This is a genomic window from Nocardia cyriacigeorgica (genome assembly GCF_029868385.1).
Lineage (GTDB): Bacteria > Actinomycetota > Actinomycetes > Mycobacteriales > Mycobacteriaceae > Nocardia > Nocardia cyriacigeorgica_F.
This window is the reverse complement of the sequence record NZ_JARWNX010000027.1, coordinates 1-57,448: the sequence shown is the minus strand read 5'-3', so window position 1 is coordinate 57,448 and position 57,448 is coordinate 1. Positions and strand designations below refer to the sequence as shown.

55 protein-coding genes, 1 tRNA gene and 1 riboswitch (1 of these 57 cut by a window edge) are annotated in these 57,448 nt (G+C 67.7%); of the genes, 14 read left to right on the top strand and 42 right to left on the bottom strand.

Annotated features, from left to right (window positions below; all coding sequences use genetic code 11):
- Both QH168_RS05620 and QH168_RS05615 read right to left on the bottom strand, forming a co-directional pair.
- Positions 1-103, bottom strand: partial view of a zinc-dependent metalloprotease gene (locus QH168_RS05620; RefSeq protein ID WP_280233367.1) — the 5' portion only. 1,022 nt of this gene lie to the left of the window's left edge; 103 of the gene's 1,125 nt are visible here — the first part of the coding sequence; its start codon is at positions 101-103; its stop codon lies off the left edge, out of view.
- Positions 104-117: 14 nt separating this feature from the next.
- The gene (locus tag QH168_RS05615) at positions 118-1,575 is read right to left on the bottom strand and encodes a D-alanyl-D-alanine carboxypeptidase/D-alanyl-D-alanine-endopeptidase (protein WP_280233420.1); all 1,458 of its coding nucleotides are present in this window, start codon (positions 1,573-1,575) and stop codon (positions 118-120) included.
- Between the two features lie 207 nt (positions 1,576-1,782).
- Here QH168_RS05615 and QH168_RS05610 point away from each other — a divergent pair, with 207 nt between their 5' ends.
- On the top strand, positions 1,783-2,274 hold the full coding sequence (locus QH168_RS05610; RefSeq protein WP_280233366.1) for an inorganic diphosphatase: 492 nt from the start codon (positions 1,783-1,785) through the stop codon (positions 2,272-2,274).
- A gap of 91 nt (positions 2,275-2,365) precedes the next feature.
- Here QH168_RS05610 and QH168_RS05605 read toward each other — a convergent pair whose 3' ends face one another.
- Positions 2,366-3,187: a crotonase/enoyl-CoA hydratase family protein gene (locus QH168_RS05605; protein ID WP_280233365.1), complete on the bottom strand. Its 822-nt coding sequence runs from the start codon at positions 3,185-3,187 to the stop codon at positions 2,366-2,368.
- A 103-nt stretch (positions 3,188-3,290) separates the two neighbouring features.
- On the opposite strand from QH168_RS05605, the gene QH168_RS05600 reads away from it, so the two are divergent.
- Both QH168_RS05600 and QH168_RS05595 read left to right on the top strand, forming a co-directional pair.
- Positions 3,291-3,764 (top strand): YbaK/EbsC family protein, encoded by a 474-nt coding sequence (locus QH168_RS05600; protein ID WP_280233364.1) that lies wholly within the window; start codon positions 3,291-3,293, stop codon positions 3,762-3,764.
- A gap of 346 nt (positions 3,765-4,110) precedes the next feature.
- On the top strand, positions 4,111-4,581 hold the full coding sequence (locus QH168_RS05595; protein ID WP_280233419.1) for a flavin reductase family protein: 471 nt from the start codon (positions 4,111-4,113) through the stop codon (positions 4,579-4,581).
- 116 nt (positions 4,582-4,697) lie between these two features.
- Here QH168_RS05595 and QH168_RS05590 read toward each other — a convergent pair whose 3' ends face one another.
- Positions 4,698-6,017, bottom strand: a complete 1,320-nt coding sequence (locus QH168_RS05590) for an aminotransferase class V-fold PLP-dependent enzyme (RefSeq protein ID WP_280233362.1) — start codon at positions 6,015-6,017, stop codon at positions 4,698-4,700.
- Between the two features lie 46 nt (positions 6,018-6,063).
- Positions 6,064-6,177, bottom strand: a riboswitch (SAM riboswitch).
- A gap of 204 nt (positions 6,178-6,381) precedes the next feature.
- Between QH168_RS05590 and QH168_RS05585 the strand changes: the two genes are divergently transcribed.
- Positions 6,382-10,311 (top strand): Pls/PosA family non-ribosomal peptide synthetase, encoded by a 3,930-nt coding sequence (locus QH168_RS05585; protein ID WP_280233418.1) that lies wholly within the window; start codon positions 6,382-6,384, stop codon positions 10,309-10,311.
- The gene (locus QH168_RS05580; RefSeq protein ID WP_280233361.1) at positions 10,311-11,657 is read left to right on the top strand and encodes a M1 family metallopeptidase; all 1,347 of its coding nucleotides are present in this window, start codon (positions 10,311-10,313) and stop codon (positions 11,655-11,657) included. The genes QH168_RS05585 and QH168_RS05580 overlap by 1 nt, the downstream gene beginning before the upstream one ends.
- A gap of 17 nt (positions 11,658-11,674) precedes the next feature.
- On the opposite strand, the gene QH168_RS05575 is transcribed toward QH168_RS05580, so the two are convergent.
- Positions 11,675-11,863: a hypothetical protein gene (locus QH168_RS05575; protein WP_280233360.1), complete on the bottom strand. Its 189-nt coding sequence runs from the start codon at positions 11,861-11,863 to the stop codon at positions 11,675-11,677.
- Positions 11,864-11,970: 107 nt separating this feature from the next.
- Positions 11,971-12,420 (bottom strand): DUF2752 domain-containing protein, encoded by a 450-nt coding sequence (locus QH168_RS05570; protein WP_280233359.1) that lies wholly within the window; start codon positions 12,418-12,420, stop codon positions 11,971-11,973.
- A 138-nt stretch (positions 12,421-12,558) separates the two neighbouring features.
- Between QH168_RS05570 and QH168_RS05565 the strand changes: the two genes are divergently transcribed.
- Positions 12,559-12,870: a hypothetical protein gene (locus QH168_RS05565; RefSeq protein ID WP_280233357.1), complete on the top strand. Its 312-nt coding sequence runs from the start codon at positions 12,559-12,561 to the stop codon at positions 12,868-12,870.
- 244 nt (positions 12,871-13,114) lie between these two features.
- Positions 13,115-14,167, top strand: coding sequence for an alpha/beta fold hydrolase (locus QH168_RS05560; RefSeq protein WP_280233356.1), 1,053 nt, complete (start codon positions 13,115-13,117; stop codon positions 14,165-14,167).
- A 72-nt stretch (positions 14,168-14,239) separates the two neighbouring features.
- Here the strand turns inward: QH168_RS05560 and QH168_RS05555 are convergent, their stop codons facing one another.
- The 17 genes from QH168_RS05555 to QH168_RS05480 form a co-directional block, all read right to left on the bottom strand.
- Entirely contained in the window at positions 14,240-14,998 is a 759-nt protein-coding gene (locus tag QH168_RS05555; protein ID WP_280233355.1) for a DUF6390 family protein, read from the bottom strand.
- Positions 14,999-15,021: 23 nt separating this feature from the next.
- The gene (gene hypE, locus QH168_RS05550; protein WP_280233354.1) at positions 15,022-16,101 is read right to left on the bottom strand and encodes a hydrogenase expression/formation protein HypE; all 1,080 of its coding nucleotides are present in this window, start codon (positions 16,099-16,101) and stop codon (positions 15,022-15,024) included.
- The gene (hypD, locus tag QH168_RS05545; RefSeq protein WP_280233353.1) at positions 16,094-17,206 is read right to left on the bottom strand and encodes a hydrogenase formation protein HypD; all 1,113 of its coding nucleotides are present in this window, start codon (positions 17,204-17,206) and stop codon (positions 16,094-16,096) included. The genes hypE and hypD overlap by 8 nt, the downstream gene beginning before the upstream one ends.
- Complete coding sequence (locus QH168_RS05540; protein WP_280233352.1) at positions 17,203-17,523, bottom strand: HypC/HybG/HupF family hydrogenase formation chaperone; 321 nt, start codon at positions 17,521-17,523, stop codon at positions 17,203-17,205. Before QH168_RS05540 ends, hypD begins: the two co-directional genes overlap by 4 nt.
- 18 nt (positions 17,524-17,541) lie before the next feature.
- Positions 17,542-19,863 (bottom strand): carbamoyltransferase HypF, encoded by a 2,322-nt coding sequence (gene hypF / locus QH168_RS05535; protein WP_280233351.1) that lies wholly within the window; start codon positions 19,861-19,863, stop codon positions 17,542-17,544.
- The gene (locus QH168_RS05530) at positions 19,860-20,102 is read right to left on the bottom strand and encodes a HypC/HybG/HupF family hydrogenase formation chaperone (protein ID WP_280233350.1); all 243 of its coding nucleotides are present in this window, start codon (positions 20,100-20,102) and stop codon (positions 19,860-19,862) included. The genes hypF and QH168_RS05530 overlap by 4 nt, the downstream gene beginning before the upstream one ends.
- A gap of 2 nt (positions 20,103-20,104) precedes the next feature.
- Positions 20,105-20,563: a hydrogenase maturation protease gene (locus QH168_RS05525; protein WP_280233349.1), complete on the bottom strand. Its 459-nt coding sequence runs from the start codon at positions 20,561-20,563 to the stop codon at positions 20,105-20,107.
- 24 nt (positions 20,564-20,587) lie between these two features.
- Positions 20,588-20,707, bottom strand: coding sequence for a DUF6893 family small protein (locus QH168_RS27675; RefSeq protein WP_432421039.1), 120 nt, complete (start codon positions 20,705-20,707; stop codon positions 20,588-20,590).
- Positions 20,708-20,733: 26 nt separating this feature from the next.
- Positions 20,734-22,071 (bottom strand): hypothetical protein, encoded by a 1,338-nt coding sequence (locus QH168_RS05520; RefSeq protein ID WP_280233348.1) that lies wholly within the window; start codon positions 22,069-22,071, stop codon positions 20,734-20,736.
- Positions 22,068-22,718 carry a DUF6084 family protein gene (locus QH168_RS05515; protein WP_280233347.1) on the bottom strand — a complete coding sequence of 217 codons (651 nt, stop codon included), beginning with the start codon at positions 22,716-22,718 and terminating at the stop codon, positions 22,068-22,070. The genes QH168_RS05520 and QH168_RS05515 overlap by 4 nt, the downstream gene beginning before the upstream one ends.
- The gene (locus QH168_RS05510) at positions 22,715-23,341 is read right to left on the bottom strand and encodes a DUF5947 family protein (RefSeq protein ID WP_280233345.1); all 627 of its coding nucleotides are present in this window, start codon (positions 23,339-23,341) and stop codon (positions 22,715-22,717) included. Before QH168_RS05510 ends, QH168_RS05515 begins: the two co-directional genes overlap by 4 nt.
- Entirely contained in the window at positions 23,338-24,237 is a 900-nt protein-coding gene (locus QH168_RS05505) for a NifU family protein (protein WP_280233344.1), read from the bottom strand. The genes QH168_RS05510 and QH168_RS05505 overlap by 4 nt, the downstream gene beginning before the upstream one ends.
- A 28-nt stretch (positions 24,238-24,265) precedes the next feature.
- Positions 24,266-26,062: a nickel-dependent hydrogenase large subunit gene (locus QH168_RS05500; protein ID WP_280233343.1), complete on the bottom strand. Its 1,797-nt coding sequence runs from the start codon at positions 26,060-26,062 to the stop codon at positions 24,266-24,268.
- Between the two features lie 10 nt (positions 26,063-26,072).
- Positions 26,073-27,128 carry a hydrogenase expression protein HypE gene (locus QH168_RS05495; protein ID WP_280233341.1) on the bottom strand — a complete coding sequence of 352 codons (1,056 nt, stop codon included), beginning with the start codon at positions 27,126-27,128 and terminating at the stop codon, positions 26,073-26,075.
- A gap of 93 nt (positions 27,129-27,221) precedes the next feature.
- Positions 27,222-28,154, bottom strand: coding sequence for a hydrogenase nickel incorporation protein HypB (gene hypB, locus QH168_RS05490; protein ID WP_280233340.1), 933 nt, complete (start codon positions 28,152-28,154; stop codon positions 27,222-27,224).
- On the bottom strand, positions 28,112-28,486 hold the full coding sequence (gene hypA / locus QH168_RS05485) for a hydrogenase maturation nickel metallochaperone HypA (protein ID WP_280233339.1): 375 nt from the start codon (positions 28,484-28,486) through the stop codon (positions 28,112-28,114). Before hypA ends, hypB begins: the two co-directional genes overlap by 43 nt.
- Before the next feature lie 68 nt (positions 28,487-28,554).
- Positions 28,555-29,688, bottom strand: a complete 1,134-nt coding sequence (locus tag QH168_RS05480; RefSeq protein WP_280233417.1) for a HoxN/HupN/NixA family nickel/cobalt transporter — start codon at positions 29,686-29,688, stop codon at positions 28,555-28,557.
- Between the two features lie 135 nt (positions 29,689-29,823).
- Here QH168_RS05480 and QH168_RS05475 point away from each other — a divergent pair, with 135 nt between their 5' ends.
- Positions 29,824-30,288, top strand: coding sequence for a Fur family transcriptional regulator (locus QH168_RS05475; RefSeq protein ID WP_280233338.1), 465 nt, complete (start codon positions 29,824-29,826; stop codon positions 30,286-30,288).
- 19 nt (positions 30,289-30,307) lie between these two features.
- On the opposite strand, the gene QH168_RS05470 is transcribed toward QH168_RS05475, so the two are convergent.
- Entirely contained in the window at positions 30,308-30,760 is a 453-nt protein-coding gene (locus QH168_RS05470; RefSeq protein WP_280233337.1) for a hypothetical protein, read from the bottom strand.
- Positions 30,761-30,899: 139 nt separating this feature from the next.
- Between QH168_RS05470 and QH168_RS05465 the strand changes: the two genes are divergently transcribed.
- Both QH168_RS05465 and QH168_RS05460 read left to right on the top strand, forming a co-directional pair.
- Positions 30,900-31,532, top strand: a complete 633-nt coding sequence (locus tag QH168_RS05465) for a TetR/AcrR family transcriptional regulator (protein WP_280233336.1) — start codon at positions 30,900-30,902, stop codon at positions 31,530-31,532.
- A 537-nt stretch (positions 31,533-32,069) separates the two neighbouring features.
- Positions 32,070-33,431 carry a flavin monoamine oxidase family protein gene (locus QH168_RS05460; protein ID WP_280233335.1) on the top strand — a complete coding sequence of 454 codons (1,362 nt, stop codon included), beginning with the start codon at positions 32,070-32,072 and terminating at the stop codon, positions 33,429-33,431.
- A 10-nt stretch (positions 33,432-33,441) separates the two neighbouring features.
- Here the strand turns inward: QH168_RS05460 and QH168_RS05455 are convergent, their stop codons facing one another.
- From QH168_RS05455 to QH168_RS05445, 3 genes are all read right to left on the bottom strand, one after another.
- The gene (locus QH168_RS05455; protein ID WP_280233334.1) at positions 33,442-34,128 is read right to left on the bottom strand and encodes an XRE family transcriptional regulator; all 687 of its coding nucleotides are present in this window, start codon (positions 34,126-34,128) and stop codon (positions 33,442-33,444) included.
- A gap of 144 nt (positions 34,129-34,272) precedes the next feature.
- A tRNA-Thr gene (locus QH168_RS05450) sits at positions 34,273-34,348 on the bottom strand.
- Positions 34,349-34,448: 100 nt separating this feature from the next.
- Entirely contained in the window at positions 34,449-34,793 is a 345-nt protein-coding gene (locus QH168_RS05445) for a winged helix-turn-helix transcriptional regulator (RefSeq protein WP_280233333.1), read from the bottom strand.
- Positions 34,794-34,889: 96 nt separating this feature from the next.
- Between QH168_RS05445 and QH168_RS05440 the strand changes: the two genes are divergently transcribed.
- Complete coding sequence (locus QH168_RS05440; protein WP_280233332.1) at positions 34,890-35,753, top strand: NAD(P)-dependent oxidoreductase; 864 nt, start codon at positions 34,890-34,892, stop codon at positions 35,751-35,753.
- Between the two features lie 13 nt (positions 35,754-35,766).
- Here QH168_RS05440 and QH168_RS05435 read toward each other — a convergent pair whose 3' ends face one another.
- The 3 genes from QH168_RS05435 to QH168_RS05425 all read right to left on the bottom strand — a co-directional run bounded on the left by QH168_RS05435 (position 35,767) and on the right by QH168_RS05425 (position 40,444).
- Positions 35,767-37,032, bottom strand: a complete 1,266-nt coding sequence (locus tag QH168_RS05435; RefSeq protein WP_432421038.1) for a DNA polymerase III subunit delta' — start codon at positions 37,030-37,032, stop codon at positions 35,767-35,769.
- A 30-nt stretch (positions 37,033-37,062) separates the two neighbouring features.
- Positions 37,063-39,942, bottom strand: coding sequence for a type I DNA topoisomerase (topA, locus tag QH168_RS05430; RefSeq protein ID WP_432421037.1), 2,880 nt, complete (start codon positions 39,940-39,942; stop codon positions 37,063-37,065).
- Between the two features lie 295 nt (positions 39,943-40,237).
- Positions 40,238-40,444, bottom strand: a complete 207-nt coding sequence (locus QH168_RS05425; RefSeq protein WP_011206895.1) for a cold-shock protein — start codon at positions 40,442-40,444, stop codon at positions 40,238-40,240.
- A 500-nt stretch (positions 40,445-40,944) separates the two neighbouring features.
- Here QH168_RS05425 and QH168_RS05420 point away from each other — a divergent pair, with 500 nt between their 5' ends.
- Complete coding sequence (locus tag QH168_RS05420; RefSeq protein ID WP_280233330.1) at positions 40,945-43,254, top strand: DEAD/DEAH box helicase; 2,310 nt, start codon at positions 40,945-40,947, stop codon at positions 43,252-43,254.
- 297 nt (positions 43,255-43,551) lie between these two features.
- Here the strand turns inward: QH168_RS05420 and QH168_RS05415 are convergent, their stop codons facing one another.
- From QH168_RS05415 to ssd, 7 genes are all read right to left on the bottom strand, one after another.
- The gene (locus QH168_RS05415; RefSeq protein ID WP_280233329.1) at positions 43,552-43,953 is read right to left on the bottom strand and encodes an Rv3654c family TadE-like protein; all 402 of its coding nucleotides are present in this window, start codon (positions 43,951-43,953) and stop codon (positions 43,552-43,554) included.
- Complete coding sequence (locus QH168_RS05410; protein WP_280233328.1) at positions 43,950-44,264, bottom strand: TadE family type IV pilus minor pilin; 315 nt, start codon at positions 44,262-44,264, stop codon at positions 43,950-43,952. Before QH168_RS05410 ends, QH168_RS05415 begins: the two co-directional genes overlap by 4 nt.
- 53 nt (positions 44,265-44,317) lie before the next feature.
- On the bottom strand, positions 44,318-44,554 hold the full coding sequence (locus QH168_RS05405; RefSeq protein ID WP_280233415.1) for a DUF4244 domain-containing protein: 237 nt from the start codon (positions 44,552-44,554) through the stop codon (positions 44,318-44,320).
- 102 nt (positions 44,555-44,656) lie between these two features.
- Positions 44,657-45,268 carry a type II secretion system F family protein gene (locus QH168_RS05400; protein WP_280233327.1) on the bottom strand — a complete coding sequence of 204 codons (612 nt, stop codon included), beginning with the start codon at positions 45,266-45,268 and terminating at the stop codon, positions 44,657-44,659.
- A 36-nt stretch (positions 45,269-45,304) separates the two neighbouring features.
- On the bottom strand, positions 45,305-46,096 hold the full coding sequence (locus tag QH168_RS05395; RefSeq protein ID WP_280233326.1) for a hypothetical protein: 792 nt from the start codon (positions 46,094-46,096) through the stop codon (positions 45,305-45,307).
- A complete protein-coding gene (locus tag QH168_RS05390) occupies positions 46,093-47,280 on the bottom strand; it encodes a TadA family conjugal transfer-associated ATPase (protein ID WP_280233325.1) in 1,188 nt (395 codons plus the stop codon). The genes QH168_RS05395 and QH168_RS05390 overlap by 4 nt, the downstream gene beginning before the upstream one ends.
- Before the next feature lie 299 nt (positions 47,281-47,579).
- Complete coding sequence (gene ssd, locus QH168_RS05385) at positions 47,580-48,680, bottom strand: septum site-determining protein Ssd (RefSeq protein ID WP_280233324.1); 1,101 nt, start codon at positions 48,678-48,680, stop codon at positions 47,580-47,582.
- A 353-nt stretch (positions 48,681-49,033) separates the two neighbouring features.
- On the opposite strand from ssd, the gene QH168_RS05380 reads away from it, so the two are divergent.
- Entirely contained in the window at positions 49,034-49,873 is an 840-nt protein-coding gene (locus QH168_RS05380) for an HAD-IB family hydrolase (RefSeq protein ID WP_432421036.1), read from the top strand.
- A gap of 530 nt (positions 49,874-50,403) precedes the next feature.
- On the opposite strand, the gene QH168_RS05375 is transcribed toward QH168_RS05380, so the two are convergent.
- From QH168_RS05375 to QH168_RS05355, 5 genes are read right to left on the bottom strand one after another with little or no spacing between them, the layout of a single operon-like run.
- The gene (locus QH168_RS05375) at positions 50,404-51,150 is read right to left on the bottom strand and encodes an oxidoreductase (protein ID WP_280233323.1); all 747 of its coding nucleotides are present in this window, start codon (positions 51,148-51,150) and stop codon (positions 50,404-50,406) included.
- A 29-nt stretch (positions 51,151-51,179) separates the two neighbouring features.
- Positions 51,180-52,895 carry an ABC transporter ATP-binding protein gene (locus tag QH168_RS05370; RefSeq protein ID WP_280233322.1) on the bottom strand — a complete coding sequence of 572 codons (1,716 nt, stop codon included), beginning with the start codon at positions 52,893-52,895 and terminating at the stop codon, positions 51,180-51,182.
- Positions 52,892-53,851, bottom strand: coding sequence for an ABC transporter permease (locus QH168_RS05365; protein WP_280233321.1), 960 nt, complete (start codon positions 53,849-53,851; stop codon positions 52,892-52,894). Before QH168_RS05365 ends, QH168_RS05370 begins: the two co-directional genes overlap by 4 nt.
- Positions 53,852-53,866: 15 nt before the next feature.
- The gene (locus tag QH168_RS05360; protein ID WP_280233320.1) at positions 53,867-54,793 is read right to left on the bottom strand and encodes an ABC transporter permease; all 927 of its coding nucleotides are present in this window, start codon (positions 54,791-54,793) and stop codon (positions 53,867-53,869) included.
- A 24-nt stretch (positions 54,794-54,817) separates the two neighbouring features.
- The gene (locus QH168_RS05355; RefSeq protein ID WP_280233318.1) at positions 54,818-56,431 is read right to left on the bottom strand and encodes a peptide ABC transporter substrate-binding protein; all 1,614 of its coding nucleotides are present in this window, start codon (positions 56,429-56,431) and stop codon (positions 54,818-54,820) included.
- A 237-nt stretch (positions 56,432-56,668) separates the two neighbouring features.
- Here QH168_RS05355 and QH168_RS05350 point away from each other — a divergent pair.
- Positions 56,669-57,448: AMP-binding protein (locus QH168_RS05350; protein ID WP_280233317.1), on the top strand; the 780-nt coding region annotated here is incomplete at its 3' end.

Genomic DNA, 57,448 nt, shown 5'->3' with positions numbered 1-57,448 from the left:
TGGCCGACAGGCGGCTACGCGGACTCGCCTCGTCGACGGTGTCTACGGCGCCACCGGCCGGTTCGACCGGGCCGGTATCGCCGGGGCGTTGTTCGGTCGTCATAGGTCACCCACCCGTCAGGAGCATCCGCAATTGCGCAGCGTGGCCGCGATGGCGTCCAGTGCGGGCCTGCTCACCTCCGGCGGCCGATCACTCGACATCAACGCGAAGGTCAGTACCCGGCCATCGCTGTCGAGCACATATCCGACCAACGTGCTCGCCACCGACAGAGTTCCGGTCTTGGCCCGCACCCATCCGGCGCCGTCCCGATCGCGCACCACATAGCGGGCGGCCAACGAGCCGGTGGCACCGGCCACGGGCAGATCGTCGAGCAGCGGTGCGAGGGTCGCGGACAGGTCGGGTTCGTCGTCGGCGGACTTACCGGTGGACGCGCCGGGCCGCACGATCGAACCCGGCCGCAGGCTCGGCGCACCGGTCGGGCTCGGCTGTTCGGCGACCTCGTCATCGCGCGCCGCGGTCGCCAGGATCCGGTCCAGGATCTGCGCCGGAATGCGGTCGTCGACGGAGAGTCCGCTGGTGTCGTGCATGGTCACGCCGGTCAGATCGAAGCCGGCCCGCTCGAGTGTCGCCCGTACCGCGGCGGCCGCGCCAGCGAAGGAGGCCGGACCGCCGGTGGCCAGCGCGATCTCCCGGCCGATGGTTTCGGCGAGCACATTGTCGGAGTGCACCATCATGGCGTGCAGCCGCTGCCCCAGCGGCGCCGAGGACACGCTCGCGATCTGCTTGGCGCCCGCCGACGCAGTCCCCGGCCGCACCTGTTCCGGATCGAGGCCGAGTTCGGCGGCCAGCCTGCGCCCGACATCGAGCCCCGGGGTGGTGCTGCGCGGCGCGTACTCGACCAGCGGATCGAGCCTGCCGCCGTCGAGCATCACCGGGTCGATCGGCGCGATGGAACCGCCGGGAATATCGATCGGTTCCCAGCCCTGCGCCATGGTCGGGCCCGAATAGCGCGAGGTGTCGACCACGATGGAATCGATCGGGATCTGCGCCGACCGGATCTGGTCCACCAGATCCGACAACTTCGGCCCATCGGGGTAGTAGCCCTTGCCATCCGGTTGCGCGGTGAGCGTCGGATCACCGCCGCCGACCAGCACGATCTCCCCCGGCGCAGCACCGGCGACGACCGTGGTCTCGACCCGCTGATTCTCGGGCAAGGTCAGCAGCGCGGCCGCCGTCGTCAGGATCTTGGCGGTCGAGGACGGGACCATCGGTTTGGCCGCCTCCGCGCTCCACAGCACCGTCCCGGTATCGGCGTCGGTCACCGAACCGGCGAAACCGCCCAGATCCGGGTTCGACACCACCGGCGCCAACGCCGCCGCCAACCCGGCCGTACTCGGCACGGGCGCGTCGTCGGGTGCGGGCGCGACGCCGGGGAACGGCCGGACCGGTACCGGCGGCTCGGCGATGGTCAGCCCACCGTGACGGAACTCCTCGGTCCACGGCTGCACCGTCACCACGACACCGGTGGCGACCGCGAGCAGCACCACCAGTGTGGTGATCACTCCGATCCACATCCGGCGCCGTCGCCGCGAGGCCAGCCCACCGATGTTCTTACCGCCTCGACCCACCACGTTGTCCGCCGTCTCCTCACACCCGCCACATCCGCTTGGCCCAGACTATCCTCGTTCGGCTACCGTTCCCCCGAACGACCTGGCGCGTCGGCGGCCGTCGGCCCGCCGGACAGCCGCAGCACACCAGAGGCAACGGAAGAAGGAGTTGGCGTGGAGTTCGACGTCACCATCGAGATCCCCAAGGGTTCGCGTAACAAGTACGAGGTCGACCACGAGACCGGTCGGGTCCGGCTCGACCGTTTCCTCTACACCTCCATGGTGTACCCCGCCGACTACGGCTACATCGAGAACACCCTCGGCGAAGACGGTGATCCGCTGGACGCGCTGATCCTGCTGCCCGATTCGGTGTTCCCCGGCGTCATCGTCGAGGCCCGCCCGGTCGCCATGTACAAGATGACCGACGAGGCCGGTGGCGACGACAAGGTGCTGTGTGTCCCGGCCGGTGACCCGCGCTGGGATCACATCCAGGACCTGAAGGACGTGCCGGAGTTCGAGCTGGCCGCGATCAAGCACTTCTTCGAGCGCTACAAGGATCTCGAGCCCGGCAAGTACGTCAAGGGTTCGGAATGGGTCGGCCGCGCCGAGGCCGAGGCCGAGGTGGAAGCCTCCATCCAGCGCCTGAAGGACCAGGGCGGCCACTGAGCATCGCCGCGCGCTGACGACTGTCGGCGCAACCACGAGCGGCATATCACCGGGTCCCCGGTGATATGCCGCTCGGCGTTCGTGGGGCTGGTCAGCGGCCCTTGAACTGCGGGGGGCGCTTTTCGAAGACCGCCTGGATGGCTTCGGTGAGGTCTTCGGAGGGGAGGAAGGCCGCGTTCCAGGCCGATACGTAGCGCAGGCCCTCAGCTACCTCGGAGGCGTTGCGCTGGTGCAGGACGTCCTTGACGCCCTGCACCACCAGCGGCGGGTTGGCGGCGATCTCGCTGGCGGTGGCATGGGCGGCGTCGAGCGCCGCCTGCTGATCGGCGAACACCTCGTTGACCAGGCCGATCTTCTCCGCGCGCGCGGCGTCGATGTCCTTGCCGGTGTAGGCGAGTTCCCGCAGCTGGCCCTCGCCGATGATGGCGGGCAGGCGGTGCAGCGAACCGATATCGGCGACGATGGCGACCTTGGCCTCACGCAGGCTGAACTTGGCCTCGGCGCTGGCGTAGCGGATGTCGACGGCGGCGATCAGATCGAGGCCGCCGCCGATGCACCAGCCGGAGACCGCGGCGATGACGGGCTTGCGGCATTCGGCGACCGCGGTGACCGCGGCTTGCATACGGCGGATCTCGTCCAGGAAGCCGGTGCGCGGGGCGGCCAGCGCCCTGTCGGCGAGCAGCGGGCCGAAGGTGCCGCTCATCGCGGGCAGGTCGAGGCCGTAGGAGAAGTGCTTACCGGAACCGGTCAGCACGACCGCGCGGACTTCCGGGTCGGCGTCGAGGGCGGCGAAGATCTCCGGGAGTTCGCGCCAGAAATCCGGGCCCATGGCATTGCCCTTACCCGGACCGGTCAGGGTGACCCGCGCGACGTGGTCGGTGGTTTCGACGGTGAAAGCCTGCCATTCAGTCATCTGTACAGCGTATACACGCCGATCACGGCGTCGATACCGTGTGGGATAGAACCTGTTATCACTGAACCGGCGCCGCGGAACGTGTTCGCACTACCCTGGATTCATGCGCAGGTCACTTCCTCCGGTCGCCTGCCGGGTCGCAGACACCCTGATCGCCCGCGGCCACCACGGCGTCATCGTCACCCATCAGGATCGCCCCACCGCGGCCCCCGCCGCCGCCCGGGTTCTCGGCGTCGATATCGGCGCGATCGCGCAAGCCCGGCTGTTCCTCCTCGATGACGACCCGGTGCTGCTGCTCGTCTCCGGCGAACACGAGGTCGACCTGGACCGCACCGGCGAACGTATGGAAGGCACCCTCACCCCGGCCCCCGACGATCTCGTGCTCGAGGTCACCGGCCACCCCCTCGACGCCGTCGCCCCCGTCGGGCATCCCACCAACATCCCCACCTGGGTCGACACCGCCCTGTCCCGCCACCGCGAACTGTGGGCCGCTGGCGGACACCCGGATGCGGTGTTCCGCACAACGTTTCGTGAACTGGTGCGCATCACGGCGGGCCTGCCGATCGACGTGGATTGATCGCGCCGGGCCATTGTGCATGGCCGCCGCCGCGTGACGCCGCCGCCACAAACCCTGGCAACGCGCCGCCGCGGCGGGCCCGCAAGACCCTGGTGGCACGCGGCTCACAAAACCCTGGTGGCACGCTGCCGAAGCGCGCCTCGCCGAGCACCGGCGGTGAACAGCCCGGACAGGCGCCGTCGAGCCAGCCCGGCGCTACCGAACGCAACCCGCGAACACGCCGCGACGACCGAGCGGCACAATCGACACGGTGACCGACGCGCAACCTGAACCGACAGCACCGGAGGCGGGGCTGCGGGTGCCCGATGATCTGAGCGGGATCACCGCCGAGCAGTACCGCGCGTCCATGCGGCACTATCCGTCGGGAGTCACGGTGGTGACACTGTGTTCGCCGAACGGGCCGGTCGGGTTCACCGCGACCTCCTTCGCATCGTTATCGCTGGAACCGCCGCTGGTGTCGTTCAATATCGCGCACACCTCGTCGAGCCTGGACGCGATGAACGACGCGGATTCGGTGGTGATCCATTTCCTGGGTGAACATCAGCGCCATATCGCCCAGCGTTTTGCCCGCAGCGCCGGGGAGCGGTTCACCGACCGGTCGCTGTGGACCACGCTCGATACCGGTGAGCCGGTGCTGCACGGCACCCCGATCTGGCTGCGCACCACGGTCGAGCAGCGTATTCCGATCGGCGATCACACCTTCGTCGTCGGCCGGGTGACCCGCGTGCACGATGCCACCGAGGAGAAGCCTGCGGCGGCGCCGCTGCTCTATCACAACGGTCGCTACTACCGGCCGACTCCGCTCGACGAAGACTGACGAAACCCCGGCCGCGGCCCGGACCGATCCGATGACGGCGTCACCTGGGGGACGCGTCCGTAGCTACTGCGCCGACGTTGTTGGCCGGGTATGCCGCCAGCGGCCGAGACGAGCGTTCAGCCGATGAGGCAGGGAGCCGCGCCCACACCATCGACGCCGGTGAACGGCCTGGTTTCCGGGCTCGGATTCCAGAGGCCGTCGGTGCACGTGTAGTTCCATGACGGGCCGTCGTGCACCAGAGTGGCGACCGCGGCGATCAGCCGATCCACCTCCGTGGAACTGGTACCCAACCCGATGCTCGCCCGCAGCGCACCGTCGACGCCGAGCCGGTTCAGCAGCGGATGCGCGCAGAACCGGCCGTCACGTACGCCGATGCCGTGTTCGGCGGACAGGTACGCCGCGACTTCACCCGGCGCGAATCCGTCCAGCGTGAAGGCCACGATGCCGACGGTATCGGGGCTGTCGGACCAGATACGCAGCAATCGGACGCCGGGAATGGCGCACAGACCGTCCCGCAGCCGGTCTGCCAACAGCCGCTCATGCGCGATCGCCCGCTCCGCATCGATCTCGGCCAGCGCCTCGCAGGCCGCCGCCAATGCCGCGACGCCGAGCACATTCGGCGATCCGGCCTCGTGCCGCTGGGGCGCGGGCGCCCAGTCGACGCCATCGACCCGCACCGCGCGCACCGCACCGCCTCCGGCCAGATACGGCGGCGCCGCGTCCAGCCAGTCCCGATTGCCGACGAGCACACCGGCGCCGAACGGCGCGTACAGCTTGTGTCCGGACAAGGCCAGGTAGTCGATACCGCATTCGCGCAGGCTGATTCGACGATGCGGCGCGAGTTGTGCGGCGTCGACGAGGATGCGGGCGCCGCACTGATGGGCGATCTCGGCCAACCGCGCCAACGGCAGCACCTCGCCGGTCACATTGGAGGCGCCGGTGACCGCAAGCAGCGCAGCGGGTTTCGCGCAGAGTTCGGCGACGACGCGCCGCACGGTCTCCTCGATCGTGTCGGCCGCCCGCACCACACGCCTGCCGCGCTGTTCCCAGGCCAGGAAATTGGCGTGATGTTCGACATCGAGCACCACGGTGTCGCCGGGAACGCAGGCGGCGAGCAGGTTCAGCGAATCGGTGGTGTTGCGGGTGAAGACCACCACCTGGTCGTCGGTCGCGTCGAGGAAGCGGGCCACCGAACCACGGGCCGCCTCATAGCATTCGGTGGAGATCCGGGAGGCGTATCCGGCGCCGCGGTGCACGCTGGCGTAGTAGGGCAGCAGGCGCTGCACCCGGTCGGTGACCTGCGCGAGCGCCGGTGCGCTCGCGGCGTAGTCGAGATTGGCGTACGTGCAGGTCCCGCCCTGTACCAGCGGGACCTGGAGGTCGTCGCCGGAGACCCGGGCGAGAGCGGCACAGGTCTGATCGAACACAGCAGTCATCACGTCATCCCATCGACTGAGGGACTCGCGAAAAGGGGAATCGTCGAGTCCGCGCTTGCCGCGCCCGGTCGGGCTGCGGCCCGGTCGTCACCCGGAGCACCCCACCGCGGAGGAGGGTTGCCGACCAGCTAGCCGGGGCTTGACGCTGGCACTCATGACCTGATCAGAGGCTGACAGACCGGCCACGCTGCTGTCAACCCGGTTACCGCTGCGGGTACCGTTGACAACTGGTCACCAGGGCATTCGCCGTTTGCCCATTGGTAACCCTCGTATGAAACAACCGTCTTCGAGAATTAGTTGGGTGAGGCCGTACCGCCGAACATGGTTACTGCCGGACAGTGCTGAGGAAGGTGGGCCGGACGTGATGCTCCAGCCGCAGATCGATACCGATGGTTCGGTCCGGGAGCTCGATCCACTGCGCCGCTCGAACCTCGCCCCACCTGCGCGAACGCTCACCGATATCCTCGCCGAGACCGCGCGCGCCCACCCGGACGCACCGGCCATCGACGACGGCCACACCGCACTCACCTATACCGAACTGCTGGCCGAGATCGAGGTCGCGGTCCAGCGTCTCGGCGCGGCCGGTGTGCGCCGCGGCGACCGGGTCGGGGTGCGGATGCCGTCGGGCACCCGTGAGCTGTACGTCACGATTCTGGCGGTGCTGCACGCGGGTGCGGCCTATGTTCCGGTCGACGCCGACGACCCGGACGAACGGGCGCGCTTGGTGTTCGGTGAGGCGAAGGTCACCGCGATCGTGACGGCTTCGGGTATCGAGCCGACCGAGTACGCACAGCGCACCTCAGCATCCGATGAGCAATCCGATGGTCCGGCATCGCCGACCCCTGCCGACGACGCCTGGATCATTTTCACCTCCGGCTCCACCGGCACCCCGAAAGGTGTTGCGGTGACCCATCGCAATGCCGCCGCGCTGGTCGACGCCGAGGCACGCATGTTCCTGCGGGACGCTCCGATCGGCCCCGGCGACCGCGTGCTGGCCGGACTGTCGGTGGCCTTCGACGCCTCCTGTGAGGAGATGTGGCTGGCCTGGCGGCACGGCGGTTGCCTGGTTCCGGCGCCCCGCGCGCTGGTGCGCACCGGCGCCGATCTCGGCCCGTGGCTGGTGCGCCATGAGATCAGCGTCGTATCGACGGTGCCGACACTGGCCGCGACCTGGCCCGCCGAGGCGCTCGAACCGGTGCGGCTGCTCATCTTCGGTGGTGAGGCGGTGCCTCCGGAGCTGGCCGAACGTCTGGCGGGCGATCCGGATGCCGAGCGCGAGGTGTGGAATACCTACGGTCCCACCGAGGCCACGGTCGTCGCGTGCGCGGCACTGCTGGACGGGAATTGGCCGGTGCGCATCGGATTGCCGCTCGACGGCTGGGATCTGGCGGTTGTCGACCCGGCCGGTAATCCGGTCGGTGAGGGCGAATCCGGTGAGCTGGTGATCGGTGGCGTCGGCCTGGCCCGCTACCTCGACCCGGCCAAGGACGCCGAGAAGTACGCGCCGCTGCCCTCGCTCGGCTGGCAACGGGCCTACCGCAGTGGCGATCTGGTGCGTAACGACAGTGCCGGGCTGGTCTTCATCGGCCGCGCCGACGATCAGGTCAAGGTGGGTGGCCGCCGGATCGAACTGGGCGAACTCGACAACGCCCTGCAACATCTGCCCGGTGTGAGCGGTGCGGCGGCCGCCGTGCGCACCACCGGGGCCGGAACGCAGATCCTGGTGGGCTACCTCACCGGCACCCCGCCCGATTACGACGTCAAGGCCGCCCGCGCGCTGCTCGCCGAACAGCTGCCCGCACCGCTGGTTCCGCGCCTGGTCGTGGTTCCCGAACTGCCCACCCGCACCTCGGGCAAGGTCGATCGCGACGCCCTGCCCTGGCCGGTGGCGGGCACCGATCAGAACGTCGATCACGGGCTCACCGGCACCGCGGCCTGGGTGGCGCAGCTGTGGACCTCGATCCTCGGCGCCGAAATCACCGGCGCCGATGCCGATTTCTTCGATCTCGGCGGCGGATCACTGTCGGCCGCCCAGTTGGTGACGGCGCTGCGCGAACGGTATCCGCGGATCGCTGTCGCCGATCTGTACGACCATCCCCGGCTCGGCGCGCTCGCCGAACTGCTGGACGACACCGCACCGGCGGCCGCCGTCGTCGAGCGCACCGTCCGGCCGACCCCGCTGTCGGCGCAGTGCGCACAGGTGCTCGCCACCATCCCGCTGACCACCCTCACCGGTCTGCAATGGCTGACCTGGCTCGCCATCGTCGGCAATATCGCGAGCCGGGCGGGTGCGCTGCCCTGGCTGCCGCAGCTGTCGTGGTGGTGGACGCTGCTGTTGTTCATCGTGTTCATCACCCCGCTCGGGCGGATGAGCATCTGTATCGTCGGCGCCAGGCTGCTGCTGCGCGGTGTGGAACCCGGCAGCTATCCGCGCGGCGGTTCGGTGCATCTGCGGTTGTGGGCGGCGGTGCGGCTGTCGGAGGCCAGCGGCGCGGAGAACCTCTCCGGTGCACCGTGGATGGTGCCGTTCGCGCGGGCGCTCGGCGCGAAGATCGGCAAGGGCGTCGACCTGCACACCCTGCCGCCGGTGACCGGCATGCTCGAACTCGGCGACGGGTGCAGTGTCGAACCCGAGGTGGATCTGTCCGGATATTGGATCGATGGCGATGTCGTCCATATCGGGCCGATCGTGATCGGTCGCGGGGCGGTGGTCGGTGCGCGCTCGATCCTGCTGCCCGGCACCAAGATCGGCCGCGGCGCCGAGATCGCGGCGGGTTCGGCGGTCGCCGGGAAGGTCAAACCGGATCAGGAGTGGGCGGGTTCACCCGCGGTGAAGGTCGGCAAGGCCAGGCACCGCTGGCCCGCCGACACCCCGAAGCGTGCGGTGCACTGGGTGGCGGCGTTCGCGCTCAGCTCGATGGGGTTGGCCGCGATGCCGATCTTCGGGCTGGCCGCCGGTGGCGCGCTCATCGTCTGGTCGATCCGCGACACCACCACCATCGCGGGCGCGCTCGGCCGCGGACTGCTCGTCCTGCCCGTGGCCACCCTCCTGAGCCTGCTGGTCTACGCGGTGGCGACGGTGATCGCGGTGCGCATGCTCAGCATCGGTCTCACCGAGGGTTATCACCCGGTCCGCAGCCGGGTCGGCTGGCAGGTGTGGGCTACCGAACGCCTGCTCGACGGCGCGCGCAACTTCCTGTTCCCGCTGTACGCCAGCCTGCTCACACCGATCTGGTTGCGGCTGCTCGGCGCCAGGATCGGCAAACGGGTCGAGGCATCGACGGTGTTGCTGCTGCCGAAGTTCACCACCGTCGCCGACGGCGCGTTCCTGGCCGACGACACCATGATCGCCGGATATGAACTCGGCGGCGGCTGGCTGCGCATCGGCGAGGCGAAGGTCGGCAAACGCGCGTTCCTCGGCAACTCCGGGATGACCGCGCCCGGCCGACGGGTGCCGAAGAACGGCCTTGTCGCGGTGCTGTCGGCCGCACCGAGCAAGGCCAAGGCCGGTTCGTCCTGGCTCGGCAGTCCGCCGGTGCGGCTGCGGCGCGCCACCGAAACCACCGATACCGAGCGCACTTTCGATCCACCGCTGCGGTTGCGGGTGTTCCGGGCCGTGGTGGAGACCTGCCGCCTGCTGCCGGTGCTGGTGACATTCGCGATCGGGCTCGGCGTGCTGTTCGCCCTCGCCTGGTTGGCGCAGGCCATCGGCTATCCGGGCGCGGCGCTGCTGTCCGGTGTGGTGCTCATGGTCGCTGGCGCGGTGGCCTGCGCGAGCGCGGTGACCGCGAAATGGTTGCTGATCGGCCGGATCGGCGCGGAGGAGCATCCGCTGTGGAGTTCGTTCGTCTGGCGCAACGAGGTCTCCGACAGCTTCGTCGAGACCGTCGCCGCGCCGTGGTTCGCGCGCGCCGCGACGGGTACCCCGGTACTGAATCTGTGGCTGCGCGGCCTCGGCGCCCGTATCGGTCGCGGGGTATGGTGCGAGTCCTATTGGCTACCGGAGGCGGATTTGGTGACGCTCGGTGACGGCGCGACCGTGGAACGTGGCTGCGTGGTGCAGACCCATCTGTTCCACGATCGGATCATGTCCATGGATACCGTCACCCTCGGCGCGGGTGCCACGCTCGGCCCGCACTGCGTCGCCCTGCCCGCCGCCACCATCGGCGCGGGCGCGACCATCGGACCGGCTTCGCTGGTGATGCGTGGCGATACCGTCCCGCCGTCGACGCGCTGGTGGGGTAATCCGATCGCGCCGTGGGCCACCGCCACCGACCCGGGAGCCGCCCGCTGATGGGAGCCAAGTTCTACGACGCTCCCATCGACGAGTACCTGCCGCAGAACGGCAACCGGGGCTATCGGGTCTCACGGTACGAACTAGAGCTGATCTACAAGGTCGCCGCCAACCGGCTGGCGGGCCGCGCCGAGATCACCGCGGTCGCCACCGAGGTGCGGCCGCGTTTCGCCTTCGATCTGTCGCAGGCGTTATCGGTGTCGAAGGTGTTGGTCAACGGCGGCAAGGTAGCCAAGTACAGCCATCAGCAGGGCAAGCTCGTCATCACACCGCAGCAGCGGATTCCGGCGGGTGGGCTGCTCTCGGTGACCGTGCAGTATGCCGGGACACCGCGGCCGGTCCGCGGTCCGTGGGGTGAGGTCGGCTGGGAAGAACTCACCGACGGCGCCCTCGTCGCCAGCCAGCCCAACGGCGCCGCCTCCTGGTTCCCGTGCGACGACCATCCGAGTTCCAAGGCCAGCTACCGCATTTCGATCACCACCGATACGCCCTACCACGCGCTGGCCAATGGCACCCTGCTGCGCAAACAGACCAAGGCGAGCCAGACCACCTGGGTGTACGAGCAGTCCGAACCGATGTCGAGCTATCTGGCGACCATTCAGATCGGCCAGTACCGCCGACATCGCATCGGTCCGCAGCGCTCGCTGCCCATGTACGCACTGGTGCCCGCGCGGCTGCGTGGCGCCTTCGACCACGATTTCGCCAGACAGCCACGGATGCTCGAGGTGTTCACCGAGAAGTTCGGGCCGTACCCGTTCGAGGCGTACACGGTGGTCGTCACCGATGACGAGCTGGAGATACCGATCGAGGCCCAGGGCATCTCGATCTTCGGCGCCAACCATTGCGATGGCCGCCGCGGCGCGGAACGTCTGGTCGCCCATGAACTCGCGCACCAGTGGTTCGGCAACAGCCTGACCATCCGGCAGTGGCGCGATATCTGGTTGCACGAGGGTTTCGCCTGTTACGCGGAGTGGATCTGGTCCGAGGAATCCGGCGGGCCGACCGCCGATCAGCTGGCGAGGGCGGCCCGGCACAATCTGGCGCGTCAACCGCAGGACATCATCGTCGGCGATCCCGGACCGACGAACATGTTCGACGACCGGGTCTACAAGCGCGGCGCGCTGTGCCTGCATTCGTTGCGGCTCGAACTCGGTGATTCGGCGTTCTTCCGGCTGCTGCGGGAGTGGACGGTGCGCTACCGGCACGCATCGGTGACCACCGAGGAGTTCACCGATCTGGCCGGGCACTACAGCATGGTGCCGTTACGCCCACTGTGGGACAGCTGGCTGCTGAACGCGCCGCTACCGCAGTTGCCGCCGTCGGGCGGGATATCGACCGGCGCCTGAACCGTGGCCCGGCGGGGTCAGAAGACGAGATAGCGGGCGGCGAGTTCTTCCACCAGCGGATCGTCATCGGCGACGCTGTCGAGTGCGTCCAGATCGGTTTCCACCGAGATCAGCCTCGGATCGTCCTGCTCGGTATCGGCGGGTCCGTCTTCGGCCAGCTGACGCAGCAGTTTGGCGCGTACCCGCGCCTTCAGTGAGTCGACCATGTGCGGTGTCCTTTCCGGCCGATGCGCTACCTCCAGCTTGCCCCGTTGCGCGCTCCGCTCGGTTCTTCGCCCCCGTGAGGGTCATCGGCGACACCACCGCCCGCTGGTCAGACGGGTGTCAGCCAGGTGCCCACCGGGGTATTGCGCACCACCGTGAATATCGCGAGGAAGCCGAAGATCGACCACATGGTGAGGCCGTTGATGCCGAGGTTCCGCATCGGCTTACCCCGCCAGGCGCGGATGGCCCAGTCACCGACCCACAGCGCGAACAGGATGAGCAATGGCAGCGCGAGGAGGTTGCTGTGCAGCGAATCCAGCAGCTGGCCATTCGTGAGGTTGTGTACCGCGCGCATACCACCGCAGCCGGGGCAGTACACCCCGAGCAGCGCGTACACCGGACAGATCCCCCACGATCCCTCCACATGCGGGTCACGCAGATGCACCGCCGCCACCGCGACGACGCCCGCCCCGGCGATCGCCGCGGGCAGCGCGACACCGCGCCATCGGGTACTCGGCGGCTTCCCGGCCGTGATCGGCCCGGGCTGTGTGATATCCACAGTTGTTCACGGTAGCCGGGACCGCGTTGGCACCGCCATCGCGCATGGTGCGCTATACCACGGCCACCCGATCGCAGCAGGTAACGACATGGTCTAACTCGTTCCGCCGTGATGTCCCGGCCCGTAAGCTCTCTCAGCGTGGACGCCGCTGGTGTCACCGGGCTCGACGAGTTCGGGGACCGGCCGCCGCGCAAGCTCGAATTCGGGCATGTGGGCCGCTGGTACGCCCCCGATGATGATGCCGTCCTCGATCCGGGCACCGGCCCGCGTGGCGAACGTTCGGTCGCCGTCGAAATAGATCCCGGCGATGGCTCCTCCGTCGTGGTGTTCGTACGCGCCCCCAGCGGCCACGATGTCCCCGCCGGCTTTCGCGCCGACGATCAGGTGTGCCTCGTGGTGCCGGACGTGGTAGCCGAACTCGGCTTGCTCAGCACCCCGATCACCGCCTGACCTGCCGCGCGTCGACGTCGTCCGACGACAGTGCGCGCCGATCCGGCTCGCCTCCCGAAAACTCCGGCAAACTTTCGGCATACTTTGCCCAGATTTCGGGCATTTTCCAGGTAACGGCATTACGCACCGGACCGACACCCGGTGTAGCGCACCGTCGCGGTATTTGTTTCCGATATGAGGCGCTTGCACTTGCAAGCACCCCAGCTTGCATTTACCGTGACGGGAGACACAAAGGAGTGCTCTGATGCTGGTGAAGTCGATGAAGACGCTGGCGCAGGTCCGCCACGGCGCCCTGACCGCCCCCTTTCGCGCCGGACTGCGGTCGCGCACCTTCGACACGGCGTCCTTGAACGCGCCGACCGCACCCCATGAGGTCATCCCGGTCACCACCGTCGACGGCGCCCGCCTGCGGGTGCACGCCTACGGCCCCGCCGACGGCGAGGTCATCGTGCTGGTGCACGGCTGGAGTTGCAGCATCGAGTACTGGAATCCGCAGATCAACGCCTTCGCCGATACGCACCGGGTGGTCTGTTACGACCAGCGCGGCCACGGCGAGAGCCAGGCGGGCACGCTCCCGCCCTCCGCCGACACCATGGCCGACGATCTGGCCGCGGTCCTCGACGCCACGCTCCGCCCCGGCAAGCAGGCGGTCCTCGTCGGCCACAGCATGGGCGGCATCACCCTGCAAGCCTGGGCCGCCAGGCACCCGGATCAGGTCATCCGCCGCGCCAAAGCCGCTGTGCTGCTGAACACCACCTCCGGCAATATTCGGTACGACACGGATCTGCTGCCGCTGCTCAACAAACCGCTCATGGTGGCCGAGCGCCCCGTGACGGTCTTCGGTGCGGGTGTGCGGATGCCCATCGCCATCGCCGAAACCCTGCTCACCGCGCCCGTACCGATTCCCGGCGGTTGGCCCGCCCGCGCGGTACTCAAGGCGCGCATCATGTCGCCCGATGCCACCGCCGACCAGGTCGAATTCGCACTCGGTGTGGTCCGGTCGTGCCGTCCGCTCGCGCGCGGCAAGCATGCTGCCGCACTCGCCGACCTCGAGCTGGGCGAGGCCGCCGCCGCACTCGCCGTTCCGACAACGGTCATCGCGGGTAGCCGCGACAATCTGCTGCCCGAGCGCATGTCGCGCATCATCGCCGACACCCTCGACCGCGCGGGCAATCTGGCCGGGTATCACGTCTGGCCCACCGGACATCTCACCAATATCGAAGCGGCCGACCGGTTCAACGACGAACTGGCTCGGATCATCCGCCGCACCGGCCTGCGCGCAAGCGCCGCGGGCTGAGCGGAGGTTCGCCGAGCCCGGTCAACGTCGCCCGGACTCGGTGAATCCGTACCGCCGCTTTCTATTGCGGCTTCACTCGGCCTGCTCGCGCGACAGGCGGCGGTTCGTCCAGTCCAGCTGCCGGGCCGTGCTCGCGCTCAGGTCGGCGGCCTGACGCGGGGTCAACCGCGCGCACAAGCGATCCCAATGCAGTGAGACGACCTCGCCCGGCCGGACATCGGGCACGGCCGAATAGCCGTCGATGGTCACCGCGATCCGGCGCTCGGTCGGCTCCGCCAGCCGCAGCCGGTGGCCGTCCCAGCCGAGTCCGCGGCTGCGCACCACGATCTCGGGCCCCTCGCGCGCGACGATCAGACCGCAGGTGATCCGGCAGCTGTCGAGCACCCGCACGGCGGTGGCGCCGGTCCCGACCCGGAGCAATCGCGTCCACGGATAGATGCCGAAGACGTGGAAGCAGTGGTCGGGCGCGGCTTCCTCGGCGAGGTCATCGGTCAGATGGTTCCAATAGTGCCCGGCCAGCGGTTCGATCACGGCCATGAGCTCGGCCGCGAAGGCCGTGCGATCCAGCGTCGCGCCGATTCCGCCGCCGAGCCAATACGATTCGACCAATCGAGCGTCGAGCGGATCGGCGATGCCGGTCATCCGTGACAGCACCCGCAGATACGGCCAGGCCCCGGTGAAGCGGACCGCCGCGGCCCGCACCTCGGCGGGCGATCCGTCACGCAGACGACCGGGCTCGGGTGGCCCGCAGTAGCCGAGGGCATTGGGCGCGTACGCGTATCGCGCGAACATGCCGACGCCACCGCCCGGCGCCCGGTACGCGTCCACCATCCTCGGCTCCGTCACCGCGAGGCTCAGCAGATCCGCGGAAGTTGTTCTCCGGCAGGCAGGTCCACTACGCGGGTACCGCCCAGTGCGGTACGGGCCACCACCATTCCCGGATGATCGGTCACACAGTGCCCGATGGCCTCGGCGTGCACCCCGAGCGGATGCGCGCGCATCGCCTCCAGCACCCGATCCGCGTCCTCGGCGGCGACGAAGGCCACCAGTTTGCCTTCATTCGCGACGTAGAGCGGGTCGAGGCCGAGCAGCCCGCAGGCATCACGCACGCCCGCCGGGATCGGGATCTTCCGCTCGTCCAGTACCACCCCGACCTGCGCGGATCTGGCGATCTCGTTCAGACTCGCGGCCACGCCGCCACGGGTCGGGTCGCGCAGGACATGCACCTGCGCGCCGGTGGCGAGCATGGCGGCGACCAGACCGTGCAGCGGCGCGGTATCGCTGCACACCGTGGTCCCGAACTCGAGTCCGGCGCGGCAGGACAGCACCGCGACACCATGCACACCGATCTCACCGCTGACCAGCACCACATCACCGGCCCGCGCAAGTTCCGGCCGGATATCCACCCCGGCGTCCAGGACACCGATACCCGCGGTGTTCACATAGACACCGTCGCCGTGCCCGGCGTCGACCACCTTGGTGTCACCGGTCACCAGTTTCACGTCCGCGCCGAGCGCCGCCGTGCCCATGGCTCCGGCGATCGCCGCGATCGACGCCAATGGTGTGCCTTCTTCCAGGATGAACGCCGTCGACAGCACCATGGGCCGCGCACCGGACATCGCCAGATCGTTGACCGTCCCGTTGACCGCCAGCTCCCCGATCGAACCGCCGGGGAAGGTCATCGGTTTCACCACGAACGAATCGGTGGTGAAGGCCAAGCGCGCACCGGCGAGGGTGAGCACGGCCGAATCGCCGAGCCCCGGTGCGGCCGCGGCGCCGAACGCGGGCAGGAACAGATGCTCGATCAACTCGCCCGACATCGCACCGCCACCGCCGTGCCCCATGACGATATTCGGCGAATCGCGCAGCGGCATCGGGCAGACCCAGTTCTCGAAGTCGATGCCCGCCGCCGTGGTCTCGGTGGATTCAGGCATGAGCCACCTCCGCGGGGAGATCGAGCCGCCGGTACAGGTAGTACGCCGCGCACGCGCCCTCCGACGACACCATGGTGGCGCCCAGCGGATTTCGTGGCGTGCACTGTTTGCCGAACGCGGCGCATTCGTGCGGTTTGATCAGGCCCTGCAATACCTCACCGGAGCGGCAGACCGAGGACTCCGAGGTGTGCAGATTCTGCACCGAGAACCGATGCTCGGCATCGTATTCGCGATAGCGGGGCGAGAGTCGCCACCCGCTGCCCGGAATCACTCCGATTCCGCGCCAGGCCCGATCGGTGAGTTCGAAGACGTCGGCGAGCATGTCCTTGGCGGCGGGATTGCCGTCGGCGGACACCGCGCGCCGGTAGGCATTGTCCAATTCATGACGGCCCTGTTCGAGCTGGAGCACGGTGCGCCGGATGCCTTCGAGAATGTCGAGCGGTTCGAATCCGGTGACGACCACCGGCACGTGGTATTTCTCCGCCAGCGGCGGGTATTCACCGGTCCCCATCACCGTGCACACATGCCCGGCGGCCAGGAAGCCCTGCACCCGGCAGCTCGGCGATTCCATGATCGCCGAAATCGCCGGCGGTACCAGCACATGCGAGACCAGCAGCGAGAAGTTCTTTATCCCGAGCCGTTTCGCCTGATAGACCGTCATCGCATTGGCGGGCGCCGTGGTCTCGAAGCCGATACCGAAGAACACCACCTGCCGGTCGGGGTTGGCGCGCGCCACCTCGAGCGCGTCCAGCGGCGAGTACACCACCCGCACGTCGCCACCCTGACTCTTGATCCGGAACAGGTCCTGCGAGCTGCCGGGGACGCGCAGCATATCGCCGAAGGAACAGAAGATCACCTCCGGTTGCGCGGCGATCTCGAGCGCCTTGTCGATCACCTCGAGCGGCGTCACGCAGACCGGGCAGCCCGGTCCGTGGATCATCTCGATCTGGTCGGGCAGCAGCTGGTCGATACCGTGCCGGATGATCGAATGTGTCTGCCCGCCGCAGACTTCCATGATCGCCCAGCGTTTGGTGGTCGAGGCGCGGATACGGTCGAGCAGCTTCCCGGCCAGTTCGGGATTGCTGAATTCATCGAGATACTTCACGAGGTCACCTCCGGGCCTGATCGGGTGGTTTCGGGATTGTCCAGGCCCGATTTCTCGGCCGCGATGGCGAATCCGTCACCGAATTCCTCATCGAGCACACCGAGATGCTCGAACTCGGCCAGCGTCTGGAGTGCGGATTGCTCGTCGAGGCGCTGGATCGCGAACCCGACGTGCACGATGACGTAATCGCCGACCGCCACGTCCGGGATGTATTGCAGGCAGACGTCTTTGTGCACGCCGCCGAAATCGACGACCGACATCGCGGTGCCGTCACGTTCGTGCAGGCTGAGTACCTTTCCTGGAACTGCCAGGCACATGCTCGCCTCTCCTTCCACTCAGCTCGCCGAACCGGCGAGCAGCTGGCCGTACGCGATGCCGCCGTCATTGGGCGGCACCCTGCGATGGCTGATGACCATGAATCCGGCGGCGCGCAGCAGCCGCGTCACGCTGCCGAGTAGCAATGCGTTCTGGAACACCCCGCCCGACAGCGCCACCGGCGTGCCCGGATCGGCGAACCGCCGCGCCAGATCCAGTACCGAGGTGGCGACCGCCGCGTGGAAGCGCGCGCCGATCGTCGCGGGTGATACCCCGGCCCGTAGATCGGCGATGACGGCCGCGAGCACCGGGGCCGGATCAATCCGCACCGGCTCGGCATCCCCCTCCGGCACCGCGAACCGGTAGCCGATCTCACCCGGCTCCGCCGTCCGCGCCAGTCCTTCCCATTCGATCGCGGCCTGTGCCTCGTAATCGACCACATGCCGCACACCGGCCAGTGAGGCGACCGCGTCGAACAGCCGCCCCATGCTGGAGGTGGGTACACAGCCGAGGCCGGTATCGAGCTGATGGGACAGCACATCCCGCTCACGCGGTGGACAGGCCTGGACGCACGGCAGATCCGGCGACCATTCGATTCCGGCGGCCCGCAGATGCGCCAGCGCCATCCGGTAGGGCCGTTCGACGCTGATATCGCCGCCGGCGAGCGGTACATAGCGCAGATGAGCCAGTCTGCGGAATCCCTTGTAACTCGCGGCCAGCACCTCACCGCCCCAGATCGCGGCGTCGGGGCCGAAACCGGTGCCGTCGAAGGCGAATCCGATCACCGTCGCGGCCGGATCGAGACCGTGTTCGCCCATGACGGCGGCGAGATGGGCGTGGTGGTGCTGCACCGAGCGCACCGGTCGCGCACCGGCGTGGCGCACCGCCCATGCGGTGGAGCGGTAGCGCGGATGGGCGTCGGTGATCAGTTGGCCCGGACGCACACCGGTCAGCTCTTCCAGATGCCGTGTGGTGTCGGTGAAGGCGTGCAGGGTGGCCAGATCGTCCATATCGCCGACGTGCTGGCTCAACCAGGCGTAGCGCCCGTCGGCCACCGCACAGGTGTTCTTCAGATCGGCGCCCACCGCCAGCGTCGGCGACACCGGGAACGGGAGCGCGAGCGGCAAGGGGGCATAGCCGCGGGACCGGCGCAGCGGTACCTCGGCCCCGTCGACCATGCGCACCACGGAATCGTCACAGGGCACGAGGATGCGGCGGTCGTGCCAGAGCCTGGCGTCGGCCAGCGCTGTCAGCCGGGCGGCCGCGTCGGCGTCGTCGTGGCAGATCGGTTCGCCACCGAGGTTCCCCGAGGTCATCACCAGAACGCGCGGGCCGGGCGGGTCCCCCGGTAGTCCGAACAGCAGCAGATGCAGCGGTGTGTAGGCGATCAGCACACCCAGGTCGGGGTTTCGCGGTGCGACCGCTGGAGCGGGCGGGCCGATCGTGTCGCCGGGTGGCAGGTCCCGTCGTCCGCTGAGCGGTAGATCCCGGCGTCGAGGTAGCAGCACGATCGGGCGGGCCGGACTGGTCAGCAGTGCGGCCGCGGCGGCATCCACCTCGACAATCTGGCGCGCGGTCGCCAGATCCGGCACCATCACCGCGAAGGGCTTGTCGCCGCGCCGTTTCCGACGACGCAGTTCGGCCACGGCCCGCTCGTCGGTCGCATCGCAGGCCAGGTGATAGCCGCCGATCCCCTTGACCGCGAGAATCCCGCCACCACGCAGCACCTCCCGCGCCGCGTCGATCGGCGGACCGGAACCGGGGCCGGAATAGGACAGGGTGGGACCGCAATCCGGGCAGGCGATCGGCTGCGCATGGAATCGTCGGTCACCCGGATCGGCGTATTCGGCGGCGCAGGCCGCGCACATCGGGAATTCGGCCATCGAGGTGTTCGGCCGGTCGTAGGGCAGGGCGGCGATGATGGTGAAGCGCGGCCCGCAGTTGGTGCAGTTGACGAACGGATGCCGGTATCGGCGGTCGGTCGGATCGCGCAGCTCGGTGGCGCATTCGGCGCAGATGGCGACGTCCGGGGACGCGAGGGTGCGACCGCCGCCGCGGGTGCTGCCACTGATCCGGAACCCGGTGCCACCGCGCGGCGCGATCCCGGTCTGCTCGATCGATTCGACCATCGCCAGCGGCGGCGGATTCGAGCGCAGCCGCCGAACGAACTCGTCGACGCTCGCCTGCGCGCCCTCGATCTCGATGACGACACCGGAGCTGTCATTGCCCACCTGTCCGGCCAGATGCAGTTCGGCGGCCGTGGTGTAGACGAACGGCCGGAAGCCGACGCCCTGCACCACACCGCGCACCAGGACGCGACGCCGGATCCGGTCGGTGTTCACGGCTGTTCTCCCGAACCGAGCAGGCGCAGCCCGCTCATCGCCTCGGCGGCGCCCGCGGCATCGGTCTTCGACACCGCGAATCCCATATGGATGATCACCCAGTCACCCGATCGCACCGGATCGTCCTCGAGCAGGCCGACATTCACCGTGCGCTGTTCACCCGCGACGTCGATCAGCGCGATCTGATCGTGATACCCGTCCACCATGCCGACCACCCGGCCCGGAATCCCGAGACACATGCTCACACCTCCTGCCGGTCGCGTAATTCGGTCAGGACCGCACCGACCGCCGCCACCGCGGGTTCCACCGCCGCGGCGACCGGATCGCTGAGCCCGATGCCCTCGGCGACCGAACGCACCTGACAACCCACGACCACAGTCGGCGGGAGGGCGCCACCGAGCGCCCGCACCGCGGCGAATACGGCGGCGGGATGCATGGCGTGCGCGTCGAGGGCGGGGTCGTCGTCATCGGGTTCGGCGCGGAAGATCTCCAGCTCGCCGGGTGCGCCACGATCAGGAAGGGCATCCACCAGGACCAGCGCGTCCCATTCGTCGAGCAGGTCGTAGGCCAGGTGCATACCGCGAATGCCGTAGTCGGTGACGCGCACCCCCGGATCATCGATCGGCGGCATGCGCTGGGCCACCGCCGACCCGAATCCGTCGTCGCCGAGGAAGATATTGCCGATTCCGGCAATCAGCACGCGCGTAGGATCACCTCGCCTCGTCTACATATGCCTGATTCGCAGATACCGCCGGATATCGGGAATCGAACGCACTCCGACGGCTACCAGCATCACCACGATCACCGCGCCGATGACGGTGCCGATCACTCCTACGATTTCCATGGCCCGCTTCCTTTCCGTGGAGTCCTTCATAGCAACGGACCGTCGAGCGGCTCGACCTCGTCCGGGGCGAAATAGAGATAGCGGCCGTACCATTCGTGCAGCTCGGCCGCCGGATCGTCATCGACGACCACCGCGATGTGCACCTGCCCGTCGACGTCCTCGTGCACCGACGCGACCCGCGCCGTTCGCCCGGTATAGAAGAGGTCCTGTGCGTCGGCCCGCCGCGACGGCCGCAACCGAACCCGGCTGTCCTTGGCCACCCGCACCCCGCCGACCAGTACGGCGTCACTGTCGGGTCGTACCGAGCCGTCGGCCACTGGATCCCACCACGGTGTGTCCGTGTCCAGGTCGGGCAGCACACGCGGTCCGTCGAGACCGGGATCGCGCAGTGTGCCGTGCAGCCGCGCCAGCTCCTCGGGGCTCATGGCCGCACATCGGTCGATGATCTGGGCGGCGCGCGGATCGGTGGCGCGGGCCCGTTCCTTCTCGGCCTCGGTCAGGGTCATCACCCGCAGCGTCAGGATCTCGTCGATCTCGGTCGAATCGAACAGCGGGCCTTCGCTTTCCGGGGCTATTCGCGGGTGGTCGTAGAGGACGATCGGCGAGATCAGTAGTAGGCCGTGCGAACCCTCCGGCCCGGCGAGCACAGGGAAGCAACGGTGCTGAACGCAGTCCGCCGCCGCCTCGGCAGCCGCGGGGGGTGGGTCGAGCAGGGACAGGAAGGCCCCGCCATCGATGTCGGCGATCACATGCGCACCGATGAACGATCGCGCGATGGCGTCGTCCTTGTCGGTGGCCGGATCGCCGAGATTGCGCACCGTGACGGTGATGCGCGCGATATCGCCGACGGGTCGCACCGACAGTTCGAGCTGCCCGGTCAACGGCTGCCGGGTCCGCACCAGCGTGCCCGCCTCCGCGCCGGTGGCCGACGGAATCCGCTCGCGCCGGGTGCCACCCGGTATCTCGAGATCGAAGCTGCCGCCGGTCACCGGTAGCGGACCGACGGTGGTCTCCTGTTCGACGGCCTCGTCCCAGCTGATCCAGGTTCGGCCGTCCACCACCAGCCGCTCGACCGCCTCGCCCATGCCATCGCAGACGGTCCGGCGCTGGAGCTGGAGGAATCGCACCGTCAGGGTGAGGGTGGCCGAGCCGGTGGCATCGACCAGGAATTGCGCCGAGATCTCGGCGTCCTCGCCGAGCCCGGAGGCGGCGGCGTCGCGCGGGCCCAGTACACCGAACTGCCAGCGCGACTGGTTCTTCTGCGAATCGGCCCGATAGGGATAGAGCAGATAGCCCTCGTACAGCACCGCATCGGCCACCGCTCGCGCCTGGGCGCGGGCCCCGTCGCCGACGTCGACGCTCATGTCACCTCTCCCTCCCGCGCGGCCAGCAGTTCGGTGACGGCCTGGTCGTAACCGATCAGGCCGCGGCGGGATTTGTACGCCGACAGCGCGTCCAGCGTCTCCGTCGACAGCCGCACCCAGCCGCTGTCGGGGAAGTGCACGGCCATCAGCTGATCCCAGACCGCGATGGGCATATCGAACTTGTCGTCGCGATCCCACGGCACCTGTTGAATCGCGAAACCGCTTGTGCCCTTGATGAATACCGTCCCGCTGAACAGGAAGATCAGCGGCACCGTGCCCTCGCGCAGTGCGTGCATGTACTTCGATCCGGCGACCTCGAGGTCGTAGGTGCACAGCATGGGCAGATCCACCTCGTATCCGCCGGAGAAGCCGGGAACCATGGTGGCGCAGTGCATCCACAGGAACGAGCGCTGTGTGTCGTGCCAACGCTCACGCTCGCCGAACAGATCGTGCAGTCCGGCGCTCTCGGTATTGCTGTAGGTGCGCCGGTTCGGCTCGATCCGCACCTGCGCGCGCAGGGCGATCGCGTGCACCGGTTCCTCGGCCAGCGCGGCGATACCCACCCGCGCCGACAGCACCGGGGCGACCGAATAGGGTTCCGGGCGGATATCCAGCACGGCGAAGGTGATCGAATGCGCCGGGCTCATCGCGGCTCACCCCCGCCGGCGCGTTCGGTCATCGCGGTGAAGAATTCGTCGATATAGCGGCGTGCGTCCTGGCCGCCGTCGAAACCGCGCCACAGCAGCCGCATCCGGCCGACGAACTCGTAGCAGGCGTCGATCGGTAGCAGCAGGCATCCGCCGCGGCCACCGCGTTCGGGCATGCGGATCAGCAGCGCCTCCACGTCGGCGGCGAGCACATCGAGTTCGGGATGCCGGTACAGCAGGTCCTGCCATTCATCCAGTGGCAGTTCGGATTCGGTGGCACCGGCGGGCCCGGGATAGAACGCCACCGTGCGCCCGAGCGCCGAATTGCGGAAGAAGAACGCCAGGCCCACCGGGATTTCCAGCGCATCCCATTCGGCGGGCGAGATATCGACCTGGGGAAATGCCAGATACCGGTCGGGCACGGCCCGATACCGCAGGGCCGCCTCCGGATCGGTGAACAGCAGATAGCAGCCGCGGCATACGCACAACAGCTGGCGGCCCTCGATATTCACCACATGCTGATGCGGTTCCGGAATCGGTTCCGCGCACATCTCGCAGCGTTGTTCCGTGGGCAACGGCGGGCGGGTGGCGAGCCGACGCAGCACCGAGAACGAGGTGTTCATCCGGCCACCTCCACCGGCACCGCGACCGCGGGCTGTCCATCGCGTATGAGCACCGGCAACGGGTCGAGGTGTCCGTCGCCATCCACCCTGGCCCCGGCGTGCACCACGTCGTAGTGCGCCCGGCAGCGCGGGCAGACCAGAACAGCGTCACCCACCGGATATCCGACGCGACGCTGCACCACCGCACCGGCCAGCGAGTTGTCGCAGTTCGCGCAGTGATCGCGGTAGACGAACAGATCCGTGCCGATCCGGCAGGCCAGCACCGCCAGTCCGGCGACCACGAACCCGCCGACCTCACCGGGAGCCAGCTCTTCCAGCTCGGGCACACTCACCCAGCTACCCGCATGCGACGGCGCCGACCGCACCCGAGTGAACAGCGAATCAGCGGAGAACACATCGCCCGCGGTATCGGGCGCGGCGGCGACCACCTCGATACGTTCGATCTCCGGCGCCGCGGCGCGCACCGCCTCCTCGACGGCCAGTTCCAAGGTCACCGACGACGACGGGCAGCTGCGGCAACTGCCCGCCAGCTCCAGCAGCACCACCCCGGCATCGACCCCCACCAGGGTGACGTCGCCGCCGTGCGATCCGAGATAGGGCCGCACAACGTCGAGCGCGGTCCGCACCCTGGTCTGCACATCATGCGGATGCAAACCGTGCACCAGCAGCAGACTGGCGACGAGATCATCGCCGGTCAGCTCCTCGATCGCGGTGTCGTCGAGTCGTTCGACGATCCGCCGCAATCCCGCGCCGTACAGCTCGACCAGTTCGTGCACCAGCTGCTCGGCGCGCTCACGGGCGGCCGCACCACCCGCCGAGGCGGCGTCGAGCAGGGTCTCGATCCGCTCACCGGCCTCGCGCCAGTGATCGTCGTGGTCTACCGGGCGATCGTTCACCGCACGCCTCCCACCGATCGGTGCGAGATCACCGCGCGGTCGGCGTCTGCGTCGGGGAGTGCAGCTTCTCCAGTGTCTTTCCCTCGCCGAGGTACATGTGCACCCCGCAGGGCAGGCACGGGTCGAAACTGCGCACCGTGCGCATGATGTCGATGCCTTTGAAGTTCTCCCGGTCGTTCTCCTCGAAGATGGGTTGGCCCTGTACCGCGTCCTCATAGGGGCCCGGTGTGCCGAAGCTGTCGCGCGGATTGGCGTTCCACGGCGTCGGCGGATACGGGTGGTAGTTGGCGATCTTGCCGTCCCGGATCACCATGTGATGCGACAGCACACCACGCACGGCCTCGGTGAATCCGCAGCCGATGCCCTCATCGGGCACATCGAACGCCTCCCAGGTCTTGGTTCGTCCGGCCCGGATCTCCACCAGTGCCTGCTCCGCGAAATCCAGTGCGCAGGCGGCCGCGTACGCCTGGAAATAGGTGCGCGCGCGGTTGCGTTCGATCGTATTGCTGCCGTAGGCGGGGATCTTCCACTCCAATTCCACCGGACCCTTCAACGCGGTCTTCGGCAGATTGATCCGCACACTGTGTCCGGTCGACTGCACGTATCCGATATCGACGAGTCCCGCCAGTGCGGTCGACCACAACCGGGCGAGCGGACCGCCACCGGTATCGAGCGCGAGATGATCGGTGCCGTCGAACCAGCGCGGCGACATCACCCAGCTGTACTTGTCCTCCAGATCGCGTTTCTGCGGTTTGGGATTGGTGTGCTGATTCCAGGGATGGCGCCGGTCGACGGGATTGCCGAGCGGATCGGTCCGCACGAACATCTCCTGATCGGTCCAGTCCTCGTAATACGAACTGCCGAGCAGAATTCGGATCCCGAGATTGATATCGACCAGTGATGTGGTGAGCAGCTTGCCGTCCACGACCACACCGGGCGTGACGAACATCCGCCTGCCCCACTCCTCCATATCCTTATAGGCGAAATTGCATACCTCGGGGTCCTGGAACGATCCCCAGCAGCCGAGCAGAGTGCGTCGCAAACCCACCTGGTCGTAGCCGGGCAGCGCCTCGTAGAAGAAGTCGAACAGATCGTCGTGCATGGGCACGACCTTCTTCATGAACTCCACATATCGCATCAGCCGCGACATGTAGTCGGTCATCAGCTGAATGGTGGCCACCGTGCCGACACCACCGGGATACAACGTCGATGGATGCACATGCCTGCCCTCCATGAGGCAGAACATCTCCCGCGTGTAGCGGCTCACCATCAGTGCTTCGCGATAGAACTCGCCGGTGAACGGATTCAGCGCACGCATGATGTCGGCGATGGTCCGATAGCCGTGCGCCTCGGCATGCGGCGCCTCGGTTTGCTCGGCTCGTGCCAGCACACCGGGATTGGTCTCCGACACCATCTTCTCGCAGAAATCCACCCCGACCAGATTCTCCTGGAAGATGTTGTGGTCGAACATGTACTCGGCCGCCTCGCCGAGATTGACGATCCATTCGCCCAGATGCGGCGGCTTCACCCCGTACGCCATGTTCTGGCAGTAGCACGAGCAGGTGGCGTGGTTGTCACCGCAGATACCGCAGATCCGGCTGGTGATGAAATGCGCGTCCCGTGGGTCCTTACCGCGCATGAAGATCGAATATCCGCGGAAGATGGACGAGGTGCTGTGACACTCGACCACTTCCCGATTGGCGAAATCTATTTTGGTGTAGATGCCGAGGCTGCCGACGATACGAGTGATCGGATCCCACGCCATCTCGACGAGAGCGTCCGGTTCGATGCGGCGATGAGTCGGCTCCGGGATGATCTGAGTCATCGAAGTTCTCCTACCAGGTGCGTGTCGCGCCGGTATCCAGCTTGGTTCCCCGGTGCCGCCAGTGCGGTTCCTTGTCGACCGTCCGCGCGGTGATATGACGCAGGCTGCGGATCACCGATCCGTACAGTCCCGACGCCGTCGACGACAGTTTGCCGCCCGGCGGCTCGTCCATGAACGGCATGAACTTGTCCGGGAATCCCGGCATGGTGCAGCCGATACAGATGCCGCCCACATTGGGGCAGCCGCCCACGCCGTTGATCCATCCACGTTTGGGCACATTGCATTTCACGACCGGACCCCAGCAGCCGAGCTTCACGATGCATTTGGGTGAGCCGTATTCGGTGGCGAAATCACCCTGCTCGTAATACCCGGCGCGATCACAACCCTCGTGCACCGTCGCGCCGAACAACCACTTCGGTCGCAGCGATTCGTCGAGCGGGATCATCGGCGCCTGGCCGGTGGCCATATAGAGCAGATAGGTCAGCGTCTCGGACAGATTGTCGGGATGAATGGGGCAGCCCGGCACACAGACGATCGGGATATCGGCCTTGCTCGTCCATTCCCAACCGAGATAGTCCGGCACACCCATCGCGCCGGTGGGATTACCGGCCATGGCGTGAATACCGCCGTAGGTGGCGCAGGTGCCCACCGCGACCACCGCGGTGGCCTTCGGTGCGAGCCGGTCGAGCCATTCGCTGGTGGTCATCGGCTGGCCGGTGTCCGGGTTGTTGCCGAACCCGCACCAATAGCCTTCGGTGTGTAATTGCTCATTGGGAATCGAGCCCTCCACGACCAGCACGAACGGCTCGAGTTCACCGCGGTCGGCCTTGAAGAACCATTCGAGGAAGTCATCGGCTCCCCCGGTCGGGCCGCATTCGAAATCGATCAGCGGCCAATGTACGGCGACCTGAGGCAGCCCCGGCAATGAACCGAGCGCTATTTCCTCGACACTGGGCTGGGTGGCGGCAGTCAACGCCACCGAGTCACCGTCACAGCTCAGACCCGCGTTGATCCACAGCACATGGATCAACGTGTCTTCGGCTTCGACTGCTTCGCGAGTCGGCATGGAATGCCACCCTCCTGAAGCTGTTGCCTCACCCGGCGCGGCCCCTTGGGGGCTGACGGACCGCGCCATTTATGTGATCCTGATCACGTCAGTCTAGGCGCGGCCCGACACATCCTCAAGGTGATCAGCCATGCTCGCCCGCTGCGCGAACAACCACTCGTACCACTCGTTCATGCCCGCACCGGTGGTCGCCGACAGCGGCAATAACTCGATCCCCGGATTGACCGCGTTCGCATGCCGTCCGCACAGTTCCAGATCGAAATCGACGTACGGCAGCAGATCAATTTTGTTCACCAGTACCAGCGATGCGGCGGCGAACATATGCGGGTATTTCAACGGTTTATCGGTGCCCTCGGTCACCGAGATCACCACGACCTTCGCGTGCTCACCGAGATCGAACAGTGCCGGACAGACCAGATTGCCGACATTCTCGATGAACAGCAGCGTCCCCGGCGCGGGATCGAGCGTCTCGAGGGCCCCGCGCATCATCGCGGCATCCAGATGACAGCCCGCACCGGTATTGACCTGCACCACCGGCCGCCCGGCGGCGCGGATCCGCTCGGCGTCCAGCAGGGTCTCCTGATCGCCTTCGACCACCGCGATCGGCAGGTCGGCCAGCTCGCGCAGGGTACGTTCGAGCAGCGTGGTCTTGCCGGAGCCGGGTGAGCTGGTCAGATTGAGGGCGAGGATGCCGCGCTCGACCAGGTGCCGCCGGATGCCCTCGGCCAGTTCGTCGTTCTTGGCCAGGACTTTCTGCTCCAAGGTCACCGTTTCGGTGCGCGGGATATGTACGTGGTCGCCGGAGGCGTGGTCGTGCGAGTGCTCGTGACCATGCGGGTGTTCGTGCGGGTGCTCGTGGTCATGGTCATGCGAGTGTTCGTGACCGTGCGGATGCTCGTGGTCGTGCGGATACTCATGGGAATGACCGTGCTCGTCGTGCGGCTGATCGTCGTGAGTCGTAGGTCGGTGCGGGATGGCCGTGATCACAGTGCTTCCATCATCGCCGCACCCGCAGGTTGCGCACATGGCTGGCTCACCTCCATCGAATGGATGCGCAGTTCACGCCCGGACTCGACCTCGATATCGCTGCTGCCGCAGGGGCACAGCAGGATCAGATCGGCCAGTTCGAATCGGTGACCGCAGGCGGCGCAGGTCGCCGTGCCCGGGACAATGCGGATATCGAGGCGCGCACCCTCGGCGATCGTGCCCTCGGCGATCAATTCGAAGCAGAACTGCATCGCCTCCGGCACCACGGCGCACAGCGCGCCCACCTCCACCGTCACACTGTGCACGCGACGTCCCGCCGCGCATTCACAGACGGTATCGACCACACTGCTGGTTATCGCCATCTCGTGCACAATGGCCTCGATTCGACGCGTGGAGACCTCTCACGCTACTCCTCCCCCTCGGCGCGCGGCACCGGTTCTCAACGCTGCGGCAGGCCGCCCGGCGACGGTACATCGGCGCGCAATCGCGCGCTCCACTTCTCCTCGATATGACCATAACGCCAGGTGAGCAGGGCGATCACCCAGGTGACCACGAACAGGCCGACGACGAAATAGCCGAGCAGGTTCAGATCGATACCGTTGATCCGATCCCAGAAACCGCCCGTCCAGCCGAACTGCTCGGCGAACAGCACCAGCAGTTGCACGGTGCCGATGCCGAGTGCGACCACCACCGACAGCGCGGTGATGGTGATGTTGTAGTAGACCTTGCGCACGGGTTCGGCGAAGGCCCAGCCGTAGGCGAAGTTCATGAACGTGCCGTCGATGGTGTCGAACAGGGTCATGCCCGCGGCGAACAGAATCGGCAGGCAGAGGATCGCGTACCACGGCAGCCCCGCCGCCGCGCTCGTACCTGCCAATACCAGTAGCGCCACCTCGGTCGCGGTATCGAAGCCGAGGCCGAACAGCACCCCCACCGGATACATCTGCCACGGTTTGGTCACCGTCTTCATCACCGGGGCGAGCAACCGATTCATCAGCCCCCGCTGATTCAGTTGCCGTTCCAGTTCCCGCTCATCGCAGGCACCGTGACGCATATTTCGGAACACCCGCAGAATTCCCACCAGCACCGCGATATTGATGATCGCGATGAGATAGAGGAACGCACCGGACACGGTGGTGCCGATCAATCCGGTGTAGCGCTGCAACCAGGACGAATCGTCCTGCACCGGTCCCGCGATGGCCTTGATGCCCGCCGCGATCAGGAGCGCGAGGGCGAAGACCACGGTGGAATGTCCGAGCGAGAAGAAGAATCCCACCGACATCGGCCGCTGCCCGTCCTGCATGAGTTTGCGGGTGGTGTTGTCGATGGCGGCGATATGGTCGGCGTCGAAGGCGTGCCGCATGCCGAGGGTGTAGGCGGTCAGCCCGACGCCTACACCCAGTGTCGTCTCGCCGATGCTCAGATGCTGCGGCGCGACGAACGCGACCAACGTGACCCACCCCAGCACATGCAGCCCGATGATGACCCCGGCCATCGCGAGCAGCCGCCCCCATTCGACTCGCGTGAGCCCCGGCCGCTCGACCGGAGTCCGAGACGGTCTGCCAGGCTGCACCGTTGACGCCACGTTCTGCCCTTCACATGATGTGAAACGACCTCGACGAGGTGGTCATTCGACGGTAAACCCAGATGCAACCGACTGGCAAGAAGGGTGCTGGCGGCGGACCCGGTCGAGCGGCAGACTGGGTGCATGACCGGCGTCCGGCCCGATACCGCCGCCGCGCCACGCGATGAGCAGTACGCGCGGCGGCTGCTGCGCGCCCACGGCCTACGCTGCACCGCGCCCCGCGTGGCCGTGCTCGGCACCCTGGCCCGCGACCGCGAGCACGGCCATCTCACCGTCGCCCAGATCCAGCGCCGACTCGCCGACACCGGCCACGACGTCGATCCCACCACCGTCTACCGCACCGTCTCGACCCTGCTCGACGCCGACGTCCTGCACGCACTGATCATCGACGACCGGGTCACCAGCTACGGACTCACCGACATCCCCCACCACCACGCCGTCTGCACCCACTGCGGCGCCATCACCGAAGTCCCCGCCGACCACCTCACCACCGCTCTCGCCGAAGCCCGCCTCGGCAGCAGCTTCGCCCTCCCCGACACCGCGGGCCTCACCCTGCACGGCCTCTGCCCCACCTGTCAGGGTCGGTAGGAATTCGTCGTCGAGCAGGCTATGAATCCTCAGCGGGCACCGGAAGCCCCTCTCCGACAACATGTTCCGACCAGATAATCCAAGCCGCATATGCGTTGCCGATCACCAGCAAGGCGAACGGTATGGCATAGATCGTCGCGCCACCGACCGATAACCTTGCCGTCCAACGTGGTTCGTACTCGCCCGCCGGTGCGCTGAACGCGTCTTCGAACCCGGCGGCGCCGAGCAGCAGGGCGGCCGTGGACAGCAGCGCGAGGCCGATCAGCGTGAGGATCGTGCCGAGTCGATGGCCGAGTCGGGCCGCGCCGACGAGGGTCGAGCAGATGCCGGGGGCGAACAGCAGACCGCCGAAGATCATCACGAACATCCACCAGCCGGTGATATCGCTCGCCATGGAACCATTGGCCGCTTCGTTCAGCACGCTGAGCGACACAACGGATGCGGCCACGAACGCTATCGGCGCGACCGCCATCCCGACAGCCCACTTCCGGTCTCTCCCCATGCGCCGAGCTTCGCATACTGCCGGGAGCCCGGTGTGAAAAGCTACGTCCACGACAGCGCCGCGGTTCGCCCGCACTCTGCGAACTCGATCGGCGGAACCAGGAGGACCAGTGGCCTACGTCAGGGCAGCCGAGCGCGAGGAGCAGATCGTCGCGGCGGCGATGCGGGTGCTCGGCACCGCGGGCGTCGCCGGGACCACCTTGCGCGGCGTCGCGGCCGAGGCCGGTATTCCGCTCGGCACCCTGCACTACGTCTTCCCGTCCAAAGACAAACTGCTGCGCGCGGTCATCGCCACCGTCATCCGCGATGTCTCCGACGCCATCCGCGCCGAGCTGGAACTGGACCGGGGCGTGGCGCACGCGATCCGGCAGGGCGTCACCAGCTTCTGGGACAAGCTGGTCGAAGGCGATGTCGGATTGCAGATCATGCAGTACGAGCTGGCCTTGTACTCCGCGCGCAGTGAGGGCCCCGGCGGTCTGGCGCAATTGCAGTTCGAGCGCTACGTCTGCTTGATCAGCGAGTTCTGCGAGCAGGCCGCACAGGCGGCTGGTGAGCGCTGCGCCGTCGAGTTCGACGCCCTCGGACGCCTCGCACTTGCCCTCACCGATGGCCTGATCATGCAGTACGTAGCGAGTCCCGATCCCGAACGCGCCCGCCGCGATCTGAACCGCGCGGTCGACATGATCGTGCTCTACGCCGACCCGCAGCCCGTCACGGGCGCACGCACCTCGCGCACCGGCTGAGCTCACCGTAACAGCGCCCCCCGGATGGGCGCTGCGGAAGGCGTTCGCCCCACCGAACCACAACCGCCAGCCCGAGCTGTACCACCGGCGCTTCTCCACGCCCGGGATCGGTATCAGAGCGGCAACGACGCAACGGACTCGTCACCGGGAACCTGCACCACAACTAGCACCGAGAGCTACCCCGAGCCATCCGCCTCGCGGCTTCCGACCACGTGCAGGCCGCCACGACCAGGCAGCGATTCGCCGTCGGCTATTGCCCGCCGGGCCTGCTTGGTCTACCGTTGAACTCGGACGGTCGTCCGACTTAACTATGAGAAATCAGTCGCGGCCGGACGCCTCATTCGTGTTCGAAGCCCGTCAGGACGGTGCGCATGACTGCCGATCGAAACGCTGCGTCCACCATCTCGGCGATCGTCCGGTGCTCGAGCGGCAGCAGCGCTCCGGAGGTCGCGGCCGACCGATCGCCGCTCGGGTCGTCAGCGACCGACCTCTGAACGACAACGACGCACCGGCCGGTACATGCGGAAGGAACCAGGCATGCAGCAAAATCCGAAACATATTCCTGCGCAATCTGATTCGGTGGTTGTCGTGATCGGCGCCGGCCTGTCCGGATTGACCGCGGCGCGGGAACTCCATCGCCGGGGAGTCGACGTCATCGTCCTCGAGGCCGCCGACCGCCTCGGCGGCCGGGCGATGAGCGAGACCACCGCCCTCGGCTCGCGCGTGGACCTCGGCGGCCAGTGGATCGGCCACGACCATCACCGGATCATGGCGCTGGCCACCGAACTCGGCGCCACCCGATTCCCCATGCACACCACACCGCTGCCGGTCATCATCGACGGACCACGCCGAGTGCCGCCCGCCTCCCCCGCCGTGCTGACCACCGGACTCGCGCTCGCCACTCTGGAGGTGCTGTCCCGGCTCGGCGCACCGCGACGATGGAACGCCACCACCGCCGCCAGCTGGCTGCGCCGGGTGCCGCTCGGCACGTCACGACGACTGCTCGACCTGCTGGCCGCGGTCTCCTGGACCGCCGACCTCGACCGATTCTCCGTCCAGGCCATGACGACGATGATCCGCCACCAGGGCGGTCTGCGAACCATGCTGGCCACCAGCGGCGGCGCCCAGGATTCCCTGCTCATCGAAGGTATCGGGACCCTCATCGACGGCCTCGCCGCCGAACTCGGCCCCCGCGTGCGCACCGGCCAGCGCGTCACCTCGATCCACCGCGACGATCACGGCGTCACACTGCGAACCACCGCGGGCGAACTACGAGCCGCGAAGGTCATCGTCACCGTCCCACCCCCGATGACGGCCCGCATCACCTTCGATCCCCCACTCCCACCCAGCCGAGCCGACCTCGCCCGCAACACCTACATGGGCTCGGTCTACAAGGCGATCGCGGTCTACGAACGCCCCTTCTGGCGCGAACGCGAGGGCGGTGAATTCCTCGTCCTCGACAACCCGCCCAGCGCCGTCTTCGACACCACCCCACCCAACGGTCCCGGCCACCTCTGCCTCCTCATCGGCGGCCCCGCCGCCCACGAACTCGACCACCTCACCCCCACCGAACGCCGCAATGTCGTCCTCACCCCACTCACCCACCACATCGGCCCCGAAGTCCTCACCCCGGCAAGCTGGCACGAAAAGTCCTGGCACCTCGACGAAAACGCAGGCGGCGGCTACACCGCCCTCCCCCTCCCCGGCACCACCGAAGGCTTCCCACCCGCCCCCTGCACCCCCACCGGCCACATCCACTGGGCAGGCACCGAAACCGCCACCGACCACGCGGGATACCTCGAAGGTGCCATCGAATCAGGAATCCGATCGGCTCGTGAAGTCCTCCAGGTCCTGCCGAACACCGCTAACGGACGCGCGCTCACGGCTTCGACCGAATAGCCGAGCGTTACTACTGCACAGGCCGCTGAAACGCGTCGACGGTCGCTTTACTGGTACTCGGATCCTGCAACACCAACTCCCATGGCCCCGAGTTGATTTCGAAGTCCTTACCGAATCCGATCCACTTTCCGGCCATCCGGTTACCGGTCGGGTCGACGAGCAGCTGCACCGCGCCGTGATAACGGGCGCCGCGATAGTAGCCGTCGACCGCGGTCCGCTCCGACCATGTGCCGGTCGCGACATTGCCGTCCACGGTCAAGTCCATCTCGATCACCGATGGTGACGATCCGGGCAGGCTGCGAACGGTGAGCTGCGGGCCGTGATTCAGGACAACGGCGTAATGGGCGACGGTATAGGTCGCGTCCCGTCCACTCGAGAAGTACTCGTATCGGCTCAGCCACACCCCGGAGTGATCGCCGCTGACACGCGCCGCGGTGGCAGGACCGGTGGAATCGATCGCACCGATCGGCGAGTCGATATCGCGGCTGTTGTCGTTGAGACCACCGATCTCCTTACCAGCCCTTACCGCACCGAACCCCAGCGACTCGATCGGTAGCTTCATCACCTGCTCGAGCGCCAGAGCATGGCTCGGCCGCGGGTGCACAGTCGTTCCGGACTCCCAACGCTGCACCAGCCGCTTGGTGGCACTGACACAGCCGACTTCACGAAGCGCCCGCGCCAGATCGTCTTGGCTCATGAGACGGGCCGTGCGCGCAGCCCGCAATGCCGTGTTCGGTGTGGACTGTAACCGTCGAGGTCAGCGGGCCGCCGCAACAGCTCAGTTGCGGCGGCGAGAACACCGCCTGAAAGGTCAACAGACCATGATCACGGTATGAAAAAGTGGAGCCGCCTGGGGGAATCGAACCCCCGACCTTTTCATTACGAGTGAAGCGCTCTACCGACTGAGCTAAGGCGGCGTGCCTTTCGGCGTGGCGAGTCTATCGTCTCGGGGGGCGGAATGCGAAAACGGGTGTTCGGTGGGGTCAGCGGCTGGCAGTTCGAGGCATGGGTGCGAGGTCAGGGGTGGGCGGGGGGCTCGTGCATGAGGTGTTCGCGGCCCCATGCTTCCAGGGGGAGGAGGGCGTTGTTGAGTTGCTCGCCCAGCGGGGTCAGGGAGTATTCGACCCGTGGGGGTACCTCGTCGTAGACCTCGCGGTGGACGATTCCGTCGGCTTCCAGTTCACGTAGCTGGGTGGTGAGGACCTTTTCGGTGACGCCGGAGACCTGGCGGCGCAGTTCGCCGAAGCGGTGTGGGCGTTCGCTCAGCGGCCACAGGATCAGCATCTTCCATTTGCCGTTCAGGACCGACAGTGTCGCGTCGAGCCCGCACGTGTATGCGCCCGGTCTGCGTGTGATCGGCACGACTACCTCCACCTGCCTGTTCGCTTACCCGGGTGTGCGTACCCACTTCATTGTGCGTACTTGATCGGGGCCCGGGCCGACCAAAGACTAACGGTCATGTCCGACCACTCGCATAAAGCGCTCACCGTCCTCGGCCTCGGCGATATGGGCTCGGCCCTCGTTCGCTCGTGGCTCGCCGCCGGATACGACGTCACGGTCTGGAATCGCAGTGCCCGACCCGCCCCGACTGGCGCGACCGTGGCCGCCGATATCGCGGCAGCCGTCGGCGCGAATTCGCTCGTCGTGGTGTGTCTGCTCGATGACGCGTCGGTGCGCGCGACACTCGAGCCCGTCGATCTCACCGGCCGCGATATCGTCAACCTGACCACCAGCACACCCGACGAGGCTCGGAGCCTGTCGGACTGGGTCGCCGCGCGCGGCGGACGTTTCCTGGACGGCGGGATCATGGCCGTGCCCTCCATGATCGGCGGCGCGGACTCCGGCGCGTACGTGTTCTACAGCGGTTCGCCCGAGCTGCACGAGACTCATGCCGAAACGCTCGCCGTGCCCGCCGGTGTCGAGTACGTCGGCGCGGACGCCGGGTTCGCGGCGCTGTACGACGTCGCACTGCTCAGCGCGATGTGGGGCATGTTCGCCGGAGCCGCGCACGCCTTCGCCCTGATCGGCAAGGAGGACATCTCCCCCGTCGAGTTCGCACCGCGCATGGTCGCCTACCAGCAGGCGATGGCCGGATACGCCTACGGCACCGCCGCACAGCTGGCGAGCGGCGACTACACCGACGGTGTCGAATCGAATCTGGCGATGATGGTCACGACGAACGGGACGCTGTTGCGCACCGCCGCCGAACAGGGCGTCGATCCCGAACTCCTCACGCCCTTCATGGAATTGATGCGGCGCCGGGTCGCCGAGGGCGGCGGGAACGAATCGACCACGGGAGTCGTCGACCTCCTGCGCCGGTAGCGGCGGGCCCGCATCACCCGGCTTGCGCGGCGATGAGAGTGGCGACCATCGCGGCCAGCGCGAAGCGGGGCTTGACGTTGAGGTCCAATGCTTCGCGGCAGGCCAGAACGGCTTCCAGGGAGCGGAGCAGGCCTTCGGGGGGAACGCGGTCGGCGAGATCGGTGATCTGGTCGGCCATATCGGGATGGGTCAGGGTGACGCCCTCGGCGCTCGGTTTGGGGCGTGACCGGCCGGAAGCGCGGGGTCCGGCGGCGAAGCGGACGGCGAGGGCGTCGCGGTAGACGCCCGCGACATCGATCAACGCCCGGTCGAGGGCATCGCGGCCGGTGCGGGTGGCACGGGATTTCTGGCGACGTTCGAGGTCTTTCAGTACACCGGCCGAACCTCGGGTCGCACTCGCGGCGCCTTTCCCGGTGCCGCCCGCGCCCATGGCGGTGGCGAGTTCGTCGCGTTCGCGTTCGTCGCGGGCGGCGCTCATCTGTTTGGCTTCGTCGTCGGCGGCCTTCACCAGATCGTCGGCGGCGGCGTAGGCGGCTCCTGGACGGGCGACCGCGGCGACCAGCGCGAGGGCACGCCTGCGGTGTTCGCGGGCTTCGCTATCGGTGGCGAGTCGACGGGCGCGACCCACATGACCGCCGCTGACCGAGGCCGCCCAGTCGGCGGTTTCGGCATCGAGTTCGTCGCGTTCACGCAGGACATGGGCGATGGCGGGCACCGAGGGTGTCACCAGATGCACATGCCTGCACCGTGACCGCAGGGTGACCGAGATGTCTTCCGGGTCCACCGACGGCGCGCACAGCAGGAACACCGTGCGGTCGGGCGGTTCCTCGACCACTTTGAGCAGCACGTTGCCCGCCGCCTCGGTCAAGCGGTCGGCGTCTTCGATCAGCACCACCTGCCAGCGGCCGGTGCTCGGCCTTCGAGCGGCGATCTGCACGATCTCGCGCATTTCCTTGGTGCTGATACTCAGCCCTTCGGGAATCACCCGGCGCACATCGCCGTGGGTGCCCGCCATGGTGGTGGTGCAGGCATGGCAGTGCCCACAGCCAGGGGTGCCCGGATCGGTGCACTGGAGCGCGGCGGCGAAGCACAGCGCCGCGACCGATCGGCCCGAGCCCGGTGGGCCGGTGAACAGCCATGAATGCGTCATCGCACCGTCGACCGATCCGGCGCGTGCGGCGATCGCGGCAGCCGTCAGCTCGGATTCGACCGCATCCTGGCCGACCAACCGATCGAAGACACCCGCCACGTCGTACACCCTAGCGGCCGCCACCGACATGCTGTCCGGGCGCGGCCGCGATCCCGACCGCTACTCCGAATTCGCGTTCGCCGCGGATTTCTTCGCCGGAGCCTTCTTGGCGGCGGTCTTCTTCGCCGCCGTGGTCTTCTTCGCGGCGGTGGCCTTCGTCGCGGTCTTCTTGGCCGCGGCCTTCTTGGTGGTCTTCTTCGCCGCCTTCTTCACCGGACCGCGCGCCCGCCGATCGGCCAGCAGCTCCGCCGCCCGCTCGTCGGTGATCGATTCGACCTCATCGCCCTTGCGCAGGCTGGCATTGGTTTCGCCGTCGGTGACATAGGGGCCGAAACGACCGTCCTTGATCACCATCGGCTTACCGCTGGCCGGGTCGTTGCCCAGTTCACGCAATGGCGCCGCGCTGGCGGCCTGCCTGCCACGACGTTTGGGTTCGGCGTAGATCTTCAGCGCCTCGTCCAACGTGACGTTGAAGATCTGATCCTCGTCGGCCAGCGAACGGGAATCGGTGCCCTTCTTCAGATACGGGCCATAGCGCCCGTTCTGCGCGGTGATCTCCTCACCGGAAGCGGGGTCGGTGCCGACGATACGGGGCAGCGACAGCAGTTTGAGCGCGTCGTCGAGGGTGATCGAGGCCAGATCCATTGATTTGAACAGCGATCCGGTGCGCGGCTTCGGCCCCGCCGCCTTCTTCGCGGTCTTCTTCGCCGGTGCCGCCTCTTCGGCGGGTTCGGGCAGGATCTCGGTGACGTACGGCCCGAAACGTCCTTCCTTGGCGACGATTTCGTGCCCGGACGCTGGATCGGTGCCGAGCGAACGACCCTCCTGCGGCGTGGCGAACAGCTTCTCGGCGACCTCGGGGGTCAGTTCGTCCGGCGGCAGATCGTCGGGCAGATTGGCCCGCTGCGAGATCGAATCACCTTCTGGATCATCCGGATTGGTGACCATCCGCTCCAGATAGGGCCCGTAGCGGCCGACCCGCACGACGACATCGCGGTCTTCGGCATCGGAGAACAGCTTGATCGAGTTGACCTCGCGCGCATCGATATCGTCGAGCCGTTCGCCGACCATCCGCTTCAGCCCACCCGAACGGGCGACCGAACCGTCGGCGCCGTGATCGCCACCGAAATAGAAGCTGGACAACCAGTTTCCGCGCTGTTCACGTCCACCGGCAATGGCGTCGAGGTCGTCTTCCATGGCGGCGGTGAAGTCGAAATCCACCAGCCGACCGAAGTGCTCCTCCAGCAGGCCGATCACCGCGAACGCCACCCACGACGGCACCAGCGCACTGCCGCGCTTGTAGACATAGCCGCGATCGAGAATCGTCTTGATGATCGAGGAGTAGGTGGAGGGGCGACCGATACCCAGCTCTTCCAGCGCCTTGATCAGCGATGCCTCGGTGTAGCGGGCGGGCGGATTGGTGCTGTGCCCGTCCGGGTTCAGCTCCACCGCGGTGACGCCCTGGCCCTGTTCCAGCGCGGGCAGACGCGATTCGGCATCGTCGGACTGGCCGCCCGCCTCTTCGTCGACGCTCTCGACGTAGGCCTTGAGGAAGCCGGGGAAGGTGATGGTGCGGCCGGAGGCGGAGAACACGCATTCCTCGCCGGTCCCGGCGACACCGGTGATCCGCAAGGTGAGCGTGGTGCCCCTGGCATCGGCCATCTGCGAGGCGACGGTGCGCTGCCAGATCAGTTCGTAGAGGCGGAACTCGTCGTTGTCGAGGCGAGCATGCAGCTCACCGGGCGTGGCGAAGGTATCGCCCGCCGGACGGATCGCTTCGTGTGCTTCCTGCGCGTTCTTGACCTTGCGGGTGTACTGCCGGGCCGTCGGGTGCACATATTCCGAGCCGTAGAGCTGGGTGGCCTGCGACCGGGCAGCGTTGATCGCCGACTGCGACAGCGTGGTCGAGTCGGTACGCATGTAGGTGATGTAGCCGTTTTCATAGAGTCGCTGCGCCACCCGCATGGTGCGCTCGGAGGTGAAGCGCAATTTGCGGCCCGCCTCCTGCTGCAACGTGGAGGTCATGAACGGTGCGTACGGCTTACGTGAGTACGGCTTCGCTTCCGCGGAGGAAACCACCAGGTCAGCGCCGTCGAGCGCCTCGGCCAAACGTCGCGCGTAGGCCTCGTCCAGCACGACGACGCCCGTATCGGCCTTCAACTGGCCGTCGGAACCGAAATCGCGACCCGACGCCACGCGGGCGCCGTCGACATTCACCAGCCGGGCACCGAATGTGCGCGGATTGCCGACCTCACCGGAGCCGCCGGCATCGAGCTTGGCGGCGATATCCCAGTACTCGGCCGAGCGGAACGCCATCCGCTCGCGTTCGCGACGGACGATCACCCTGGTCGCGACGGACTGCACCCGGCCAGCCGACAACCGCGGCATGACCTTCTTCCACAGCACCGGGCTGACCTCGTAGCCATACAGCCGGTCCAGGATGCGGCGGGTTTCCTGCGCATCGACCAGATCGCTGTCCAGATCACGAGTATCCGCGGCGGCGGCCTGGATGGCCGGCTCGGTGATCTCGTGGAACACCATTCGCCGGACCGGGATCTTCGGCTTCAGGGTTTCCAGCAGATGCCAGGCGATGGCCTCGCCCTCGCGGTCGGGGTCGGTGGCCAGATACAGCTCGTCGGCGTCCTTGAGCAGGCTCTTGAGCTCGGTGACCTTGCCCTTCTTATCGGGGCTCACCACATAGATCGGCTCGAAATCGTGATCGACGTCGACACCCAGACGCGCCCACGACTGGCCTTTGTACTTGGCGGGCACATCCGCCGCACCGCGCGGCAGGTCCCGGATATGACCGACGGAGGCCTCCACCGTGTAATTGCGACCCAGATAGGGCGCGATCTTGCGGGCCTTGGTCGGGGACTCGACGATCACGAGACGACGCAGGGGACGGCCCTGGTCGGCTGCACCGCGGTCTCGTGTTGCCACCGGCGAATACACCTTTCCTTCTCGACCCGCGCGCCGCTGTTCGCGTCCGCACGGCTAGGGCAAATGGTGGCGATGTCGTATATCGCTACCAGACACGTTTATACCTTGACGCTGCGCGCGGTCGAGTGGTTGCGATCGGAACCATCGAGCGTACGCGCTATCGCGATCAGTATGCAGTGCCTCGGTCCGACCGTCCCGCACGGCGGGGTCGAGACGAAACGAACCTACCCCAGATATAGCTCGTCCCTCACCGCCGTTACCGGTGGTGAGGGACGAGCTGTGGATGAATGCGAGCTCAGCTGAGCGCGCGAACTCCGGTGGCCTGCGGGCCCTTGGTGCCCTGACCAACCTCGAACTCGACCTTCTGGTTCTCCTCGAGGGTACGGAAGCCCGACCCCTGAATCTCGGAGTAGTGGACGAAGACGTCAGCGGAGCCGTCCTCGGGCGCGATGAAGCCGAACCCCTTCTCCGCGTTGAACCACTTCACAGTTCCCTGTGCCATTCTGTTCCTTCTCTTTTCTTACCGGAACGGCGGACAACTGGGTTCGTCCACCGGGCCCGTTCCGACCGCTGTACTGTTGGTTCCCCCTGCAAGGAAAGCACCAAGCACACCGTTCGCAACATCGATCCTGCCGACGGTTTGGACTTTGGATCCGTCCCTCGAACACAGAAGCTTGCGACCAGGAACCAGTGAACCATGTCTCTGGGCAATTCAACAGCGGAGTTACCGACAATTTGCAAAAAACTTGATCTTGCGAATGCGCAGGTGAGGGACACATTGGGGGAATCCAGACTTCCGGTACGTTTGCCTCTCGATAACCGAGCGAGCATCTGGCTACCAGGCTGTGACCCAGGTCGCTATTGGGTATCGAAATGGCAGGTGACGCTCGCCGGACACACACGTTTCACACTTTCCCGACACGCCGGAGGGCAGAACGCGTGAATCCGGCAGACCGGACGGGCCGCACGGCGGCCGCGAATGGCGAAAGCTACGGGCGATCGTTGCTGAATCGTGTCCAAATCCGCGGGCTCGACGAGGACTCTCGGCTGACCCATGTGGCCGAACTCCCGGCCCGATCCGGCACCCTTACCGATTGGCCCGGATGGGTGCGACCGGAAGTGGTCGCGGCGCTGGGTCGAACCGGCATCACCGCGCCGTGGTCACACCAGATCGCGACAGCGGAAGCGGCGGTGGGTGGGCGGCATGTCGTTGTCGCGACCGGGACCGCCTCCGGGAAGTCGCTGGGATATCAGCTGCCGGTATTGAACGATCTGCTCGACGATCCACGCGCGACGGCCCTCTATATCGCCCCGACCAAGGCCCTCGGCGCCGATCAGCTGCGGGTGGCCGGCGAACTGACCCACGACGGGCCCCTGCGCGATATCCACGCCGCGACCTATGACGGCGATACGCCCGGCGAGATCAGGCAGTGGGTGCGCGCCAACGCTCGATGGATCTTCACCAACCCGGACATGCTGCACGTCGGCCTGTTGCGCTCGCATCGACGCTGGGCACGAGTTCTGCGCAGGTTGCGCTACGTGGTGGTCGACGAATGCCACGCCTACCGGGGCGTCTTCGGTTCGCATGTCGCACTGGTGCTGCGCAGGTTGCGGCGGCTGGCCGCGCACTACGGCGCCGATCCGATCTTCGTGCTGTGTTCGGCCACCACCGCCGATCCGGCCGATGCGGCGTCACGGCTGATCGGTGCGCCGTGCCTCGCGGTGACCGAGGATTGTTCGCCGCGTGGGGCGCGGACCGTCGCGCTGTGGGAGCCGCCGCTGCTGACCGCGGTGACCGGGGAGAACGGTGCGCCGGTGCGCCGGTCCGCGACCTCGGAGGCCGCGCGGATCATGGCCGATCTGGTGGTCGAGGGCGCGCGCACCCTCACCTTCGTCCGATCCCGGCGCGGTGCCGAGGTCGCCGCGATGGAGGCACGTCGACTGCTCGCCGAGGTGGATCCCGCCCTGGTCGAACGGGTCGCCTCCTATCGCGGCGGATATCTGCCGGAGGACCGGCGCGAGCTGGAGGCGGCGATCTCGGACGGGACACTGCTGGCCGCCGCGACCACCAACGCGCTCGAACTCGGCGTCGATATCGCCGGGTTGGACGCCGTGGTGATGTCGGGTTTCCCTGGCACCGTCGCGTCGTTCTGGCAACAGGCCGGGCGAGCGGGCCGCCGAACCCAGGGGTCGCTGGTAGTGCTGGTGGCCAGGGACGATCCGCTCGACACCTACCTGGTCCATCACCCCGAAGCGCTGCTGGACAAGCCGGTCGAGGCCACCATCACCGATCCAGGCAACCCCTATGTGCTCGGCCCACAGCTGCTGTGCGCGGCACTCGAACTACCGCTCACCCAGCGCGAAGCCGATGAACTCGGCGCGGGTCCGGTGCTCACCGACCTCGCCGACCGGGGGCTGATCCGGCGTAGGGAGAACGGCAGCGCCGACACCGCGCGCTGGCATGTCACGGCTGATACCCAGCCGCACGACGCCGTCGATGTACGCGGCGGTATCGGCGCACCCGTGGCGATCGTCGACGGCGAAACCGGCAGGCTGCTCGGTACCGCCGACGCCGGACGCGCGATGGCGACGCTGCACGCGGGCGCGGTGCACCTGCATCAGGGTGAGACGTATCTGGTGGACGAACTCGACCTCGACGCAGGTGTCGCCTTCGTCCATCCCGGCGATCCGGGGTGGACGACCAGCGCGCGCCGAACCACCTCCATCACCGTGGACGCGATCATCGAGCAGCGCGTGTACGGCGATGTCACCACGGCATCGGCCCTGGTGAACGTCACGAGCCAGGTGGTCGGATACCTACGCACGCTGCTCACCGGCGAGGTGCTCGACCTGGTCGAACTCGATCTGCCCCCGCAGACCCTGCCGACCAAGGCCGTGCTGTACACCGTGACGCCGGAGCTGCTGGCCCGAGCGGGCATCGCCGCTCCGCGGATCCCCGGCGCACTCCACGCCGCCGAGCACGCCGCCATCGGGCTGCTGCCGCTGGTGGCGACCTGCGACCGCTGGGACATCGGCGGCGTATCCATTGCCGAGCACCCGGACACCGGCCTGCCCACCGTGTTCGTCTACGACGGTCAGCCCGGTGGGTCGGGCTTCGCCGAGCGCGGTTTCGCCCAGCTGGATCGCTGGTTGTCGGCGACGCTGGCCACCATCGACTCGTGCATGTGCACGGCGGGCTGCCCGTCCTGCGTGCAGTCGCCCAAGTGCGGTAATGGCAACAGTCCGCTGGACAAGGCGGGTGCGGCCCGGCTGCTGACCGCGGTGCTGGCCGAGCTGCGAACGGTCCGGTGACGGCGGCCCACCCGAACGGTGATGCTGCCGCGCCCGGCGCGTGACCGTCCGGTCATCTCCGGCGGTGGTGGCGGGCGCGAAACCCGGGCGTCCACCGCAAACCCGCGCTCACCAGGTCTGTCCGATTAAAAAGGATCGTTCTCATGTTAACTGATGCATAGCCATGACCTCTCATGTATCCATATGCGGATCTATTCATCGCTTTTCCGCACCGGCCCGGAGAATTAACAGTCGGGTCTTATCAATTCGCGCCGAAGAAATGGAAATACTGGCCGTTAACAAATGGCAGAGGTGTCGTCATACCCCTTCTTCCACCGGTCCCGCACGTGCCATCGCACGTACTGTTCGGTCGCCCAGGAGACCCATTGGTACTTTTCCCTCGACGGTTACCACCACATCCCACTCGGCCACCTCGCACTTCTGAATCGTCATACGCATCCGGCGCACGATCTCACCCCCTTCCGCACATGCGTCCGCCGCCCCGTATACCAATGCACCCGCCGCGGCCAATGCCGCCAGATCGGCCGCCGCTTGCGCGCGATGTCGAGCGACGACACCCGCCCCGACCTGCCCCACCAGAACCGTCGAGCCGAGCAGGGCGGCCAGAGCCAAGGCGGCGAATACGGTCGCACCGCCGGCCTCGCCTCGCGCCCGCCGAATCCCCGCCTCGATCTCCCGCGCTCCATCGAATGCGGTCACAGCTGCGCTCCCGGTTCTGGAGCAGCGACGGCTTCGGCATGTAGTTCCAGCAGTGGGAGCAGTGGCGTCGTCGCCTGCACGGTGGCCAGGATGCGTGGCCCGTCGCGACGGACGGTGATCTGGGCGCCGGGCGGAGCGACGGCGCGGGCGGCCGGGATCGCGTTGGCCTCGTCGCCTCGGGCCGTGAGCCGGGCGGCCTCGCGGGCGGCGTCGACACAACGGATCTGGGTCGACGCCGCGAGGAGGGCGCCGATACACAGGACGACGGCGACGACGATCGCCGCAAGCGCAATCGCCGCCTCGACCGTCACCGCGCCGCGGTCGTCACCGAGTACCCGTGTACCGCAACGGTGCCCCCGATCGGTCAGACATTCGTGTTCAGCGCACGATCGATGATCTTCGTCAGCGCGTCGACGATGCTGTCGCCCGTCACCACCGCGTACAGGACCGCACCGAAGGCCGCGGCGGCGATCGTGCCGATGGCGTACTCGGCCGTACTCATACCGTGGTCGTCGATCATCAGGCGATGGAGCCGAGTCCGCGCCTCTGTATATATGGAGCGCGCTCGATCGATCTGCCTGGAGCACACTCCGTGGAGCATGCTCGGCGCCGAGATGCCGATTCGCATCTGATTCCCCTCTCCTGTGAGCCCGTGCGGCGAGTCCGCGCGGGAACGTTTCCGGTACCGAGCCCGCAGGTGTGTTCACAGCAGCCCGCCACCGAGAACTCGACCGGCCAGGCCGATGATCACCGGCACGATGCCGAGGCAGATGAACGCGGGCAGGAAGCACAGCCCGAGCGGGCCGCCGATCAACACACCGGCACGTTCGGCTCGCGCGGCCGCGGCGTCCTCCACCGCCGCACGGCGTTGCCCGGCGAGTTCGCCCACCGCCACCGCGAGCGAGGAACCCGACCGCGCCGACCGTCGGGCCAGCCGCGCCAGCGCTTCGATCTCCCCGGACGCCTCGGTGGACTCCTCGGCCGCGCGCTCCCACGCGGTCGCCGGATCGGCACCGAGGGCCAGCAGATCGGCGGCCCGACGCAGCGGTTCGGCCAGCACGGGCGGTGCGCCGGGAACGACCGCGTACACCGCCGCGGCGATCGGCTGACCCGCACGTAGACAGGCGGCCAACAGATCGAACACCGATGCGGCCGCCAACGGGTCGACTCGCCGCCCACGCCGAGAGTTCGGACGCCACCGCTTCGCACCCCGCTGTTCGGCGGGATTCAACCGACGGGTGACGACCAGCCGTCCCGGTAGCAGCAGCACCGCGACAGCAAGCAGCACCGCTGCGATTCCGGCTGGCGATCCCATGGCCGACCTCCTGTTTCCTCGCGACATCCGGCCGGTTCACAGCAGCACCCTGCGAGTGATCTCGTCCGACCACAGCAGTCCGGCACAGGCCAGTGCGGTGCCGAGCGGGAGCAGTAAGGCACCCGCGGGTTCCGCGAACAGCACGTGCAATGGCGCTGCGCCCATGAGCTGGCCGAGGCCGACACCGAGCAGCGGCAATCCGGCAAGTACCGTCGCCGTCGCACGCGCACCGGCGAGGGCGGCGGTCGTACGGCCGCGAAAACGGATGCGGCCGATCAGATCGGTGCGGGCGGCGTCGAGCAGCTCCGCGAGGGCGAGACCGTGATGTTCGGCGACCCGCCATGCATCGGCGACGCGGTTCAGCTCCCCCGCGATCACCGAATCCGGCCTGCTCAACCCGTCGGCACCGGACCCGCCGAGTCGGCCGCGCGCCGCGCCGACCGCGAAGGCCTGCGCCGCAATGCCTTTGGCATCACGAGCGGCCGCGTCGGCGGCGGCGCTCGGGTGCGCGCCCACCCGGAGCTCACCGATGACGGATTCGAGGGCGTCGAGCAGATATCCACATTCGGTGACGTGGCGCCGGTCGCGCCCACTGCGCCGCCCGCGGAACACGACCGTCGCCGCGAGCATCACAGCCGCCGTCAGCGGGCCGATACCGAGAATGAGCGCGCACGCGCACGCGAGGACAGCGCCCACCCGAAAGACAATGTCCCGATGTGACTTACGCGCCACCACGACGGCACCGAACAGTGCGCCGAACCGCCGCCTCGATACCGCCATCGGTGCCGCCAGCAGCGCGAGCACGAGACAGACCAGTGCGCCGATCATCGACCGAGCCGTTCATCCAACAAACGAGCCAGTTCCGCCCAGGCGGGGACAGGTGCGTCGTCGGCACGCCAGGCCGCGGCAATGCGGACGTGACCGGTGTCATCGCGGCGAACCAGACCGATCTCCTGGAGACCGCGGGTACCGTCGGCGCGGCGGTGGACGTGCAGAATCACCTGCACGGCGGCGGCAAGTTGACTGTGCAGGGCCGCTCGGTCCATACCGCCGAGGGCGGCGAGCGCCTCCAACCTGGCCGGGACCTCGCCCGGCGAGTTGGCGTGTACGGTGCCGGCTCCCCCGTCGTGGCCGGTATTGAGAGCGGTGAGCAGATCGACGACTTCGGCGCCGCGCACCTCACCGACCACGATCCGGTCGGGCCGCATCCGCAGGGCCTGCCGGACCAGCTCACGCACCGTCACCTGACCGACACCTTCGACATTGGCTGTGCGGGCGACGAGCCGGACCACATGCGGATGCGGTGGTGCGAGTTCGGCCGCGTCCTCCACACAGATGATGCGTTCGGCGGGAGCAACGGTGGCCAGCAACCCGGACAGCAGGGTCGTTTTTCCCGCACCGGTGCCGCCGACGACCAGGAACGCGAGCCGTGCGGCGACGATGCGTTCCAGCAGTTCTTTGGCGGGACCGGGGACCGCACCCATCGCGGCCAGTGCGTCCAGACCCTGAGTCGCCGGGCGCAGCACCCGAAGTGACAGACAGGTGCCGCCGTGCGCCACCGGAGCAAGGACGGCGTGCAAGCGCACACCGAACGAGGCACCGAGCACCGCACCCCGGCCGGGCAGTGTGCCATCCACCCAGGGCTGCGCGTCGTCGAGCCGTCGCCCCGCTGCCGAGGCCAGACGCTGGGCCAGCCGACGCACGGCGGCCTCGTCGGCGAAGGTGATCGAGGTCTTCTCCAGCCCGTGACCACGGTCGATCCACACCTCGTCGGGTGCGGTGACCAGTACGTCGGCCACCTTGGCGTCGTGCAATAGCGGTTCGAGCACGCCGGCGCCGGTCAGCTCGGTCTGCAACAGCCGCAGCGCTCGCAACAGATCGGTATCACCGAGCACGCCGCCCGCTTCCACCCGGATCGCGGCGGCCACCTCGGCCGGATCAGGATCGCTCGCCGCACCCGCCAACCGCTCCCGCACCCGGTCCAGCAGCTCTGCTGTCACCAGCCCCACCATCGCCCCTCCTTCGACCATCCGTTTCGAATCACCCAATCCCCCTCCAGCTCTCGGTACGGAGGTGCTCTGCGCCGATGGCACGCCCTTCCGGCACCTACCCATCCGCCCCCACGTCGCGGTCCACTCGCACGGGCCGCGAACCCGGCGTCCGCCATATCGACGTCCCACCCCAGCTCGACGGCTACGGACATCGAGCAAACCCGTCGACGGCCACCAACCATGCGACCGTAGCGGCTACGACACGTCACCGATGATCGCCCCCACGCCAGCAGATCGACCGGAAGTGCCTGCTCCACAACTCATCTCACGACCTCCCCTGGCTCTCCCAGCACCAGCAGAACCGCATCGGCGGCCTCACGTAGCGGACCGCGCCCGACGGACAGCCCGCCGCGTTCCAGCCGCGCCGGAAGTCCCGGCTGCGCTCGGACGGCTGCCAGCAGCGGCAGATCGAGGACTTCGGCGATTTCCGGGCCGCGGAGACCACCGGGCGCCGGACCACGAACGACCAGTCCGCGGTTGGGGTTTCGTCTACCGATATGAGCGGATACCGCTTCGGCGGCCGCGACGGCGCGCAAACCCGCGGTGACCACGAGGACGACGAGATCGGCCGCGTCGAGCATCTGATCGGCCTGCGGACCGCGTTCGGTGGAGACATCGCAGACCACGAGATCTCCTGCGCCACGGCCTGCTTCGATCACCGCGTGCATACCACCGCCACCGATCGCGGGGCGCGAACCCACGCCGCGTCCGCAGGACAGGACCGCGAGCCCTGGTGCGGCCGCCGGTAGCGCGCTGTGCAGCGCGGCGGCCGAGACGCGGCCGTCTTCGATGATGAGATCGGGCCAACGCAGGCCCGGCGCCTTCTCGATGCCGAGCAGCAGGTCGAGGCCGCCGCCGAGCGGTGCGCCGTCGACCAGCAGGGTGTGTGGGCGAAAGGCAGCGTGGGCTGAGCGCACAGCAATGGCCGCCGCCAGTACCGAGGCACCCGCTCCGCCGCAGGCGCCGGTGACGGCCACCACGACGCCGCCACCGGTGCGGTGTTCGCCACGTTCGGCGAAGGTTTCGATGAGACCGACGGCCGCGCCCGGCAGCGCGATGACGCGTTCGGCGCCGATCGCGGCGGCGGCCTGCCAGTCGAGTAGGCCGGGCTCGCCGTCGGTGACGGTGACGACCCCGGTGCGGCGTAGATATCCGGCCTCCGCACACGCCACCGCGGCGGCGGTGTCGAGTATCACCAGCGGTGCGCTCGCCCAGGCATGGCGGCCGAGCGGCATATCGCGTTCTTCCACCTGCCGTTCGGCGGCCGCCGCGACGCGCCGGACTTCGTCGCGTAGGCCTGGTTCACGAATGATCGCCAGCGCGGGTGCGGCTGGTGGCCGTTCGGTCGCTTCGAGGTCCATGCAGGTCAGCGTCGCCGAGTTCGGCGGTGTGCGACAGACCCGATCCGCCGATTGTGGATAACTCGCCTGCTGTGGACAACTTCGATGAACAGCTGGTCAGCGCCGTACTCGGCGCGGTGAAACCGACCTGTCCCGAAATAGAGGACGGCCCCAGCCGGGGGGGGAGGAGGCTGGGGCCGTCGGGTTCAGCCCCGGGGGGTCGGGCTGAACGCGCCTGGAACATGTCCAGGTGCCAGCAATACTACACCCAAGGTGCGGCGAAAGCGCAAGTCCAATGTTGAAGAAGTTTCGCGGACCGGATTCGGCCCCCACGGGCTCGTGGCGCCGGGCGCGACAGCGCATATCCTTGACCCGTGACGGGCAACGGCGAGCAGCCAGGACATCCGCACGACGGCGCCGAGCGGGCCGGTCGCGTGGCAGCATTCTTCGACCTCGACAAGACCGTGATCGCGAAGTCGAGCACCTATGTGTTCAGCAAACCGTTCTTCGCTCAGGGCCTGTTGAACCGGCGCGCGGTGCTGGAGAGCAGCTACGCGCATTTCATGTTCCTGCTCTCCGGTGCCGATCACGATCAGATGGAGCGCATGCGCGCCCATCTGACCAGCATGTGCGCCGGCTGGGATGTCGAACAGGTGAAATCCATTGTGGCCGAGACGCTGCACGAGTTGGTCGATCCGCTCGTCTACGCCGAGGCGGCCGATCTGATCGCCGATCACAAGATCCGCGGGCACGATGTGGTGATCGTCTCGGCCTCCGGCGAGGAGATCGTCGCGCCCATCGCCGAAGCGCTCGGCGCCGACCACACCGCGGCCACCAGGATGGTCGTCGAGGACGGGAAGTACACCGGCGAGGTCGAGTTCTACTGTTACGGCGAGGGCAAGGTCGCCGCGATCGAAAAGCTTTCGTCCGCCGAGGGTTACGACCTGTCGCGGTGCTACGCGTATTCGGATTCGATCACCGATCTGCCGATGCTCGCCGCGATCGGACATCCGACGGCGGTGAATCCCGATCGCGCGCTGCGCCGCGAGGCCGTCGCCCGGAGCTGGCCGGTGCTCACCTTCTCCAACCCGGTGTCGCTGTGGTCCCGGTTCCAGGCCCCGTCCTCGACCACTATGGCTGCCACGGCCGCGGTGGGTTTGAGCGCCGTGGTGGCGGGCGCGATCAGCTATCGGCTGCTGCGCCGACGCGACTGACGAGGACCGCCGATCGCGGATGCGCCGGGGGGGTTTCGGCGACCGTGCGCCAGGCATTGGCCGGTACGGTCGTACAAGATCGCGAAGTGTGCCGCGACCTGGGATTTAAACACGAAATACCGGAAGACACGCCGATAATTCGATGTTTTCCGACCCCTTGCTGTGAGTGCGATCACAGTGTAGAAATGAAGGCACGGAAGGACGGAAGGCCAGGACGGAGTCGGAAGAGAAGGCTCAGCCCCCCATCCCACCCTTCCCAGCACGGACGCCAGGCACCCACGCGGAGCGCGCCGCGACAAGGGCAAAAGCGTTGTGGGCCTGCGACATTCGAGCTGCCGACGGCGAGCGCCTCGCATAATTGCGGGGATGAGCCGCGGTGGATTCGGATCAATCGCCGAGGCCGAAGAACACAACCCACTCAGCACGCTTGGTAACCAGGTGATCCGTGCTCGCGGGCGGTGAGGTCGGTGACGACAACGCCGCCCGCTTCGATATGTCCACCCGGTCCCTACATCCCCTAGAAGCTCCCCTCAAGCAGAGGCGGCGTCGGCGATCGACGTCGCCTCTCGCGCGCCGTCCTCCAGCGCGCCGCAGCACAGGATCACCCAGCCGCCGACTGCCTCGGCCGTCCCCGATCCGAACGCCGCCGCGCCATCGAGGTAGGCCTGCCGCCTGCGCAGCCAGAACACCTCGGGCACACCGAGGCTGTGCGGGTCCAGCCCACTCGACACCGCGACCAACCGCGACGCGGCCCGCGCGACGATCCCGTCGGCCGTACCGAACGGCCGCAGCGTCAACAGCTCACCGTGTACCACCGCGGCGATCACCGGTGCGGGCGCCGACGATCCGAGCACGGTCTGCGCGAGTAGATCCAACCGCTGCGCCACCCCGCCGTCGCTGCGCGGCCTGCCGAGTTCGGCCTCATCGGCGACCAGGTCGGCCGCGGCCAGCAGGTGCAGCCGGGCCAGCGCCTGCAAGGGCGCCCGTTGCCAGGTACCGACCAGATTTCGCAGCGCATCGCCGTCGAGAGCCTGCCCCACCCGCAGCGATCCCGCCAGGATCGGATCGGTGACGTTGCCGTCGGCGGGCAGCTCCACACTGCCGCCGTCGATCGCCGCCGACGACCGAGCGGCGCGCACCGCGGCCTCGGCCGCGGTGGTCGGCCAGCCGCGACGGTTGCTCTTGTGCCGATGGACCGCGGCGAGCGCATCGCGGGCCTTGTCGGCGGCATCGCGCACACCGGGCAGATCGACGAGGGGTTGCAGCGGATCGGTCACGGCATACGAGGCTACTGCCGCCGCACCGGTCAGCCGATCAGCAGGTCCCGGCCGGGGATGGCGTCGAGCAGCCTGCGGGTGTAGTCCTCGCGCGGATCGCCGAAGACGGCGTCGGTGGTCGCGGCTTCGACCACCCGGCCGGCCCGCATGACCACGACCTCGTCGGCGATCTGACGCACCACGGCCAGATCGTGGGTGATGAACAGGTACGACAGCCCGAGCTCGGCCTGGAGATCGTTGAGCAGATCCAGGATCTGCGCCTGGACCAGCACGTCCAGCGCCGAGACGGCCTCATCGCAGACCACGAGCTCCGGTTCGAGGGTGAGTGCGCGAGCGATCGCGACGCGTTGACGCTGACCACCGGACAGCTCGTTCGGATAACGCGAGAGCACCTGCGCGGGCAACGCCACCTTGTCGAGCAGATCGCGGACCCTGGCATCGCGTTCGGCGCGGTTGCCGATGCCGTGGGTGCGCAACGGTTCGGTGAGGGTGCGGTGGATCGAGTACATGGGGTCGAGCGAGCCGTAAGGGTTCTGGAAGATCGGCTGGACCCGGCGCCGGAACCTGAGCGCGGATGTGCGGCTCAGGCGCGCGACGTCCGCACCGTCGAAGGTCACCGTCCCCGAAGACGGCTCGAGCAGCCCGAGCACCATCTGCGCGACCGTGGATTTTCCCGACCCCGATTCGCCGACGATCGCGGTGGTGGTGCCGCGCCGCATCCGGAAGGTGACCTCGTCCGCGGCCAGCAGTTCGGTCGATTTCCACGGCACCGATCCGCGGACCCGATAACGCTTGGTGAGCCGATCGACGACCAGGATCTCCTCGGCCGCGGTCGGATCCACGGCCGTCTCGACGGTATCGGTGTCCTCGGCGACCTCGATCGCCTGCCGCCGCACCCGGGCGCGCGTCGCGCCCACCGAGTCTCGTCCGGCGGCCAGCGAGGGCGCCGAATCGACGAGGCGCCTGGTGTACTCGTGTTGTGGATCGCGCAGGATCTCCAGCGCAGGACCCGACTCCACGACCCGCCCGCGATACATCACCACCAGATGTTCGGCCCGCTCGGCCGCCACCCCGAGATCGTGGGTGATCAGCAGCATCGCGGTGCCGAGCCGGGCGGTGCGGTCGTCGATGTGGTCGAGGATCTGCCGCTGCACGGTGACGTCGAGCGCAGAGGTCGGCTCATCGGCGATGAGCAGATCCGGGCGGCCGGACAGACCGATGGCGATCAACGCGCGCTGACGCAGACCACCGGACAGCTCATGCGGATACTGGTTCATCCGGTGCTCGGGGTCCGGGATTCCCGCCTCGCGCAGTAGTTCGACGGCACGCTCGCGCGCCGCACGGCCGCGCGCGATCCCGTTGGCCTCCAGGGTTTCACGGATCTGGAAGCCGATCTTCCACACCGGGTTCAGATTCGACATCGGGTCCTGTGGCACGAACCCGATGCCATTGCCGCGCACCGCGATCAGCTCGGATTCCGAGGCATTCGCCAGGTCGCGGCCGCCGAAGCGGATCCGGCCGGACACCACCCGGCCGCCGCTGGGGAGCAGCCCGATCACCGCGTGCGCGGTGGTCGATTTACCGGAACCGGATTCGCCGACGACCGCCACGGTCTGGCCGGGATAGACCGTCAGGTCGACTCCGCGCACGGCGTCTACCCGGTCGTCACCGGAACCGAACGCCACACGCAGATCACGAATCTCCAGCAGCGGTGTCAGCGCGCCGGTCTCGGGTTCGCCGCTCACGCTCGCCTCCTGCGCGATTTCGGATCGAGGGCGTCGCTGAGCGCGTCGCCGAGCATGATGAAGCTGAGGACGGTCACCGCGAGCGCCGTCGCCGGATAGAACAGGATGAGCGAGCCGCCGCGCAGCTGCTGCTGGCCGGTCGCGATATCGGCGCCCCAGGACACTTCGGTCGGCGGTAACCCGACGCCGAGGAACGACAGGGTGGCCTCGGTGACGATGAAGACACCGAGCCAGATGGTGGTCACCACGATCACCGGGCCCAGCGAGTTCGGCAGTACATGGCGCAGCAGGATCCGCAACCGTGACACCCCCAATGCCCTTGCCGCCAGCACATATTCGCTGTTCTTCGCCGCGATCACGGCACCACGCGCGATCCGCGCCACCTGCGGCCAGGTGAACCCGGCCAGGATGACGATCACCAGCCAGATCGTCCGATGCTGCGACAGCTGCATGACGACGATGGCGGCCAGCATCAGCGGAATCGCGTACACGATCTCCGAGATCCGGGAGATGATCGAATCGAGCGGCCCACCGTAGAAACCGGCCAGCGCGCCGAGCGTCGCGCCGATCGATACGAACAGCAGCGATGCGCCAACTCCGGTCAGCACCGATGCCCGCGCCCCGTAGACGGTGCGCGCGTAGATGTCGCAGCCCTGGAGATCGAAGCCGAACCAATGCTGTGAGCTGGGTGGCAGCAGGCTGTTGTCGACCACGCAGTAGCGCGGGTCCTGATCGGTGAACAGCCCGGGAAACATTGCGAGCAGCACTACCAGCACGATCAGCGCGACCGCGCCGAGGAACAGCGGATTGCGCCGCAACCCCTGCCACGCCTCGCCCCAGAATCCGCGCGGCGTCCCTGCGACGCGCACTCGGTCCACCGCATCGACCTCGACCGCGTCGGCCGGCGCCACCCAGCGCTGCTGCCCCGGCCGCACTGGGGAACCCTCATCGGACATGCGCACACTCCCTTCTCACGCGTAGCGGATCCGCGGATCGAGGGCCGCGTACAGCAGATCGACGATCAGGTTGGCGAGCAGGAACACCACGATCAGCACGGTCACGAAGGAGACGACGGTAGGCGCCTCACCACGGACGACCGCCTGGTAGAGCGTGCCGCCGACGCCGGGGATATTGAAGATGCCCTCGGTCACGATGGCACCACCCATCAGCGCACCGAGATCGGCCCCGATGAAGGTGACCACCGGGATCAGCGAATTGCGCAGGATGTGGACGCCGACGACGCGGCGGCGCGGCAGGCCTTTGGCGGTGGCTGTGCGCACATAGTCGGCATCCCGGTTCTCGGCCACCGAACTGCGGGTCAGGCGCAGGACGTAGGCGAACGACAGCGCGCCGAGCACCATCGCGGGCACGATCAGCCGGGCGAAACTGGCGTCCGCACCGACCGTCACCGGCGCTATCCCCCATTCGATCCCGAACAGGTACTGCGCGAGGAAGGCGAGTACGAATACCGGCACCGCGATGACGATCAGGCTCGCCACCAGCATCGTCGAATCGAACAGCCTGCCCTTGCGTAACCCGGCGATGACACCGAAGAACACACCGAACACCGTCTCGAACAACACCGCGAGCAGCGCGAGCCGGAAGGTGATCGGGAAGGCGCGCGCGAGTTCCTCGCTGACCGGGCGGCCGGAGTAGGAGGTGCCGAGATCGAAGGTGAAGATGCCCTTCAGGTAGTACAGGTACTGCACGATGAACGGCTGGTCGAGGTGGTAGCGGGCCTGCAATTGGGCTTCCAGCGCCGGCGTCAGCGTGCGGTCACCGGCGAGCGCGGCCACCGATCCACCCGAGACCTTGTAGATCAGAAAGTAGATGAGCAGGGTGGCGCCGAAGAACACCGGAATCATCTGCAACAGCCGCCGCACGATGTACCAGGCCATGGGCTCTCCTCACTGTCCGGCGGCTCAGCGCAGTTCGATGTTCTCGAAGTCCGCCAGACCGTTCCAGGCGAAGGTGACATTGCGGACGCGCTCGGAGTACCCGGCGGAGTTCACATAGTCGAAGACGGGAATGGTGGGCAGATCGCGCAGCAGCACCTGCTGGGCCTGCCCGACCAGCTGCCAGGACTGTTCCTCGGTCGGCGCCGCCTCGGCCGCGGCGATCAGGGCGTCGAATTCGGGGTTGTCGTAATCGAAGTCGTTGGTGGCCGAGTTGCTCAGGAAGCCCGGCTCGAGGAATTGCAGCATGGTCGGATAGTCGCCCTGCCAGCCGGACCGGAAGGCCTTACCGATGGTGTGCGAGGTGATCTGATCACGCAGCTGTTTGAAGGTGGGGTAGGCGGCGCCGACAGCCTCGATACCGAGGGTGTTCTTGATGCTGTTGGCGACCGCGTCGACCCAGGACTGATGGCCGCCGTCGGCGTTGTAGGCGATCTCGAAACGCCCGCTCCACGGCGAGATCTCATCGGCCTGCGCCCACAGCCTTCTGGCCTCGTCGGGGTTGTAGTCGAGGACTTCGGAACCGGGCAGATCCGGGTTGTAGCCCGGCAGCACGCGGGAGGTGTAGTCGCGGGCCGGTACCCGGGTGCCGCGGAAGATCTTGTCGCCGATGCGGTCGCGCTGGATCGCCATCGAGATGGCGTATCGGCGTAGCCTGCCCTCCTCGCCGTCGAAATGCGGCAGACCGGGCTGGGTGCCGATCCACTGGTTCTGCGCGGTCGGCGCGGATACGGCACGCTCGCCCAGATCGTCGTCCACGACGGTCAAGGCGCTGGCCGGGACGGTATCGAGCACATCGAGGTTACCGGCGAGCAGATCCGAGTAGGCGGCATCGTAGTTGGAGTAGAACACGAAGGTCAGGCCCTTGTTGCGGGCCGGACGCTCGCCGCGGTAGGTCTCGTTGGGCACCAGGTCGAGCTTCACATCGTGCTGCCAGGCGTCACCGTCGGCGAACCGGTACGGCCCGTTGCCGACGGGCCGCTGACCGAATGCGGCCATATCCTCGAACGCCACCTCCGGCAGCGGATAGAACGGCGCGTACGCCAGCCGGGTGCGGAAGTCGATGGTCGGTGCCTTCAGATCGACGGTGAACGTGAGGTCGTCGAGCACCCGCAGACCCGACATCGTCTGCGCGCGTGGCGGATCGGCCTGTACATCATCGAAGCCGATGATCGGTTCGTAGGTGTAGCTCTGCAACTGCGCGTTGGTGATGAGGGCGCCGAAATTCCAGGCGTCGACGAATGAGTGCGCGGTGACCGGTGAGCCGTCGGTGAAGGTCCAGCCCGGTTTCAGGCGGATCAGATAGTGCTGCTGATCGGTGGTCTCGATGGATTGGGCAACCTCGTCGTGCAGGCCGCCCGCGGCGTCGATCCGGCGCAATCCGGCAAAGAGCCGGTCGACGACGCGGCCGCCGCCGTTCTCATTGGTGTTCGAGGGGATCAGCGGATTCTGCGGTTCGGAGCCGTTGACCGCGATGGATTCGCCGAGCGCCGGAGTGAGGGAGCAGCCGGGCAGACTCGCGGCACACAGCAGGGCAAGCAGCAGTGCCGCGAGCCAGGAACGAATCCGCGTACGCCGCATGTGCACCCCCGAATCATCGTCGTCGCCCGAACGCCGCGGCAGGCGAAGGCCGGGTCCGGCAGCACCGATCAGGAGCCGACGATATCCACCGGAGCACCGGTTTGTCAGTCGACCGCGCGGAAATCGTGTCCGCGGTATCCCCCGACCACCAGATGGAGACAGTCGCAGCGGCGTGGGTCACAGTTGACTACTGTCGAAAACGGCCGCATGCGCAGGTGATGTGAAGGAAGTGACGAGATGACCGAAACCACCGCCGATCACCAGGACTCGTACCCGCCGAGCGCGGCATTCGCCGCCGCCGCGAACGCCGACGCCGAGATCTACCGGCGCGCCGAAGCCGACCGCGAGGGGTTCTGGGCCGAGCAGGCCCGCCGTCTGCACTGGCACGAGCCGTGGTCCCAGGTGCTGGACTGGTCGGACGCGCCGGTCGCCCGCTGGTTCGTCGACGGCAAGCTCAATGTGGCCTACAACTGCGTCGACCGGCACGTCCTCGACGGCCACGGCGACCAGGTCGCCATCCACTGGGAAGGCGAACCCGGCGACTCCCGCGCCATCACCTACCGCGAACTCCTCGCCGAGGTGAGCCGCGCGGCCAACTACTTCACCGAACTCGGCCTCGAAGCCGGTGACCGGGTCGCCATCTATATGCCGATGGTGCCGGAAGCCATCGTGGCGATGCTCGCCTGCGCCCGGCTCGGGCTCACCCATTCGGTGGTGTTCGCCGGATTCTCCCCGTCCGCACTGCGGCAGCGGGTCGACGACGCGCGCGCCCGGCTGGTCATCACCACCGACGGACAGTGGCGCCGCGGTAAGCCCGCCCCGCTGAAGGAGGCCGTGGACGAGGCGCTCTACGCCCACGGCGATGTGCCGCACAGCGTCGAGCATGTGCTGGTGGTGCGCCGCACCAACACCGAAGTCCCCTGGACCGAGGGCCGCGACCTGTGGTGGCACGACACCATCACCAACGCCTCCCCCGAACACCACCCCCAACCCTTCGACACCGAACACCCCCTCTTC

What these genes read in the sequence shown, in the direction of transcription:
- QH168_RS05615 (WP_280233420.1), bottom strand. Translation starts at nt 1,575, where the DNA reads ATGTGGATCGGAGTGATCACCACACTGGTGGTGCTGCTCGCGGTCGCC.
- QH168_RS05455 (WP_280233334.1), bottom strand. Translation starts at nt 34,128, where the DNA reads ATGAGCCAAGACGATCTGGCGCGGGCGCTTCGTGAAGTCGGCTGTGTC.
- QH168_RS05365 (WP_280233321.1), bottom strand. Translation starts at nt 53,851, where the DNA reads ATGTCCGATGAGGGTTCCCCAGTGCGGCCGGGGCAGCAGCGCTGGGTG.
- hypE (WP_280233354.1), bottom strand. Translation starts at nt 16,101, where the DNA reads ATGCCTGAATCCACCGAGACCACGGCGGCGGGCATCGACTTCGAGAAC.
- QH168_RS05435 (WP_432421038.1), bottom strand. Translation starts at nt 37,032, where the DNA reads ATGTCGGTGGCGGCCGCTAGGGTGTACGACGTGGCGGGTGTCTTCGAT.
- ssd (WP_280233324.1), bottom strand. Translation starts at nt 48,680, where the DNA reads ATGGACCTCGAAGCGACCGAACGGCCACCAGCCGCACCCGCGCTGGCG.
- QH168_RS05400 (WP_280233327.1), bottom strand. Translation starts at nt 45,268, where the DNA reads ATGGGATCGCCAGCCGGAATCGCAGCGGTGCTGCTTGCTGTCGCGGTG.
- QH168_RS05355 (WP_280233318.1), bottom strand. Translation starts at nt 56,431, where the DNA reads ATGCGGCGTACGCGGATTCGTTCCTGGCTCGCGGCACTGCTGCTTGCC.
- QH168_RS05440 (WP_280233332.1), top strand. Translation starts at nt 34,890, where the DNA reads ATGTCCGACCACTCGCATAAAGCGCTCACCGTCCTCGGCCTCGGCGAT.
- QH168_RS05605 (WP_280233365.1), bottom strand. Translation starts at nt 3,187, where the DNA reads ATGACTGAATGGCAGGCTTTCACCGTCGAAACCACCGACCACGTCGCG.
- QH168_RS05390 (WP_280233325.1), bottom strand. Translation starts at nt 47,280, where the DNA reads ATGGTGGGGCTGGTGACAGCAGAGCTGCTGGACCGGGTGCGGGAGCGG.
- QH168_RS05585 (WP_280233418.1), top strand. Translation starts at nt 6,382, where the DNA reads ATGCTCCAGCCGCAGATCGATACCGATGGTTCGGTCCGGGAGCTCGAT.
- QH168_RS05590 (WP_280233362.1), bottom strand. Translation starts at nt 6,017, where the DNA reads ATGACTGCTGTGTTCGATCAGACCTGTGCCGCTCTCGCCCGGGTCTCC.
- QH168_RS05580 (WP_280233361.1), top strand. Translation starts at nt 10,311, where the DNA reads ATGGGAGCCAAGTTCTACGACGCTCCCATCGACGAGTACCTGCCGCAG.
- QH168_RS05515 (WP_280233347.1), bottom strand. Translation starts at nt 22,718, where the DNA reads ATGAGCCCGGCGCATTCGATCACCTTCGCCGTGCTGGATATCCGCCCG.
- QH168_RS05530 (WP_280233350.1), bottom strand. Translation starts at nt 20,102, where the DNA reads ATGTGTCTCGGGATTCCGGGCCGGGTGGTCGGCATGGTGGACGGGTAT.
- QH168_RS05495 (WP_280233341.1), bottom strand. Translation starts at nt 27,128, where the DNA reads ATGCCGACTCGCGAAGCAGTCGAAGCCGAAGACACGTTGATCCATGTG.
- QH168_RS05575 (WP_280233360.1), bottom strand. Translation starts at nt 11,863, where the DNA reads ATGGTCGACTCACTGAAGGCGCGGGTACGCGCCAAACTGCTGCGTCAG.
- QH168_RS05510 (WP_280233345.1), bottom strand. Translation starts at nt 23,341, where the DNA reads ATGAACACCTCGTTCTCGGTGCTGCGTCGGCTCGCCACCCGCCCGCCG.
- QH168_RS05540 (WP_280233352.1), bottom strand. Translation starts at nt 17,523, where the DNA reads ATGTGCCTGGCAGTTCCAGGAAAGGTACTCAGCCTGCACGAACGTGAC.
- QH168_RS05600 (WP_280233364.1), top strand. Translation starts at nt 3,291, where the DNA reads ATGCGCAGGTCACTTCCTCCGGTCGCCTGCCGGGTCGCAGACACCCTG.
- QH168_RS05425 (WP_011206895.1), bottom strand. Translation starts at nt 40,444, where the DNA reads ATGGCACAGGGAACTGTGAAGTGGTTCAACGCGGAGAAGGGGTTCGGC.
- QH168_RS05560 (WP_280233356.1), top strand. Translation starts at nt 13,115, where the DNA reads ATGCTGGTGAAGTCGATGAAGACGCTGGCGCAGGTCCGCCACGGCGCC.
- QH168_RS05360 (WP_280233320.1), bottom strand. Translation starts at nt 54,793, where the DNA reads ATGGCCTGGTACATCGTGCGGCGGCTGTTGCAGATGATTCCGGTGTTC.
- QH168_RS05470 (WP_280233337.1), bottom strand. Translation starts at nt 30,760, where the DNA reads ATGGCGGTCGCGCCGATAGCGTTCGTGGCCGCATCCGTTGTGTCGCTC.
- QH168_RS05475 (WP_280233338.1), top strand. Translation starts at nt 29,824, where the DNA reads ATGACCGGCGTCCGGCCCGATACCGCCGCCGCGCCACGCGATGAGCAG.
- QH168_RS27675 (WP_432421039.1), bottom strand. Translation starts at nt 20,707, where the DNA reads ATGGAAATCGTAGGAGTGATCGGCACCGTCATCGGCGCGGTGATCGTG.
- QH168_RS05395 (WP_280233326.1), bottom strand. Translation starts at nt 46,096, where the DNA reads ATGATCGGCGCACTGGTCTGTCTCGTGCTCGCGCTGCTGGCGGCACCG.
- QH168_RS05405 (WP_280233415.1), bottom strand. Translation starts at nt 44,554, where the DNA reads ATGCTCCACGGAGTGTGCTCCAGGCAGATCGATCGAGCGCGCTCCATA.
- hypB (WP_280233340.1), bottom strand. Translation starts at nt 28,154, where the DNA reads ATGTGCGCAACCTGCGGGTGCGGCGATGATGGAAGCACTGTGATCACG.
- QH168_RS05460 (WP_280233335.1), top strand. Translation starts at nt 32,070, where the DNA reads ATGCAGCAAAATCCGAAACATATTCCTGCGCAATCTGATTCGGTGGTT.
- QH168_RS05555 (WP_280233355.1), bottom strand. Translation starts at nt 14,998, where the DNA reads ATGGTGGACGCGTACCGGGCGCCGGGCGGTGGCGTCGGCATGTTCGCG.
- QH168_RS05595 (WP_280233419.1), top strand. Translation starts at nt 4,111, where the DNA reads ATGCGGCACTATCCGTCGGGAGTCACGGTGGTGACACTGTGTTCGCCG.
- QH168_RS05500 (WP_280233343.1), bottom strand. Translation starts at nt 26,062, where the DNA reads ATGACTCAGATCATCCCGGAGCCGACTCATCGCCGCATCGAACCGGAC.
- QH168_RS05520 (WP_280233348.1), bottom strand. Translation starts at nt 22,071, where the DNA reads ATGAGCGTCGACGTCGGCGACGGGGCCCGCGCCCAGGCGCGAGCGGTG.